The following is a 57,671-nucleotide window of genomic DNA, read 5'->3' as shown; positions in this document are numbered from 1 at the left end:
GTCTGTATTGTTGGAAACAATGCGAAGAGAAGGATATGAAGTGCAAGTTGGCCAACCTCGTGTTATAATTAAGGAAATCGATGGTGTAAAATGTGAACCAATCGAAGATTTAACAATTGACCTTCCTGAATCGTTCTCAGGTACCGCTATTGATGCCGTGACTAAACGAAAAGGGGAAATGTTGAGTATGGAACCAAAAGGGGAAAGAATGATCTGTAAATTCATCATTCCTTCACGTGGTTTAATCGGTTTGAGAACTTATTTATTAACACAAACTGCAGGAGAAGCGATTGTAACGCATAGGTTTATCGAATACCAACCGTATAAAGGTGAAATACCAGGACGTCAAAACGGTTCTTTAATTTCTATGGAAAAAGGAACGAGTATCCCTTATTCGTTATCAAACCTACAAGACCGTGGTAAGTTCTTTGTACATCCAAATGTCGATATTTATGAAGGACAAGTAATTGGGGAAAATTCTCGAGCGGGTGATTTAGTAATAAACGTTACAAAAACTAAGAAATTATCTAACATGAGGTCTTCTGGTGCCGATGATAAGGTTAAAATAGCTCCTCCAATTACTTTTTCATTGGAAGAGGCTTTAGAGTATATCCAAGAAGACGAATATGTAGAGCTTACACCTGAATCAATTCGAATTCGTAAAATTCTACTCACAGAAAACGAACGAAAAAGAGCGGGTAAATAATAATTTGTTCAAAACCTTGTTAATAACAATAAACAAGTGCGCCTAAAAAAGGCTTGGATAATTCTATTTTTGTTTAAAGCGAAAACTTTATTCTATGTTTGATGAAGAGGATAATGATGAAGGTGATGGAATGTTTGATGCCCAGTTCAACTCTGAACTGCAACGTTTTGAACGCATGCTCCAAGATCATGACGAATTTTATTTCGATGCAGAAATCTTGGAGCAAATAGTCGAACATTTTATTGTCAACAACCAATTAAAAAAAGGATTGAAAGCTGCCAATTTTGGTAACAAACAACATCCTACAAATACACTTTTTGATTTAAGGAAAGCACAAATTTTCTCAAGTACTGGTCAATTAAAAGAAAGTCTCTTAATTCTCCAAAACCTTGAGAAAAAAGAGCCCTATAACCCTGAAATATTTGTAACTAAAGCAAGTGTTTTTGGGCAATTAAGGGATCATCCAAAAGCAATTAAGTACTTTGAAAAGGCAATTGAAGTCGCTCAAGAATATAACCACTTGGAAGAACTTGAAGAGATTCGCTTCGACCTTGCAATGGAATATGAGAGCATTCATAATTTTCAAAAAGCAATTCAAGTGTTGGAAGAAATTTTATCCGAAAACACAGAAAATGAAGCTGCTATTTATGAGGTAGCCTATTGCTATGAGCGAATTGGGAATTTTGATAAATGCATTGAATACTACACGAAATACATCGATAACAACCCCTACTCATTCACAGCTTGGTATAATTTAGGGAATATTTACTTTCTTAAAAACAACATCGAAAAAGCAATTTGGGCTTATGATTATTCCATCATTATTAACGGTGATTTTGCCTCGGCTCATTTCAACCTTGGCAATATTTACATGCAGAATGAGGAGTACGAAAAAGCTTTAATCTCCTACCAAAAATGTGCCGAATTGGATGATAGTGACGCTTTAACGCTAAGCTATTTAGGCGAGGCATACGAGCGTCTAGAACGTTACGAAGAAGCATTAAGTACCTACTTGACTGCCCGTGAGTTAAATCCTGAGTTAGCCGAACCATGGCTGGGAACAGGTATCATATTAGAAGTTCAAGGTGAAGCTAGTCAGGCGATTAATTTTTTAAAACAAGCGGTACACCTGCAACCGGAAAATGCTAACTATCGACTTGTTTTAGCAGAAGCGCTTTATAAATCAGAACGATTGACTGAAGCTGAAACTGAGCTTGACCGTGCGTTACAGTTAGATCCAACGTATAGCGATGCAGTGCTATTACTTGCTAAAATAAAAATTGAATACAGTCTAGATGATGCGCTTGACTTTTTATTGAGTATTGAAAATTTCCATGAACACAGTAAGGACGTCCGAATGTTACTAATCGCCATATTTTGGCAATTAGGGCAAAAAACTGACGCATTACTTTTATTTAAGAAAGAGTATTTAATCGATAAAGGTTCAGCAAAAACACTATTTTTGTATTTACCGGAAGCTAAAAACATTCCAGATTTTTTAAAGATAATAGATATAGAAAATGAATAATAACTTTAAGTTATCACACATACCAGAAAGACCTGCAAAACCGAGAGAATCAGGTGTAACAATGATGATGGATAAGGGCCTTAGCCTTAGAGAAGTTGAAGATTTTATTGACGCAAATGGTGAGTTTACTGATATCGCAAAGTTCGGTTTCGGAACAGCATACGTCACAAAAAATTTAGAGGAGAAAATTAAACTGTATAAAAGCGCAGGAATTCGACCATACTTTGGAGGCACGTTATTTGAAATTTTTATAGCTCGAAACAAATTCAATGACTATCAAAAACTTCTTGATAAATACGATTTAGATTTATGTGAAGTATCTGACGGTTCAATTATCCTTCCACACGACCAAAAGTTAGAATACATCAATAAACTCTCTAAAGAACGAACGGTAATGTCTGAGGTTGGATCAAAAGATGCTGGCATTATCATCAGTCCAGCAAAATGGATCAAAATGATGAGCTCTGAGTTGGAGGCCGGTTCTTGGAAAGTTATTGCTGAAGGCCGTGAGAGCGGAACTGTTGGTGTTTTTCGTCCAAATGGAACGGCACACACATACTTAATTAATAAAATAATTGCCAAAATTGATCCTAATCGTATTTTATGGGAGGCACCTCAAAAAACGCAACAAGTTTGGTTTATTCGACTTTTTGGTCCAAATGTTAATTTGGGAAATATTGCTCCAAATGAAATCATTCCATTAGAATGCCTGAGACTAGGTTTAAGAGGTGATACCTTCTTCGAGTTCTTACCAGATGATATCGAAAAAACAATGAAACAAAAAGCAGAAAAATAATGAGTGATAAGAGCTCAAAATCAAAATTTGGTATCGCTCTACGTGGTGTCGCAATGGGTGCTGCAGATGTTATCCCTGGTGTTTCCGGAGGTACAATCGCATTCATAACAGGGATATACGAAGAACTACTAGAGACAATAAGTGGTATTAATTTTGGCCTAATTAAAACATGGAGAACCGAAGGGTTCAAAGCAATGTGGAAAAAAGGTAACTTTAATTTTTTGCTCGCTTTGTTTAGCGGTATTATTTTAAGTATCGCTCTTTTATCTGTATTAATCGAACATTTATTAAAAGACTACCCAATTCCTTTATGGTCTTTTTTCTTCGGATTAATCGTTGCTTCAATTTGGCTTGTCGGTAAGACCGTAAAAAGTTGGAATTATAAAAATATTATTGGTTTAATTGTAGGTTCTGTGATTGCTTATTACATTACTATTATGGCGCCAGTTGCCGATAGCCAGAATCTTTTTTATATCTTTATTTGTGGAGCAATTGCGGTATGCGCCATGATTTTACCAGGAATATCTGGTAGTTTTATTCTTTTATTACTAGGGGCATATACCGCTGTTCTTGGTGCAATTAGTGGATTGATTAAAGCACTTAAAGCTGGAGACATCACCACTATTCTGGAAAATGGTACCTTAATTGCAATTTTCGCTGCAGGTTGCCTGATTGGTTTAATCAGCTTTTCAAAACTTCTAAATTGGCTGTTCAAAAAGTCACATGACCTTACAATAGCAATTTTAACAGGTTTTCTTGTTGGTTCTTTGAATAAGATTTGGCCCTGGAAAGAAACCTTAACCTCTTTTACCAAACACGCAGGTGAACCGAACGAAGAGATAGTTCCCGTTTTACAAAAAAACATTAGTCCAATCCATTTCACTGAACTAACAGGAAATGAAAATTATCTCTTAATTGGTGTTCTCTTAGCCATTTGCGGCTTGTCATTCATCATTATTTTAGAAAGGTTTGGTAACAAAAACAAAGTGGTGTAAACATCATTTTATTTGTACAATTCATCAAAATTGAGAGGCAACCGTGATTATCATATGCCCGTCTTAAAGAAAAAATAATATTTTTTTAACTTTAAGATTTTCACATCCAAATTATCTGTATTTTCAGATTCGTTTTACTAAATCGATTTAAATGAAGGTTTTGCTCACTTATTTTGTTTTTCCTCTCTTACTATTACTCAGTTCTACAACCAGAGCGCAGGTCTGTATTCCTACTTGGTTCAATCCATGTTATAGCGGTGGAGGTGCATCCACAAACGATTTAATTGATAATTTCTGGACAGTTGGGGCCAATGTTGACATTCTAAATATGGACTCAAATTGCTCGCCTCCGGGGAACTATGATGTGACTGGCATGGTTGCCGAAGTTTGTCCCGGAATGGAAGTTGAAATGAATATGCAATGTGAGGTAGAGGGTTCTTTTGCTCAAGGTTTTGCAGTTTGGATTGACTGGAATGATAACGACACTTTCGAACCTATTGAGAAAGTTTATGCTTCCCCAACGGCTAGTTTTGCTGTCTACACAGGCACATTCATGGTGCCAGGGGGGATTAGTCCGGGTAATTATACTATGCGCGTAAGATGTCAATATTTAACTGCTGGAGCTTTAATAGACCCTTGTGCCGCAGCCTCTTTTGGTGAAGCTGAAGATTACATCATTGAAGTTGGTGCTTGTGACCCAACTATTTGTCTTGGTGATACAACAGAACTCGATTTAGGTACCTTACCTCCTGATCCTCTCACATTTTCGTGGTCGCCAGATTATAACATCAGCGATGCATTCGGTGGTCCAATTGTAGAAGTGTGGCCTGAAGATACTACTGATTATATTTGTACGATTACTTCACCTGATAGTACTTGGGAAGTTCCTTTCACTGTCTACGTTATTCACCCCGCAAATCCTTTTGCTGGCCTTGATGATACCTTATGCCATTCGCCTGACTTTGGCTACCCTATTGATGCTTCGATTGAAGTTGATGAAGAAAATGTCGATATTATTTGGAATATGTACGACTTTGATGGTGGAGGTTCTCCTTCGGTGGATTATGATCCTGATGACGATGTTCTATCGCCTGAAATTTCGGTTGAAGACCCAGGAACATACCAATTTATTATCACCGTTGATGATAGCTACGGTTACTGTCCGACGCAAACTGATACAATTTCATTAACTTATTTAGCTCCTAGTCATTTATTAGAAGCAACTAACCCGAGTTGCTTTGGAGATACCGATGGCACAATTACTGTAATTAATGATGGAATTATTCCTGTTACTCAATTTAGCATTGATGGTGGTGGAACTTGGCAAGTAGAAAATGTGTTTAACGATCTACCTGCTGGCATCTATACCATTACCTCAATGGATGATTATGGTTGCCAATTCGAAAGTGAGATTGAATTAATTGACCCCGAACCAATTACCATCGAAGTTTCCGATGATACCCTTATTTGTAGAAATGGCGCGGCAACTATTATTGCTTCTGCAGAAGGCGGAGGCGGAACTTATACTTATACTTGGGATATTGATGGTGCAGATGACTCCGATACACAAATTATTTCTCCTACTGAAACTCCTGTGGTTGTTAATGTCTTTGCAACCGATGAGTTTGGTTGTATCTCCGAAAGTACAAGCATGGAAGTCACATTAAGAGATCCTATCGCTTTAACCATTACTGAAAATGATTCCATTTGCCCAGGCTTTACTTCAGGAGCTTCTGTGACTGCTACTGGGGGAGACGGAGATTATAGCTACAGTTGGAATGGTAACGGTTTTCCTATTCTTGATTTTGATAATACAATTGTAACAACCCCTACAGAAAACACAACCTATTGCGTTACCGTTAGCGATGGCTGTGAAACAACACCAGTAGAAATTTGTACTGAAACAATTATTAATCCAGTTCCTAATCCAAGTTTTGACTCTGATGTAACCAAAGGATGTAACCCTGCAACCGCTGTTTTTAAAGCCTATAACAATGGTTTCCCAATTGGAACTGATGATATAGCTGTTTGGACGATAGGTGATGCAGTGTTCAATGATTATCCGGTTGTTTCTAAAGAATTTTATGGGGTCGGTTTTTATGATGTAAAGCTACACCTCACCAATGAATACGGTTGTGAAAATGAAATCACCATTGTAGATTACTTCGAAAGCGTTGCTATTCCTCAACCCGATTTTACAATAAATCCAAACCCAACAACTATCTTTAATACAAAGGTGTTACTTAATCCTAGAAACAATTCGGATGGAGATTCATACGACTGGTACATGCCTAGCGGTAGCCCTGAAACATCAACGTTAGAAGAACCCGTTGTGATTTACCCTGAAGGTGTACCGGGAGAATATGACATTACCTTCACTTTAACAAACGACTTTGGGTGTTCTGCTGACATAACCCACACCTTAAAAATTGTTTCTGATGTTATCATATATGCTCCAAACGCTTTTACCCCTGACGGTGACCAATTCAATGATCAATGGCAAGTATTTATTGATGGTATCGATTTTTATGATTTCCATTGCGTAATTTATAATAGATGGGGTGAAATTGTCTGGGAATCTTATAATGCTGCTGGTACTTGGGATGGAACATATGGCGGTAACACTGCTCAAGATGGCACTTATGTTTGGGTAGTTCAAGCCAAAGAAAGTACTACAGATAAAAAAGTCGAATTTAATGGAACGGTAACAATATTAAGATAATCACATAAAAACATCTTTCAAGCACCCTTAGTCTATTTTGATTAAGGGTGCTTTTTTATATGCCTCTTTATATTAACTCAAAATCCATATTTGCGAATTTTGCAAATCCAATTTCTAGCTAGCGGTTTTCAATTATTATAACCTCCGTGATCAACCTAGATTTGTTTCATGATAACAACGAAAATAATCATGAAAACACAATCAATACTACTCATTATTACTTGTTTATTCTTTTGTCAATTTAAAGCTAAAAGTCAAACAATTGCAGTGGCCGAATTCGGCACTTCTGGCGTTCACGCAACCCCCACTATTGCCGCTAAACTGGCTCGACTTGAACTCATCAAACTCGATCAATATATTGTCATGGATCAAGCAGACATGTCTGAAATTATAACAGAAGATGATTTAATTAACTGCTATGGAAAAAACTGCCTTATAGAATTGGGTAAGCAATTAAATGTCCCCTACATTTTATCAGGATCAATCGATGGTTTTGGGAATAAAATTGTGGTTTCCATAAAACTAATCGATGTTGAAAACAATACGATCAAACGAACAAAATCAATGGAATTTGATGATCAAGAAGTTGAGTTACAACGTATGATTGGCATTGTCTTACAAAAAATGCATGACCAAACAACAAACCTTGAAATAGAAAAACAACTTGCTTTTAAAAATGATATAATCGTGAATAACAATATTGGCCGAATGAACAATTCTGGTCCTAGAATTGGATTTGCATACTTTCATGATAGCGAACTACAAGATTTCATGACTCGAGCAGAAAATCTAGGAGGTCTAGATATTCTTCCTTTCACAACCAACCTCGGGTATCAATTCGAAAGACAGTATATAGGAACCGAAAATTTTTCAGCACTGGGGGAAATTATTATAAATATTGCAGGTATGGAACAAGGTCAATTTATCCCTACTCTGAACATTCTCAATGGCTTTAGAATAGGGAAACAAGGATGGGAAATAGCTTTTGGTCCTTCATTTGGATTCCGATCAGAATCAAGAGGCTTTTTTGCCGAAAGTAATAAGAATCTTTTTGGAAGAGAGGAAGGAAGGTATTGGTCGCAAGGGGATTTTTACAATGCGGGGTACTCCTCAGAAATTCTTGATGAAGAAGGGTATGAATTCAGTACAAATCTAGATAAAAGAGGAACCCTTAAAATAAATACCAATTGGCTAATGGCTGTTGGAAGAACTTTCAAAGTAGGCACGCTAAATATTCCTTTCAATATCTACTATTCCTATAATAAATATGGTGGTGCAATAGGAACGAGCATCGGTTTTAATGTTACTAACAATCGTTTCAAAATCAATCGATAAATCTATAATTAAACAAGAAGCAAAGCGGACAATGAAACTGAAAAAACTAGGAAGTTCGATTAAAGGACCTGTTGTTAGATCCTTGGTTCAAATAGGAATATTAATAGGGATTTCAACTCTTTAAATCTAAAATTATGAAAAGAATAAAACCGTTTATAATAACACTCATTTTAAACTTAATGCACACGTTAAGCTTTAATCAAACCATTGGCGTTGGTCCAATCAAAACGTTTAACCTTCATGCAAGTAATCACATAGCATCGACAATCGCACAACTCGAGCTTATTAAAATCAATCAGTATCAGGTACTGGATCGATTTGACATGCAAGAGGTCAGTGACTTAAAAGCTTTTAACCAATGCTTTGGCAAAACATGTTTAATCGAATTCGGTAAAGAGCTTAATGTAGACTATATCTTATCTGGAAATATCGATGGGCTTGGACAAAAAATTGTCATAACACTGAAACTCATAAATATCAGGAACCAAAAAATTGTAAAAACGCACACTTGCGAATTTGATAATCAAGAAAAGGAATTGCAGCGAATGATTGGAATAGTAATACAAGAAATGCATGAAATTCAACCAAATCAAGACATAAAAAAACAATTGATGTTCAGAAATGAACTAATCGTATCGAATAATGTGGGGCGAGTGAACAACTCAGGTCCAAGAATGGGATTTGCTTACACTGTTGGTGACTTAAATCAATTTATGACCCGTGAAAAAAAATTTGGAGGACTGGAAATGTCTCCATTTGTATCCAATTTAGGATGGCAATTTGAAGGTCAATATGTTGGAACAGAAAACTTTTCAGCCTTATTTGAAGGACTTATAAATTTTACCGGTTTAGAGCAAGGTCGCTTTATTCCTAGCGTAAGTTTGTTGAACGGTTTTCGATTTGGTAAAAAAGGTTGGGAAATTGCTTTTGGTCCCTCTTTTGGCTTTTCTAAAACATCCGTAGGTTTTTTCAGTACGAAGGACAAAAACTTATTCGGTGAAGATGAAGAAAGGTATTGGACAGAGTACGAATTTAACCAGACTGAATATGCTGAAAATCCAATTTATTCCTACGGATATGAATATGATAGATACCTTGACAATAGAGGGCGACTGGATATAACTACGCGGTGGATTGTTGGTTTAGGTAGAACGTTTAAATCAGGTGCCTTAAATATCCCTGTAAATGTTTTTTACTCCTCCCAAAAAGATGGGGGAATGATTGGAGTAAGTCTTGGCTTTAATGTTACGCGAAAAAAATCATAATTAACCTAAAAAATGAAAACTATGCTATTATCAACAGTGCTATTATCAACAATTTTATCCTGCAACAAATTGGATGCTCCACAACAGTTTATCGCCGGTAACTGGGGACTAATAATGACCGAATTATTTGAGGGTACTAATTTAAAAGGTGAGTTAAGAGCTGAAACAGATATTACCACATATTACCAATTCAGCCCTTGGGATGAGCTTAATTCAAACGGTTCCGTAAAAATCAACGATGAAGGTGAATCGGAAGTTTTATCCTACGAATTTAATTCAGAAGCTTTAGAATTGAAAATTGGAGAATTGGCAACATACAAAATTGAAGAATTATCAGAGCAAACACTTGTATTGAGCAGAAAATATAACGATTACCTTTCCCGTTACCGTTTTATAAAAGTAGATTAATATTCTACATTAACCCAGGGGGTGGTTATTAAAATCACTCCCCTTTTTCTTTTTTGTAATAAAAAATCAACAATAAAATCGGAAGAAATATAAGATCTGCCAATAATGCAAACATTAGTGTACAACTGATAAGTAGTCCCACGTAAAAGGTTCCTAAAAAATCTGAAAACATTAAAAGTAGAAAACCTGAGCAAAGAATTAAAGTGGTTAAAATTATTGCTCGACCACTGGATAAATAAGTCCTTTTTAATGCGTATAAGAAAGATTTCCCTTTTCTGAGTTCTAATTTCAATTTACTCATGAAATGAATCGTATCATCAACAGCAATACCAAATGCTATCGTAAATATAATTGCAGTTGAGACTTTTAATTGAATTCCAAAAAAGCCTAAAATAGCAGCTAACATTAATAGTGGTAAGATATTTGGAATAATAGCGATTAGCACCATTTTAATTGAACGATACAAAAATCCCATCAAAACAGAAACAATTAAAACCGCTAAAAGTAGTCCTTTAGTCAGGTTTATTGATAGCGTACTCATGTTTCTATCAAGCAGATGACCAGTTCCGGTAAACTGGTATTCGATCAAGTTTTGATCTATTTCAGTCTCAAAAAATTCTTCAAACCTTTTATCTTTTTCTCGAACAGCATACAAGCCTTCGTCTCCCGTTGAACTTGAAAAGCGCGCAAATGTCGCTGTCGAATCCACAAATAAATTCAATAAACCATTCTTATCAAATTTTTTAAACTGACGAATGAACTTTTTAGCGTCCCTTTCTTCCGGAAAAGTATAATAATCAGCCTGTCCCCCATGTTCTGTTCTATTGGCCATTTTTAATATTTGAATGATGGAAGCCGTACGCTTTAAACCATAATCAAACGTTAAAAATGAGTCAATCCTCTCTAATTGTTTTAACACATCATAATCGTAAATTGATTTTTTTGAGTCAACAACCTGAACAGATAATTCAAATGGACGAAGTCCCATAAACTCTTGATCGAAATACTTATAATCTTGTCTTAATGAACTAGATTCTTTTAAGTCCTCAAGAAGAAAATAATTTCCCTCTACCTTAAATAATCCAACTAAACTAATCCCTATTAAGACGAAGAATCCGATTAAAACTCTTTTAAAGTTATGGAAAACCCATCCTAACGATCGATGCAAAATAGGGTACCATGTATTCCGTGTAAAACTAACTTCAGCAATTTTAGGCGGTTTTGTTAAAATCAATAATGCTGGCAGCAAGGTATAAGCCAAGACAAAGGCCAATACCACGCCAATTGCTGTAAATATTCCAAACTCATGAACAGGTCTCATACCCACTGTCAACAATGTAAGAAATCCTACAGCAGTTGTAAATGAAGTAAGAAGTGTTGCAAAACCAATTTCCTTATAAGCAATTTTTATCGCATCCAACTGTGATTTCCCCAAACGCAACTCGTCAAAATATTTTGTGATTAAATGAACAACATCTGACATTGCTACAACGAATATAATAGAAGGAAGAGTGGTCAAAACTAAGTTAATCGGCTGACCAACTAGAGTCATAAAACCAACAATCCATAACATGGAAGTTGCTACAACGGACAGCGGAATTAATACTCCCCAAGTAGAACGATACATAAAAATAAGAAAAATGATAATCAGTATAAATGAAAGCCCTATGAAAAAGAGCGTTTCAAACTGCATGGCTTCGATATAAAACCCAATACCTACCGCCCTACCCGCACAGGTGTAATCATCAAAACTATACTGATTAAGACTTTTATATAAATTCTCTTTTAGAATATCACATTTAGCTTTAGATAAGTATTGCTGATGTTTAACAACAAGTAATAATGCCTTAGCATCATCCCGAATCATAAACCCTGCTAATTCTGGACGCTCAAAAATTCGGATACTATCTGCAGCATAATTCGCTGGTTGATCAATTGAGATGTAGGGGCGCTTAAATACCTGCGGTGAAAACGATGTTTTAACAAAGTCAGTCATGTTTGTCAAACATTGAACGGAAGTAATTAAACTATCCTCTTCCAGGTCTTCTACTAAAGCCTGAACTTTGGTCAAAAATTCGCGTTGGAAAACAGTTTCATTCTGCTGTTCAACTGAAATAAAAACGAAATCATTATCTGTTTCAAACCTATTTCTATGTTCCTTTAAAAACTTTGTAGCTGGATCATTATCAGCGAAAAAAGCTTCGAAATCATAATCAAATTCGACATTTTTAATATTAAAAAGAAATAGTATTGAAATACAGCTGACAACAAACAGTACAACTTTTGAGGTATTTTTAAATCTTCCCAACCTAATTGGTGTTAAATTCGTTTACAAATTGTAGATTTGACAAACTCAAATCACATTTGACAAATTTAAAACGAATTTTATGAAACTACCTTTACTTTTAGCTGGAATTTGTGCAACTTCTTTGTTATCTGCGCAAAGTCTAGAATTAGATGACACCTTGTCTACTGGTGACATGATGACTTATTATGTTTTAGACAGTAATGCCAATGCATTCCCAGACGTCACAGGATCAGATGTAACATGGGATTATAGCACAATTGGTGGATACGGATTACCAGGAAACACCAATGAAATCATCAATCGAGAAGATAGTGATTTTGCAGCCGATTTCCCTGGTGCGGTTTACGCAGAAAATTTCGAAAATAGTTTATTGTCATTCTATTCAAATGATGCCGATGCTGGTGAAGTGTATATTCACGGATTTGTATTTGAAGAAGTTTCGAGTGATTATGTTGTTCAATACAACGATGATCCTCTGACATCTTTAAAGTTTCCAATGAGTGTTGGAGATTCTTATACTGATGCTATTGAAGGGGAAGTTACTGTAGATTTTTTAGGTTCGCCTGTTGATATCACTGGTGAAGCTGAAGTAACTGCTGACGGATTAGGAACTTTAAAAGTTGGGGACAATACTTATACGAATGTGCTCCGTGTCCACACCTATGAACAATCTGAAGGATTTATTTTTGGAGCAACAAATACAATTACTCGTGAAAGCTATATGTATTACGACCCTTCAGGAGATGGTTTTCCATTATTCGTACATGCAACAATTTTAATCGAATTAAGCATTGGAGGTGACATAGGTTATACCACTGTTTATTCGCAGGACAACATCACTGAACTTGTTGGTATCGAAAAAAATGAAGAGATTTCTACATTAGCTGTTTATCCAAACCCTGCTTTAGGAAATTCTGTGAAAATCACGTGTGATGAACTAACAGAATCAATCGTACTTTTCAGTTCTTTAGGTGAAGAACTTGTGCGCATTGATGAACCAAAAAATTCAGTTGAAGTTGATATTTCTAACTTTGCAAACGGTGTTTATTTTATCCAAGCAACAAAAGGAAATGCTGTTAGAACTGAAAAACTTATTGTGAAATAATCAATAAGTAAACAAATTTTTAGAACGTCCGACACTTTGGTGATCGGACGTTTTTTTTTGTAGCAACATCTCTCACTGTGAATTCATTTAAATTCTTAATTTTGTTGTGTGAAATCTGAAGTTGAAAAAGCGGTTAACGTAATAAAAAATGGTGGGGTAATTCTTTACCCGACAGATACGATATGGGGACTGGGTTGTGATCCAACAAACGAAGATGCTATCCAAAAATTATTGGATTTAAAAAAAAGAGCGCCTGGGAAAAGTTTCATTTTACTGGTTCATAACGAAGCTCTTTTGCAACGCTATGTGAAAGAAATCCCTCCTATCTGTTATGACTTAATTGATCATAGCACTCGACCGTTAACAATTATTTACCCTCAAGGTCAATACGTCTCTAATCAAGTTATTGCTCCTGATGGAAGTATTGCTATTCGTATTACGCAAGACCCTTTTTGTAAAGAATTGACTCGTGTATTAAAACACGGTATTGTTTCAACCTCTGCAAATGTTTCGCAACAACCTTATTCAAACGATATTAGGAATTTACCCGCAGCAATTCGAGAAAATGTGGATTATATTGTAAATTTGCCCCTCAAAAATGAAAATGCTCCTCCTTCGCAAATCATAAAAGTTGGTTTAGATGGAGAAATCAATATAATTCGGAAATAAATTGAATTTAAAAGAACATATTGCTCATCAGATTTTTAAAACTATTTCTGATGTTAGTTCGCGTGAAGGCGTTTCCTCCTTTGTTATAGGAGGATATGTTAGGGATTTAATTCTTAAGCGACCTTCGAAAGACATTGATATTGTAGTTCTTGGTAGCGGCTTGAAAATGGCCGAACTTGTAGCCAAAGCGCTAGATATTAAAAAAGTAGCATATTATAAAAACTTTGGAACAGCGGCCTTTGTATTTGATGACTTAGAAATTGAGTTTGTTGGTGCTCGCAAAGAATCTTATGATCGCAATTCACGAAATCCAATTGTTGAAGATGGAACATTGTCAGATGACCAAAATAGAAGAGATTTCACAATTAATGCGCTGGCAATTAGCCTCAATAAAAGTTCTTTTGGAGCTGTAATTGATCCTTTTAATGGTTTGACTGCTATTGAAAACAAAATCATACGTACGCCTTTAGATCCCGATACAACTTATTCGGACGATCCTTTAAGAATGCTAAGAGCAATTCGCTTTTCCAGCCAACTAGGATTTAGAATAGAAGATGAGTCGTTAGAAGCTATTAAGAGGAATGCCAAACGACTTGAAATTATTTCGCAAGAAAGAATAACGGACGAACTCAATAAAATAATTCTATCGGACCAACCATCAAAAGGGTTTAAACTACTGTTTAACACGGGCTTGCTGCATGAGTTTTTCCCAGAAATGGTTGATTTACACGGTGTGGAATACATTGACAATAAAGGGCATAAAGATAATTTTTATCACACTTTAGAAGTTCTTGATAATATTTCGGAAAACACCGAGGATTTATGGTTGAGATGGGCTGCAATAATGCATGATATTGCAAAACCTAGGACCAAAAAATTTCACAAAACTGCTGGCTGGACATTTCATGGTCATGAAGAGGTTGGAGCACGAATGACAAGTGGTATCTTTAAAAAACTTAAACTTCCTTTGGATCATAAAATGAAATATGTCCAAAAATTGGTTCGTTTACACCTTAGACCTATTGCCTTAGTTAGCGGAAACGTTACCGATACGGCAATCAGAAGACTATTATTTGAAGCGGGAGATGATATTGATGATTTAATGACATTATGTAATGCCGATATCACCTCAAAAAATCAAATGAAGGTCCAAAAATACCGCCGCAACTTTGAAAATGTACGACGAAAACTGAAGACAGTTGAAGAAAAAGACAGTATTCGAAATTTTCAACCACCAATTACAGGCAAAGAAATAATGGACATTTTTAAAATTAGTCCATGTAAACAAGTCGGCGATCTTAAAAATGAAATTAAAGAAGCTATTCTAGAAGGTAAAATCAGAAATGATTACAACGAAGCCTATGAATATATGATTAAAATCGCTGAAAAAATTGGACTTGAAATTCCTTCAAAATCATAACCTATTCGGTATTAAGCTAAAGACGTTTGAGTAGGTGGTGTCAACGTTTTACTGTGGAAAACTAGCGTGCGTACTTCTGTTTACGTCCTGTTATTTCAATTACCTTAGCTAATTAAAGAAAAGTGAATCCCCTTATATGATTGGACGACTGATCAAACGAAAATTAGATAGTGACCGTTTAGCAAATGTTTTTGTGAATGCATTAATGGAAGCGATTGATAATGGCTTTGATGACGTTTGCGCTATGATCAATGATGACTCCGCATTCATTCTAAATCCAGAGGTTGACGAACGTTCATCGGATAAGTTTTTATTGGTAGTGATTGTTGGTAACTTAAGGTATTTAGACGATTATTTTGAAGTGGAAGAAGCCAGAGAAATTCACCGTCAAATTATTCGAAAGTTTGCTGGAATATTCAATTTAACCGAAGTAGAATTTGAAGAAATAGTCCAAGAATATGACAAATTCATCTCTCGTGTGAATCATCCTTCTAAAAACACACTTTACGGAATGTCTAAGGCCATTTTTCACAAGTTCAACTTGAATGACTTTCAAGAAACCTATTTCCGTTCCATGCATAATCCAAACCCTTTATTCTTAAAGCGTATGGATGAAATTATGATGAACTTCTTGTGGGATTGGGATGCCTTTTTCAAAAAGCATAGACTACAATTTAATTAAGCTAAACTACAAGTTTTGATCTACTAAATAGATCATCGCTGCCATAGCAGCTGCCCCCAATTCTAACTCCCGTTTATTCACAGACTCAAAAACATCCGCTTCGGAATGGTGATAATCAAAATAACGTTGCGAATTAACATTCAGTCCTAGCTGTATCATCGCTGGATAATACTTTAAAAGGGGTCCAATATCTACTCCGCCATACCCCGGATTAAACTTTAACAAGTCATACGCTTTCAAGTCTCCAACTATCCCTCTAATAAAAGCTAACTGATCAGCAGAACCAACCACATCAAACCCCATTGGCAAAAAACCTCCACGATCCGTCTCTATCGCACAAATATGCTCTTCTTTATTCTCAGCGGCAATTTCTGCATAACTTTTTCCACCAAAGTTTCCATTCTCTTCATTCATAAACAACACACAACGTAAGGTGTGATTTGGTTGATAGCCCAGTTCCTTTAAAATTCGTAAAGCCTCAATTGCATGTACAATTCCTGCCCCATCATCATGCGCTCCTTCTCCAACATCCCACGAATCTAAATGGCCGCCAAAAGTAATAATTCTATCATCCTCTCCACCCATCATTTCTGCAATTACGTTATGCGAAATTTGATCAGGATAAAATCGACAGTCCATTTCCATCTTTAAATGAACACTTCCCGTTTCTAACCATTTCTCTAATCGATTAGCATCATTTGTACTAATTGCAGCCCCTGGAATTGGAGCAACACCTTTTTCATAATGCATAGACCCTGTATGGGGATGGTCATCATGTGAAGATGCCATGGAGCGGATAACAACTCCTTTTGCATTCAGTATTGCAGCAGCATTCGTTCCGCCCCAACGCTGATCGACACAGGCGCCGTATGCTTTAAAAGTACTTATCATTTTTTGATCAAAAGGTCGATTGAAAAAAACTATCTTCCCTGCTACCTCATCTTCTGACATCTTTTCTAACTCTTGAATTGACTCTACTTTAACGACTTCACCTTCTATTAACCCACTAGTTCCTACAGATCCCCCTAAGGCAAGAATATTTAGCTTTACAACCTTTCCTTCCTCATTGATTATCCAGGCGGCTTCAGTAGTACCTCGCTCCCAGTGCGGAACTTTTATTTCTTGTAAATAAACATGATCAAAATCATACGATTCCAACAATTCTCGCCCCCAATTAATTGCCATTTTCGCTTCTGCTGATCCCGTAATTCTTGCACCAATATCTTTACAAAGTGACCTTAAGTTTTCATAAGCATGCCCATCTTCTAGGGCCATATCATAAATCTTACGAATAAAGATAGAGTCCGTTTGAGTCAACGAGATATTTGAAAAAAAAATAAAAAGGGTTAAAACGATTAAGCGCATAAAAATAGATTTGGTATAAAGTTAACTAAATCGAATTTTCAAACAAATGAGATTTGATGAACGGTTAAGAATTAAAAATATTTTCAATGGAAATTATTCTAATACTATCTATGCGAATAATTGTTCCATTCCTATTCCATAGACTAATTTGTAAAGCATCATCCTTTTTAACATAGTCCGGAACTTTGAAAGCAAAAAAACCAATATTTTCACTCGACTCAAAAATCATCTCCTCCAAATCATGTCCTAGCCACATGTTCTCTTTTGTATTTGGATTAAGTATAAATTCACCTTTTCTTTTACCTGAAAAAGTAACAGTTAAACCCGCATGAACATCTAAATGAGCGGTTACTTTAACCATTAAATAACCATCTTCGTAATTTGGTATATCAGTTAATTTAAAATGATAAGTCGGCCCATATAAATTCTCTTCATTTAAAAGATATGCATCATGATTATAGGTAGTTGTCCAAAAGTATGGAGATGATTCCCATCCAGTTTCATTTTTGCCCATTGAGGTAATCAATTTTTCTTCAGCTATTTCATTATATGCTCCCCGTTTTAAAAGAAAGACAGCACCATTTTCGAAATTCCAGTAATCAACAATTTCCGGATAAAAGGAACGTACTGTTTCATAAATCTGAACAGTAGTTACGCGACTAGAATAACCAATTATACAGTATTCCTCTGGAGCTTTGGACAAATCTCTTCGAATTTCAACATCACTCGAAAAACCTAGCTCCCATCGATCAAACACAATCGGTTTACCTCCCCATTCCTCTTTATAAAAATTAATATAATCCGGATTGTTCAAATTGTAAATCCTATGAATATTCTCTTCTCCATATTCTTCATTCCATTCCGCAATTTTTATCCCTACTTCTTTAAAAAGCGCATAATGTTGATTACCAAATAAATTTCTTTCAACTATTGTTGATGTCGTACCGACTAGTAAGATGGCCACGATAACAATTTTTGTTTTTGGAAGACCAGAAAGACCTATCCCTATCAACAAAAGAAGGTATGGAAAGGCGAACAACATCACTGGGAATTTTAAAACAGGCGTTGATAGATAAGATAAAACAAAACCCACGACAAAAGTTCCAAAGAACCAAAGAGTACTTAAGATAATAGGAGACTTTTTAAATCTAGTTTCATCCCCCTTTATGAAAAGGCCAAAGCTTAAAGCTACCAATAAAAGGATTATAAGAACCCAAGAAGAATTGAAGGCAAAAAATAAAAATTCAAAAAGCCATGTACCACTAGGAGGGGCTAGCCATTGAAGTCCTCCCACATGTAAATGATAATCTGTTATTGCATAATGCGGTAAAAAGAAAAGGATACCAACCAATCCGGCAGCAACTAGCGGTTTCCAGTTATTATGATTAATAAAAAAAAGGCCAGTTATTCCAACAAATCCAACGAATAGAAACGAAAAATAATGCGTATACATTCCTAAAGCAAAAAGTATCCCTAACAACATGGAATTCTTCCATTTACTTTTTTGAATAAAGAGCACCTTATAAATATAATACCCGACTAACAATGCGATCAATAATCCAGGACTATAAGGTCGAGCATATTCAGAATTCATAATAGGAAAATAGAGCACAGCCAATAAAGCAGCAGCGTACAAACCTACTTTTCGGTTGAACCACTCATTACCTATTTTAAAAATCATAAAAATTGAGCAGACACCAAAAATCACAAACGGAAAACGCATTGGACCTTCATCAGTACCGGCTACAAAAGACCAAAACTTCATAAAAACTTGCACTCCAGCTGGGTGCATGTCACCTGTTTTAACACCGTACTCCATTAAGTCAGAAAAATTTTCAAACCTTAAGCGCGTTACAGCACTCAACTCATCATTGGAATAACTGTGTATAATTGAGCCCGTGAAACGGAGTACAAATCCTAATAACAGGATTAAGAAGATATCAATATTCTTTTTAAAATAACTCACTATTCGAGCAATCGTTGACGCGAAGCTTCGTACATCATAATTCCTGCTGAAACAGCTACATTTAAGGAATCAATCGTTCCTGTCATTGGAATTTTCGCTTTAATGTCCGCTTCTGCTAAAATTTTCATACTTACTCCATCCTCTTCTGATCCCATAACAATTGCCAGTGGTACAGTGAAATCAGCCTCATAGAGTGGTTTATCCGTTTTTTCTGTACTGGCAGCAATTTGCACCCCACTTTCTTTGAGGTAGTGGATCACCGAATTCAAATCTTGCACCTTACAAACAGGTATTTTATTTAAGGCACCTGCAGAAGTCTTCACAGCATCTCCCGTAACTGATACACTGTCTTTATTAGGAATAATAATCGCATGAACTCCAACACATTCTGCCGTTCTTGCGATTGCCCCAAAGTTTCGCACATCAGTTAATCGATCTAAAATAAGGAAAAGCGGCACCTCTCCGTTATCGTACAACTTATTTAAAATAGGTTCTATTTCTTGATATCGAATAGGTGAAACTTGCGCAATAACACCTTGATGATTCTTACGCGTTAACCGATTCAACTTATGGATAGGAACAAATTGAAGATTATATTTTTTATCCGCTAACGCATCTTTTAACTCATAAAACAACTCCTTTTGCATTCCACGTTGAATGAAAATTTTGTTGATTGGTCTATCTGCCTTTACCGCCTCAATTACTGCACGAACACCGTATATGATGTCTTCTGCGTCTTCAAATTTTTTTTTGTTCTGATACATAATTCAAAAATAGTAAATCCAATTCATGATTTGGCGTTTGCTCGCTTTCTTCTACCCGTCAAAAATAAATATATAATTCCTATAAATCCGGCTAAACCTAAAACTACGAATAAATCGTAAAATCTATTCGGGTCATTTGCATAAACCAAACGTGTCATTAGAGCTCCCATCATTATCCCTAATTCTAGTGCGACAAACATTGTGGCCATACCACGACCTTTAAATACAGGGTTTGCAAGGTCAGCAGTCCATGCAAACAAAGCTGGCGAACATATTCCAGCAGCAATTCCATAAACAATTCCACTCATTAAAAACTGAACGACAGAAGTTGATGTTCCGGTTAGTATTGCTCCTACAATAAGCAATGATAGTCCAATATACAAATTCCTTCTAGCCCCATACATATCGTAAAACTTACCCGCTAAAAAACGTGTTATTATAACAAAAACAAGATTGACAAGAAAAAAAAGCCCTTTGTTCGTCATGCCTAAATAAGAGCTAAAATCAGGAATACTGACCAAATAAATACCTGAAGCCATTGCGGTTATGAACATGATAATAGTTGGATGAATTACTTCTGGAGCAAAAACCTCGTTCCATCTAGGAATAATTCTTTGAACGAAAGGAAGTCTCGTTCCTTTTGCTTTTGCGATGAGGTGGGGCTTATTATTCTCTTCGACAGACACTAAAATGAACAGAGAAATAATTCCCAATACGCCAGAAATCATAAACAAACCATTAATCCCTAAACTCATTGTGATTGGACTTCCCAATGCCTGACCAGCACTCATCCCGATTTGCATGGTTATTCCAAAAATTCCCATGGCCTCTCCTCTTCTTCCTTGCGGGATAATATCAGCGATTAGTGCAGTCGCACCTGTTGGCTGAAACCCTGTACTAAAACCATGAAGGAATCGTAAAATTAAAAAACCAATTACCGATAAAAAAAGGGGATATACAAAGCTGATGATGATACTCACAACTATCCCAAAATACATTACAAATTTACGACTTACATTGTCTGCAATTTTTCCGCTAAATGGTCTTGCAAACGCAGCTGCTAAGGTCCAAAGTCCAAGCACCATCCATTTGTAATCCGCTCCACCCAAATCCGTAATATACGCATTCATTTCTGGCAGGAGTAAAAAGAAACTCATTACAAAAACAAAGGTACTCAAAGCCAATAGCCAAAAAGATTTTGGATATGTTTTAACCTGTTCGAAATAACCTTTCTTTAATAACATGGCGCAAAAGTACTGCTAATTCTCTCATAAGTCTTAAAATCTTAATTTAAATAAATAAAAAACCCGATTGAAACTAATCAATCGGGAATCGCTTATGAAACAAAAGTTGAAATTCAACTTCTATTCTCTTTTTGAGTTCGCACCTTCTTTACGTGCTTTAATTTTTGCTTTTTTTTCTTCCCGTAAGGATGCCAACTTTTCCTTCTGCTCAGGCGTTAAAACAGCATCCATTTCCGCCTTATGTTGGTCACGACTCACCTTAATCGCTTCTCGATGTTTGTCCATTTCCGCAAAATGACTGGCGTTTATTTCCTTAATCTTTGCTGCCTGCTCTTCAGTCAGGCCAAGCTCTTTAGTCATCCGCTCTGTCTTCTTCTCCGCTCTTTCGGTTGGTGTAAGTTTCTTGTGCTCTTTCTTTCCTGGAGGACCTTCTTGTCCAAAACCTATGGTCCCTAATCCTAATACCGTAACAAATACGATTAAAAATTTTCCTTTTTTCATGTTCTTGTTTTTTGTGTTCTTCTTCTTAGACTATCCTTGTCTAAAAACGTTTAATCGTTTATGAAAAAATTAGTTGAGAATACAATATTTGCATGCAAAAAAACATATCCAATAAGGATTAAAAACCAACCCTTAATCGATTTAAATTAGTATATTTGACTTAATCAAGTGAACATTTTAAACGATGAAAAATTTACTCATACTACTATCCGTAATATTAACTTTGAATAGTGTTAACGGACAAATGGTTTTAAGCGGAGATGCTACGGGGAGCTGCGATTGTTATACCTTAACAAATACAACAAATAGCTCTGGAAGTATTTGGAGTCCCTCCACAATAGACTTAAGTAATTCGTTTGATTTTACATTCGAAATAAACCTCGGAAGTAACGACGGTGGCGGAGCTGATGGAATTGTTTTTGCATTGAGGCAAGAAGGGACATCTACGGGAGCAGGTGAAGGATCATTACTCGGTTTTAATGGCATCAATCCCTCTATAGGAGTTGAAGTTGATACTTGGAATAGTGCACCGGAAGTTGTTGTTGGTGATATTCCTGATGACCACGTTGGTATGAGTATGAATGGTTCTGTCAACCATGACCTTGTTGGGGCAATAGCAATTGACAATATTGAAGATGGAAATTTTCATTTATTTAATGCGGTTTGGAATCCTGTTACTTTTGAATTTACAGTAAGTATTGATGGAACAACACTATTTACGCATACTGGCGATATAGTTACAGATGTATTTGGCGGTGACCCTGAAGTTTATTTTGGATGGACAGGTGCTACAGGCGGAGCTTTTAACGTGCAACAAGTTTGTTTAATTCGCGATGCTGATTTTACTTGGGAACCAGAAGAACCCTGTCCTGGGCAAGAAATTACATTTACTAGTACCTCAACAACTGGTTTAATATACAATGAAATTGGCTTAACTTCTTGGTCTTGGGAATTTGAAGGAGGAGATACATCAGATGAAGAAAATCCATTATTCACCTTTGATTCTGAAGGAACAAAAGATGTGACCTTAACGATTTCGGATATTTCGGGGTGCGAAACAGAAATAGAATTAGACATTAACATTCAAAACCTTGAACCTGAAATTGATATTTTTACTAATGTTTCGTGTCCGGGTGATGAAGACGGAAGTGCGACTGTTTCAATTAGTCCAGAAGACGATTATGATTTTTTATGGGACGACCCATTAACTCAAACTTCAGAAACCGCAACTGATTTAGCCCCTGGAACTTATACTGTAATTGTTACGAATGATGAAGGGTGCAGTGGTGAAGCAAGCGTTGTTATCGGTGAACCGAGTCCAGTTATTTTTAATGATATAATAATTGAAAGTTCTTCTTGTGATGTTGCCGATGGAACTGTTTCCTTGACTGGATCAGGAGGTACCCCACCTTATTCTTTCAGCTTTAATGACGGCCCTTTTGGTCCCTCAGGCATTTTTGAAGATGTTGCAGGAGGCACGTATAATATTGCAATTGAAGATGACAACGGTTGTTCACATGAGGAAACCATTACTGTCGCATCCTCAGGTTTGGCATTAGATTTTATATTTAACCAACCTACATGCCACGGATTCTCTGATGGGTCCTTGACGATTATAACCGAAGGAGCGGGAGATGGTTTGACATTTGAAATAACTGATAGTGTCGGTGAAGTTTTAAACGAAGACAATAGTAACACGGCTAATTCTCTTACGACTGGATGGTATTATTTTTATGTCGAGGATGAATCGGGTTGTTTCGAAAGTGATTCCGTATTTATTGATGAACCAGGGGAATTGTTTGTAGACCTTTTAATCAACCATCCACTTTGCTTTGGTGATGAAACTGGTAATGTTAAAGTTGTTGATGTTTATAATTTTACAGGTGATTTTAATGAGATTTCATATATCTGGACACCAAACCCTGCAGGGGTCGGCGGTGTTTTAGCCGACTCATCCTACAATATGGGAGCTGGCGAGTACACCCTAACCATTAACGACGAAAATGGTTGCTCTAAAGGTTTTGACTTTACCATTACAGAACCAGATTCAATGTACTTTTCAGAGTTTGGATATTTTCCCGCTTATTGTCGCTTACATGAATACCAAAGTGGAAATGGAGTAGTATTTGGTGCAGCAACCGGTGGAACTCCAGACTATTCGTATTTGTGGACTCATGTTGAAACAGAAGCAACGAGTACAAACTCTACCTGGGGTGGAAGAAATCCAGGGAACTATGTACTCTTGGTTACTGATGCAAATGGCTGTACGCTTAATCAGTCCGTATTAGTGGATTCTCTCAATCCAATTGCAGAATTTTCTGTTTTATCAGATCAACTGAATGACGACCTTAAAGGAACTGCCCCTGTAATTGTAAACTTTGAAAATCTTTCAGAAAACTATGCCAACCCACATAACCCTTTAGCGGACACTACTTTTTTTTGGAACTTTAACTCTCCAAACGACAACTGGCAAATAAGTCATAATTATTTTGAAGTTTTTGACACAACCTACGAATCTAGAGGGTATTCTTACGACGCGGAAGTCTGTCTTGTCGCGATGAACAAAAATGGTTGCGTAGACACAACTTGCAAAGTCATTCATATATTCGAACCAATTGGCTTTACACCAATCAATATTTTCACTCCAAATAACGATGGTATAAACGATCTTTTCACTTTTGAATATGGCGCTGCTTCCATCTCTCAATTCAACTGTGTAATTGTCAATCGATGGGGAATTGTTGTACATGAAATAACACAAATTTCAGAGGGCTGGGACGGGACCGATCGAAATGGTAGTCCGTGTAATAGTGGGACATACTTTTACAGCTATACCGCTGAAACCAATGACGGAACGGAACTAAAAGGCCAAGGCAATCTTAATTTGATGCGATAAACATATCGAATTACCGTTAAAAAATCAACACACTCACGAAGTGTTGTTTAGTGTTTTGAACATTTTTTTACATATATTAGCGACTAAACACTTATTTACTAATTACTTACATAAAAATTAGTGGCGCAAAATTTAGTTTTTGGCAAAAGCTCAAGTTCGTAAATCGAGCGGTAGACTTAAACGATAATTAAATTACAGCAAATTAGCCCAACCTCTAATTAATGTCAAACAAAACTCTACAGATCGCTTTGTATTTTGTACTCGTTTTGTGTACAACTAGAATTTCTGCACAAACGATATTACCTACCAATACGGCAGATGTTGGCTTTGACACTGCTCCACTTGGATGGACAATTGTTTATGGTTCAACTGATGTGTCTAATAAAGATTATTGGGGAGGTACAATTCCATGGTTCATTCCCATGACTGACGCCCCTAATGGTGACACAGTATGGGTCTCTGGTATTTATAATGAAACCGTTGGAACAACAATTTCAGACCTCACTATTGGAGTTACTTATTCACTTGATTTTTATATTGCGGAATCTGACCAGACGGCAACATTATCTGAATTTGATGGCATATTAAAGATTGAAATAGGAGACGAATCTTTCTTATTTCCTTTTGTAGGCGAATTGGATTTTAGTTGGTATTTACATAATTTGGAATTTGTAGCTACTGCTCCCGAAATGCTCATGACAATAGAATACGCAGAATACTCCAGTCATACATGGAACATTTCATTTGGCAGTGATTTAACCATACCATGCGACACCTTAATAACAACTTATACAGCTGATAGCGTTTGTTATGGCGAAGAAATTACGCTCAGTGCCATATCCGTCAATGGAGGCTCGGTTACTTGGGATGGCGGAATTGAAAATGATGTTCCATTCATCCCCCCGTTGGGATCTAACCTATATATGGCAAATAGTGATCATGAAGATGATTGCGGCTTTGGAATTGAAATTATAGTGGATACCGTTCCTGAAGTTGATTTAGCAATCGATGATGAAGAAATTTGTCTGGGTGAATCTGCTACACTATCCGTTGATGGAATGGCAGAAGTATTTGATTGGAGTTACCCTGGAGTAGAACCGGACATTCCTTTTACTCCTGAGGCAGGGTCTTATTATATAACCCTCACTTCTTCCAATGGGGTTTGCTCTACTGAAGATAGTGTCTTGATTAATGTTTACGAAAATCCTGATGTATTAGCGAGTGCGGACGATTCAACTATTTGCTTTGGTGAGGCTTTTATATTTTATGGAATTGGTGCTGACGAATACGAATGGGACGCCCCAATCGAAGACGGAATTGCTTATTATCCTGAAGAGACAGGAGTAGCAGCATTCTTTGTAACAGGAACCAACATCGCAACCGGTTGCTCAACTGAAGATTATCTTTACGTTGAAGTCCTCCCTCCCCCCGAAATTATCGCAAGCACTGATGCGGAAGTGATTTGCGAAGGTGAAGAAGTAATTTTAACCGGTTCTGGAGGCGTCACGATGGAATGGGAAGAAGAAATTGAAGATGGATTAGCTTTTACCCCCCCATTAGGAACAACAACTTATATCGTGGTTGGCTATGATTTAGAAGGTTGTTCTAATTCAGATACAATCGACATAACCGTCCATCCAACTCCTGAAATTACGGGTGCCGCAAGCGAAAGTGAAATCTGTTTAGGAGAACCATTAACTTTAACAGGATCTGGTGGTGTTTCTTATGATTGGAGTGGTGATGTTATCGATGGGGAGGAATTTATACCCGAATCTACAGGTCTTATTATTTATGAGGTTGTAGGTGTTGACATTAACGGTTGCGAAAATAGTGCAACAGTTGAAATTACTATTCACGAAGTACCAACCATAACCATTACAGCTGACACTGATGAAATTTGTGAAGGAGAGCACATAACTTTAACTGCTGAAGGTGCAGATGAATTTGAATGGACCGATGGTATAATAAACGGTGAAGATTATACCCCCGATGGATTCGGTGAATTTGAGTACTCAGTTACCGGAACAAATTTGGAAACAGGATGTACCAATACCGCTGATATATTAATAACGGTTTTTGAAAATCCCTCAGTAACAGCTCATGCAACATTAGACGAAATATGTTTGGGTGAATCAATAATATTATCGGGTGAAGGGGCAAGTTCTTATCTTTGGGAGGATGGAATTATTGATGGTGAAAGCTTCACTCCTGCTTCCCTTGGTACACATCTTTTTACAGTAACAGGTATGTCTGATGAAGGTTGTGTGAATACAGCGACCATTGCCGTCGATGTCTTAGACTGTGAGCCTGTCTTAGCAGGTTTTAAAATGCCCAATGAAGTCTGTGTAAACGACTGTATAACTATAATGGACACCAGCTTAGGGAATGTGATTGATTGGTCGTGGGAATTCAGCCCTGGCATTGAACCCGGAACTGCATCAGCTCAAAACCCAACAATCTGCCTAAATGAACCTGGCACCTACTCCATTACTTTAAATGTTGTTGCGTTTAATGGAGCGGTGTCCACCTATAACCAAGAACTTTTAGTACATGAAAATCCAACAATATATGTAAGTTCGGACACTATTATTGACTTAGGAGGAACAGCAAACCTTTTTGGAACCACACTAAGTGAAGGTGATTTTTTATGGTCTCCGGAAAACCTTGTCGAATGTTCGGATTGCCAAATAACAACTTCATCACCTGAAGAAACTCAAACTTATAACTTGATGTTTATTGATGAAAATGGCTGTAAGGTAGAAGACGAAATTCTTGTAATGGTAAATTATCGATTAAGCGTTGGTGTACCAAGTGCATTTTCTCCTAATGGTGACGGAAACAACGATGTTTTATTTGTGAAAGGCCTAGCATTAAAATCCATTTATTTTGCCATTTATAATCGTTACGGTCAACAAATTTTTGAATCCACCAATCAAAATATAGGTTGGGACGGTACATTCAAAAATCAAGAACAAAACCCTGGAGTATTTACTTGGGTATTAAACTATGAAACACTTGACGGTAAATCTGGAAAAGTTAAGGGTAACACAACATTAATACGATGATTTCACTTTGATTTTATGACCATACCAAAACCCCTGAATTTGTCAATCAATATTTCTTGATTATTTTTGCAGCACAGAATTAGTTACTTAAATTATTTATAGCATGCAACTGTACAATAAACTAAGTGCTGAAGAAAGAGCTGCATTAATTGATGCTGCAGGCGAAGACCGTCTTACTATTTCTTTTTATCAGTACCATCAAATCGGCAATCCCGAATTATTCAGAAATCACTTATTTATAAATTGGGACCCCATGGGTGTTCTCGGGAGAATATATGTAGCAAAAGAAGGGATTAATGCTCAACTCTCCGTTCCTGCCAAAAAATTTCACCTACTAAAAAACCACCTCGACAGTATAAGTTTTCTTAAAGACGTAAGATTAAATATCGCTGTTGAACAAGACAATAAATCTTTCCTAAAATTAAAGATCAAAGTACGTCACAAAATTGTAGCAGATGGTTTGGATGATGATAGCTTTGATGTTACTGACAAAGGTGTACACCTCAAAGCAAAAGAATTTAATGAAATCATAGAAAATAAAGACACCATCTTAATTGACATGCGAAATCACTATGAAAGTGAAATTGGTCATTTTAAGAATGCGCAAACACCTGATGTTGATACCTTCAGAGATTCCCTACCAATTATTACGGAGAGTATTAAAGGACATGAAGAAGATAAGAACATTGTCATGTATTGTACGGGAGGAATTCGATGTGAAAAAGCAAGCGCGTATTTCAAACACAAGGGTTTTAAACGTGTATTTCAACTAGAAGGGGGGATAATTAACTATGCACGACAAGTAGAAAGCGAAAATCTTGACAATAAGTTTCTGGGAAAAAATTTCGTATTTGACCATCGAAAAAGTGAAAAGATTAGTGATGAAATCATATCAAACTGTCATCAATGTGGTGAACCTTGCGATACTCATGTAAACTGTGCCAATGAAGCATGTCACCTTTTATTCATCCAATGCGATTCATGTAAAGAAAAGATGGATAATTGTTGTTCTATTGATTGTCAAGAAATAAATGCCTTGCCCTATGAAGAACAAAAAGCACTTCGCCGAGGCAAGTCTGTTTCGAATAAAATATTCAAAAAAGGGAGATCAGAAGTTTTAAAGTACAAAAAATAGCGAACAAAAACTTGACGAATTGTGTTTATGTTCTTTTAAAACACCCCTTTAAAATTGGGTTTAAAACCTTATATTTGTGAGACTGGATTTTGATGAATGATCAAAGTCGAAATTGAAAAAAACAAAATTGGACCAGATGGATAAATTTGAAGCAGCATTTAATGAGATTATTGAAAAAGATCTCAAAGTAGAGCCAAGAGATTGGATGCCAGAAAAATATCGAAAAACGCTTATTCGTCAAATTTCACAACATGCGCATTCTGAAATAATCGGTATGCAGCCAGAAGGAAATTGGCTATTAAGAGCCCCGTCTCTTCGTGCTAAACAAGTATTACTTGCTAAAATTCAAGACGAAGCAGGTCACGGTCTATATTTATATAGTGTTGCGGAGACATTAGGTATTTCTCGTCAAGAGATGATTCAACAATTACATAACCAAGAAGCTAAATATTCGAGCATCTTTAACTACCCTACTTTAACATGGGCAGACATGGGGGCTGTTGGATGGCTAGTTGACGGAGCGGCAATCGTGAATCAAGTTTCGCTTCAGCGAACGTCTTATGGCCCTTACTCACGAGGTATGGTTCGAATTTGTAAAGAAGAGAGTTTCCACCAGCGTCAAGGATACGAAATCATGGTTCAAATGGCCTTTGGAACACCTGAACAAAAAGCAATGGCTCAAGATGCACTGAACCGCTTTTGGGAACCTGCTTTAATGATGTTTGGACCTCATGACGGAGATTCAGTTCATAAAAACCAATCTATGGCATGGAAAATCAAACGAGAATCAAACGATCATTTGAGACAACGTTTTATTGACAGGACTGTGCCTCAAGCTGAATATTTAGGCCTAACAATTCCTGACCCTAACTTAAAATTCAATGAAGAAACAGGTCATTATGATCACAGTCCTTTTAATTGGGATGAGTTTTGGAATGTTGTAAATGGTAATGGGCCTTGTAATCAAGAGAGATTAGATCACCATCGCAAAGCACATAATGACAATGCATGGGTGAGAGAAGCTGCTGCAGCTTATGCAGCAAAAACAGAAACGAGTGTAGCATAAAAAGAAATAAAATAAATGGAATCAGGAGATAAAGTTTGGGAGGTATTTGTACAAAAAAAGCCAGGATTGGCTTTTAAACATGTAGGAAACTGCCACGGATACGATAAAAAAATGGCAATTCAAAACGCCAGAGACCTCTATACTAGACGTGGTGAAGGTCGCGCATTATGGGTTGTTCCAGCAGAAGCAATCGTTGCTGTTCCTTTGGATGATTCAGATGCTTTTTTCGATCCAGCAGATGATAAAGTCTATCGGCATGCCACATTTTACACCATCCCCGATGGCGTTAAACACTTATAAAAAAACCTTCCATGAATTTTGAATTAAACGAAAATCAATCAAAGTTTCTAATTCGCATTGCAGATACATCTGTGATTCTAGGACAACGCTTGGCTGAACTTTGCAGTCGTGGACCATTCTTAGAAGAGGATATCGCTTTATCAAATATCTCACTTGATTTATTTGGTCGCGCCGAAGAATTATATAAAATAATCTGTTCGTTGGAAGGAAATAAATTTTCTCCAGACGATCTTGTTTATAGACGAAACGAACGTCAATATTTTAACCTTAAAATTGTTGAGCAGCCCAATGAAGATTTCGCTTGGACAATCGCAAGGCAATTTTTTCACGATTGTTATGCAAAAGCTGTTTTTGAAACTTTAAAAAACAGCGACAACTCTGAACTGGCTGGGTTATCCATGAAAGTACTTAAAGAGATAAAATACAGTCATATGCATGCGAAAGATTGGATGGAACGACTTGGTTTAGGTACCGAAGAAAGCAATCAAAGACTACAATTCGCTGTAGATCATTTATTAAAATATGTCGAAGAAATTTTTGACTTTGACGAACTCGATAAAATGTTCTTACCTAATTATAAGGAAATTGAGTCAAATTGGCAAAGTGAAATCAACCAAACACTTACAGCTTGTAACTTAAACCGAAAAGAAATTCCTCCGCTTTCGATGAGAGATTATAGAGATGGTTTTCACAGTGAACATATGGGGCATTTATTAAGCATTATGCAATATTTGCCACGTGCTTATCCAGATGCTAAGTGGTAATTGACCCAACTCAAAATATTGATATTTGGGAATTTTTAAAAGAAGTTCCTGATCCCGAAATACCTGCAATCAATTTGGTGGAACTTGGGGTAATCCGAGAGGTTGAAAAGAATGATGATGAACTATTTATTACCATTACACCAACTTACACTGGTTGCCCTGCAAAAAAGTTGTTTGAGGATTTAATTCTTGAAAAACTTGCAGAAAAGGGATACAAAAAAGTCAAAATCATATCAAAACTCAATCCGGCCTGGACCACTGATTGGCTGTCGGATGAAACCCGCAACAAATTATTGAACGAGGGCATATCACCTCCAACAATCGGTGATCGCATTATTGTATGTCCAAATTGTAAATCAAAAAACACAAAATTACTTTCTCAATTTGGATCAACCCCTTGTCAATCATTGTACACCTGTAATGAATGTTCTGAGCCGTTTAATTACTTTAAATGTCACTGATATTATGAGGTTTGCATTGCTTCTATCCGCATTTATTTTTCAATTAACTTCAATTGCCCAAATGGAGTTTCGGAATAAAAGTATTAAAGACCCCATTCTTAAAGTTGTTTATGCCGGAGTAGATAATCATATCAATTTATCAATCCCCCTAAAAAAAGAACAAAGTCTTCAATCTTCGAGTTCAAAAATTACAACAATAGACAATCAAAACTTTCTCCTTTTACCTAATTATCATACCACCTTTGACACCATAAGGATAATGAGTGGTGATGAAGTAATTATGGAAGAGTATTTTCGGATTTTAAAGATGCCTTTAGCATCAATTCAACTTGGAGAAATCGATCTTGAAACTAAATATGTTAGCATAACTCAAATTCTTAATAATCAAACTTTATTGGCTATTGAGAATGGACTTTACCTAGAAACATTTGAAATCAACAATTTCAAACTAAGTATTTACTCCATTGATAATGAACTGATAAAAGAGTTTGAAACAACAAATGGAACTTCGTTAACATCGGATCAAATGGATTATATAAAGCAATTAGAGCCTGGCCAAATAATTGAATTCTCATCCGTTAAGTTTACTGATAGCAAAGGAATCATGCGTCGACATATGGGACCAAAATTCATTATCAAATAGCCCAGAAAAACGACTATATTTGTTGAAAAATCTAAAGCGACAAATAATATGTTTCAAGAAAACATAAGCCTGAAAAAGCTAAACACTTTTGGTATTGATGTTAATGCAAAAAAATTTGCTGAATTCGACACCTTATCTTCGTTAAAATTATTGTTAGATCAATGCAATGCGAATGATGAACTTCTCGTTTTAGGTGGTGGAAGCAACATTTTATTAACAAGGGATTATCAAGGTGTAGTTCTAAAAAACAATTTGAAAGGGATAGAAATTATCAGCGAAGATGAAAACTATGCTTTTGTCAAAGGAGCCGCAGGTGAAGTCTGGCATCAATTCGTACTATTTGCAATTGAAAACAATTTAGGGGGAATAGAAAATTTATCATTAATTCCAGGTAGTGTTGGAGCTGCGCCAATGCAAAACATCGGTGCTTATGGGGTAGAAATTAAAGATGTGTTTCACGAATTGGAAGCTTTAGAAATAGCCACACAAACCGTCAAGAAGTTTGATACAAAATCATGCGAATTTGGCTATCGAGAAAGTGTTTTTAAACGAGACTTAAAAGGAAAATACATCATCATTAGCATGACTTTAAAGTTGAATAAGAAGCACAAATTAAACACTTCTTATGGCGCGATAGAAAAAGAATTATCATCTAAGGGTATTTCATCACCTAATATTAAGGACGTAAGTGATGCTGTCATTGCTATTCGACAATCAAAACTACCTGATCCAGAGAAAATTGGAAACTCTGGAAGCTTTTTCAAAAATCCGGTAATTTCTACAATTCAATTTGAATCATTAAAAGAGAAATATCCAACCATAGCGCACTATCCTGTAAATGAACATGAAGTCAAAATTGCCGCTGGATGGCTAATTGACCAAGCTGGGTGGAAAGGCAAAACATTTGACAACTACGGTGTGCATAAAAACCAAGCTTTGGTATTGGTTAATTATGGTGGCGCTAAAGGAAAAGATATTTTTCAGCTTTCTCAACAAATACTAGACTCTGTTTACGAGACTTATGGCATACAGTTAGAACGTGAGGTTAATATAATTTAGTGTAACTTCATTCTAAACATTCGTTACTTCAATAAAACTGCTCATGTCTACAATACTAAAACTAATTTTTATTTTCTCACTTGGTTCTTCAGGCTTGGCTCAAACAGGACCATTGGCACACCAAAGTAGTGGTGGAAGATTAAGTGAATATAAACCTGGGGCACTTGGTAATTTTGGTTTACCTGACTACCCGCCTAAATTGGTGAAAATTGAAAAAGTGAATGACAGCACAACAGTCTTATATTATGAAAAACCGTTTGGTCAAAATTATACTCAGACCTTAATAAAAGATGAATTCTATTTAAACGCTGATCGAAATATAGACAGTTTAAAATCAATAATTTTTGTTGATGATTCTATTCAACTTATAGGCTTTAATACCAAAGCATTTAAGCAAGTCTCACGACAGCGTAAATAAGATGAGACAATTTCAACTTAAACAATACGCTAGGGTTGTACTCGTGTTATTTTGCCTTTTATTCATTCTCACATTTCCATTTCCATTTTATTATTTACCAAGCCCAGGTATAATCTTACAACCCTTTTTAGAAGATCTTACTTGTTGGATGACTAATAGCATTGACGGAACTTTCTATAGTGACTCTCCGTTAATGTGGAGTTTTTCAGCAATTCTAATACTAGTCAGTCTACTGATTGGCGCTGGTTTATCGTTCATTACAAAAGAAAAATTAAGTTTATTTTGGGATATTTCCTACCACATCTTATTGTACTACCTAATTCTTTTCTATTACGGATTAAGTAAAATTTTCATTTACCAGTTCTATTGGCCCGAACCTAATACGCTTTTTACCCCTGTGGGACAACTCGGTAAAGATTTTCTCTTTTGGACAAGTATGGGAACCAGTCCAGTATACAGTGTTTTTTCAGGATGTTTAGAAATCATTCCTGCCCTACTCCTGGTATTTCCAAGAACAAGAATGTTTGGTGCATCGGTATCAATCTTTGTCTTAATTAACGTTCTCATGATTAATCTAGGATTTGGAATTACAGTTGTCCAGTTCACCTTGTTTTTACTACTCATAAATTTCCTTATTCTAACTCCATACCTACCATTAATTCAACGCTATATATGGAGTAAACCAACCACCATTTCGGTACAAAACATCGAATTTTCTATCTTAAAAAAACATCCAAACTATCGAAAAATTTTCCGGGTACTTATTTTGCTAGCAATTGTCATTGAAAGTCTTTCAATCTACGTTGACTACGGCGTTTGGAACGGTAATAATTTACCTAAGTCAAATGAATACGGTGCCTATTCATTTAAGGAGGGTGATGCACCATACAAACGGTTATTTTTTCACAAGAACACTTATCTAATTCTTCAGGCCAAAAATGACGAATTTTTTAATTATCCTTATGTGAAAAGTGGAGAAAAATATACAATATACAAGAATGATCAGGCAATCGGAGAATTCACATTTGTGTCAAATAAACCGTATAAATATACTTTAAAGGGGTATTTTTATGATCACCCAGTACTCTGGCAATTGGAAAAAATAAAATTAGAACTGCTCCCTATTTATAAGAAATAGAAAGACAATCGCGGTATTAAAATCCTTATTATTTTCAATCCTCCAAAAACTTGCTAACTTTGATTTAAAATGGATGATTATGACACAAATTAGCTTTGAAAACATCGAAAAAGCCATACAAAAAATTGACGGTTTAAATGAGGAGGCGCTTGACCGAAAAATTGAAACTTTCACGTTAAAACAGCAAGCATTGGTGAATTACATCCTACAAGCGGGATTGGAATATGAGAACGAAGAATTAAATATGTATTCAATTTATTACTTTGCTATTATCCATGAAGCTTTTGATATACAAGGCATCACCCTAAACGAAGTCACTGAAGATGCGATTGAAGCTTTTCAAGAACCTTTTTTGTTAGCGTTGGATGCAATTTATAAAGATGAAGATTACAGTCCGATGCAAGATTTAGTGCAGCAACATCACTTGAATCAATTCATGATGAACGAAATTGATGCGGTAGACGAAGATGGAGATTCACTAACGGACGAAACTAAAACTCAATTATTCATTGTTGCTTCTGGAATGATTGGATTAATGAATGGCGCAGTTCAAAAATAGACAATGTTAGACCCAAAAGAGATTGTGTCCAAAATGATGAAAGATGACCAGATGAGTCAATGGCTGGGAATCAAAATCAAATCATTCACAAAAGGAAATGTTATTTGCTCCATGGTTGTACGACCAGAAATGGTAAACGGATTTAATATTGCGCATGGCGGTATTACTTATTCTTTAGCGGATAGTGCCTTAGCATTTTCCGTTAACGCTTTTGGATTACATGCCGTTTCAATTGAAACATCAATTTCTCACCACAAACCTGTTCGCATAAACGATAAATTACATACCTCAACAGAGGTATTTTCTTTAACCAATAAAATTGGTGTTTTACAAACTAAAATCACAAATCAAGACAACATTTTAGTGGCAACCTTTAAAGGAACAATTTATCGTAACGGAACAGAATGGGAGTAATTCTTTTCTATTTTCCGTAAAAAAAGAAACTTGTGGAGAATATGTATAATCTTTTATGTGCTTTTAAAAAAATCAATAAAAATTTGTTATATTGCGGATTAATGATTTATTGCAATATTTCGTAACCCGGTCTAAGGAGTAAAACCTACCCAAAATTTACTTCGTAACAAACAAATATTTATAATGAAAAATTGAATGAAATTATTATTTCTGCTTTTATGCGGAGTTACTAATAACTTTGCCCAGCAAATAGGCAATATCGATTTTATTTACTACCCAGATGTAACTTCTGGTTACATAGTGTGGGATTCAGCGCAATCAGCTGATAATTATGACGTTAAAATTTTTGAACTTGACACAATTATTTCTGGAGTACCAAGTTATGACTTGTAAACAAGTGAAAATGTAAGTACTAATTACTCAAATTTAACCCAAAATTATTTGAATACACCCGACTTATATTTTTTAATACAAGCTCGAAATAGTTCAGGAGGACTAGAAGCCGAATCAGATTATGAAAGCATATGTGGAGGTTGTGAAATAGACAATTACTCTGAAACTTGAAGTTGGGGGTGTAACGGTTTAGATTGCGCATGGCAACTAGTATTATACGTTAATGATACAGACTCTGAAGGTTTTTTGCGTGTAAAACCTTATTATAATTATTTCGATGAAGATGAAGGTGAAACAGTACCATACTATGAAGCAATGACGCCAACACCTTTTGATGCTGGTCCCTGATGGATCAAGCAAACAAGTAGTCGCAATAAGACCATAACTGAATAAACCTAAACCTTTGGGCTAAAAATAGCCCAAAGGTTTTCACAACAAATTTAATTTATGAATAAATCATCTTTCTTAGTTCTTCTTATAACTTTAATTAGTCATTTAGCTTTTTCTCAAACAATAGATATTGAATGGCAAAAGTCAGTTGGTGGCGAGTCAATCGATTCACCGAGAAGTTTATTATTATTAAATAATGGTACTCTTTTAACAATTGGACATTCTTATTCAACCGATACAGGCAATAAAACTTCTGAATCTTTCGGAGAAGGAGACTTATGGGTTGTAAACACGAATGAAGAGGGAGAAATAATTTGGCAAAAGGCTTATGGCGGTATAAATGATGATGGTACAGGCGCATCAGCCATTGAGTACAACGACCGTATTTACATTCTAACTTCATCTTATTCTGGTATCTCTGGAAACAAAACCACCTCAAATTTTGGTGAATCAGATTTTTGGCTTTTATGTATTGATCAAGAAGGTAATTTACTGTGGGATAAAACTTATGGTGGGGCAGAAAATGATCGAAGCGCTAACATACTATTAAATAGCGACAATAATTTCATTCTTTCGGGAAATAGTAGTTCAAATACAAGTGGTAACAAAACCGATGATGTAGGTGGGTTAACTGACTATTGGGTTTTAGAAGTAAGTTCTGAAAACGGTGATATAATCAACCAAAAAAGTGTTGGCAGCAACGGGTTTGAATTGTTAACAGATGTAGTAATTGATGAAACTAATAACATTTATTTAATTGGAAATTCACTCGGAGATACCGGGAAAGATAAAACTATGGATAACTATGGTCTCGGAGATATATGGATTGTTAAATTAAATGCTGATTTTAATATTGTACAGGATAAAGCTTTTGGTGGTACTAGTCCTGAATATCATGAAGGTGATGTGAAATTTTACAAAGATTTTCTATACGTACTTGTTGACTCTGAGTCTTCTGAAAGTGGAAATAAAACAACCGAAAATTATGGCTCTAGAGATAGTTGGCTACTTAAACTGAATAAAGATCTTACTATTGTTTGGGAGAAAAATTTTGGAGGATATAGTTACGAATCTTCAAGTAGCGTAGTTTTCCACCCAACCACCGATCAAATTATTTTATCCATCAAATCAAAATCAATCGCCTCAGGAAATAAAACAATCGACAATTATGACTTATCTGATGATGTATGGCTTTTAGTTTTAGATAAAAACGGTGAAATCGTACATCAAAAAGTTATCGGAGGCAATGCTGATGATATTGGGTACATTGTGCTTGATAATTTTAACAACATTTACTTAAGCGCGTTTTCTAATTCAGGATTTTCTGCCGATAAAACTGAGCCAAATTATGGGTTTTCAGATTATTGGATTGTTAAATTAAATGCAGGTGATTTTTTATCTTCAGAAAACTACATACAAAATTCTTCTTTTCTTGACATCTACCCAAACCCATTTAACGATGAATTGACTTTAAGTTTTTCCACAGAAATAACTGATCCTGTTTTCATTTCAATTAACGACGTAAATGGAAGAGTAGTAATTAGCCAGGAACTTAAACCTACTATTTATCCGGGTCAAATTAACACCGAAAAACTCAGTCCTGGCGTCTATTTTTACTCCATAACAAGTGGTAAAAAACAGCAGTCCGGTAAAATTATTAAGCGTTAACATTTCATGAACCTTTCTAATACATAGACGCTCTATAGGTTTCTCCTTTGCTTAACAATACTTGCTCCTCAAACAAAAAAGGTGCATCGTTACAGTGCACCTTTTTTGTTTTAAAAAAATAAATCGGATTTAAACTTTTTTTGTAATGACCCATGCTCCTGACTTAATCAAGGGTTCAGCCTGCTTGTATTTTACCGTTTTTGTTTCTCCGGTTTGCATATTTCTAATCTCCACTTTATCGTTTCGGCCAATTTTTGGTTCGGATTTAACCACAGGTTGTCGTTTAGGAGCTGCTTGATTTCCCCCAGAATTTCTCATCGCCTCATCATATCCTTCACTTCCTTTAAATTCTTCTTCTCGTTTTTGTTCTTGTGCATTACTAAAGGCGCCTGATTGAGAAAATTGACTTTCGCTAGTTGCAGCTTGCTGAGGAGCTTGTCTTGGTAAATCAGATTTAGCCAAGAACGTCACTACTTCTTTACTCATTTTGGTCATCATTCCACGGAACAAATCGTATGATTTTTGTTTATAAATCACCAAAGGATCTTTCTGCTCGATAGATGCATGCTGCACGTTAGTTCTTAACATATCCATTTGGCGAAGATGCTCTTTCCACTCATTATCTATATAACCGAGCGTAATCATTTTTTCAATTTGCTTTTTGAAGATTTTACCTTCAGTTGCTTGTCCTTCTTTCAGGTTTAAAACAACTCTTAATTGTTTTACACCGTCGGTAACCGGCAACATCATGTTTTCGTAACGATCACCTTCTTCAGTCAAAACACGATCAATAACAGGCTTAGCCATATTACATAGTCGATCCGATTTTTGCTCATATGCGGTCATCGCATTATCAAAAATAGTATCAATTAACTGACCAGGATTCGTTCCTTCAAAATCCTCTCTGCTAACAGGCGATTGAATTTTTAAGTATTGAATTAAATCTAACTCAAAAGCGTCAAAATTCTTACTTGGAAAATGGTTATTTACAATCTCCTCAGCAACATCATAGAACATGTTTGAAACATCCAATTCTAAACGTTCTCCATAAAGTGCATTTCTTCTTTTTCTATAAATAGCATTACGTTGAACGTTCATCACATCATCATACTCCAATAATCTTTTACGAACACCAAATGCATTTTCTTCAACTTTCTTTTGTGCCCGTTCTATCGATTTTGTTATCATTGAATGCTGAATAACCTCTCCTTCCTTATACCCCATTCTATCCATCACCTTTGCGATTCTTTCAGAACCAAATTTACGCATCAAATCATCTTCCAATGACACAAAGAATTGTGAAGATCCTGGATCACCTTGACGACCAGCACGACCTCTTAATTGTCGGTCAACACGGCGCGAGTCATGTCTTTCCGTACCTATGATTGCTAAACCTCCTGCAGCTAAAACTTCTGGAGAAAGTTTGATATCCGTACCACGACCTGCCATATTCGTTGCAATGGTTACTTTACCCGCTTGACCTGCTTCTGCAACAATCTCTGACTCTCTCTTGTGGTGCTTTGCGTTTAGGACATTATGTTGAATCTTTCTCATGGTCAACATTCTGCTTAACAATTCAGAAATTTCAACTGTTGTCGTTCCTACAAGTACTGGACGTCCTAAATTTACAAGTCGTTGAATTTCATCGATAACCGCGTTGAACTTTTCCCGCTGGGTCCGATATACTAAATCTTGTTCATCAATTCGTTGAATTGGTTTATTGGTAGGAATAACAACAACATCCAATTCATAAATGTCCCATAACTCTTGTGCTTCTGTCTCCGCTGTACCGGTCATACCAGACATTTTATGGTACATTCGAAAGAAGTTTTGCAAAGTAATTGTTGCGTAAGTTTGGGTAGCCGCTTCTATTTTAACATTTTCTTTTGCCTCAATTGCTCGGTGTAAGCCATCTGAATAACGTCGACCTTCCATGATACGACCCGTTTGTTCATCAACAATTTTAACTTTCCCATCCATAATCACATACTCCACTTCCTTTTCGAATAATGAATAGGCTTTCAATAATTGATTAATGGAGTGAATTCGACTCGATTTTTCAGAAAAATCAGCGATCAACTCTTCTTTTTTCTTTAATAATTCCTCCGCTTCAAGGTTTTGACTTTCTAGCTCGTTCATTGAGGTACCAATATCTGGCATTATGAAATAATCTCGGTTTTCACCATCTGAGATTAAGTCGATACCTTTCTCCGTAAGCTCAATCGTATTGTGTTTCTCATTGATCACAAAATAGAGCTCTTTATCTGCCTTAGGCATTTCTCTTTCTCTATCCTGTAAATGATAATTTTCAATTTTTTGAAGTTGCGCACGAATTCCGTCTTCACTTAAATATTTGATTAATGCTTTATTTTTTGGGAAACCTCTGTATGCTCTTAATAAAGACAATCCCCCTTCAAAAAGAGTATCCTTATCTGCCTCACCGGTTTCCAAACCTTTTAACTTATTTTTAGCATCAATTAAAAAATCATTCACCAATTTCTTTTGAGCATTAACGAGCTTTTCAATTTTTGGCTTTAACGCTGTAAATTCTTGTTTATCCCCACCAGACATCGGCCCTGAAATAATCAATGGAGTTCGCGCATCATCAATTAAAACTGAATCCACCTCATCAATAATAGCATAATGATGTTTTTGTTGAACGATTTCATCAGGATTAGAAGACATATTATCTCTTAAGTAATCAAACCCGAATTCATTATTTGTTCCAAAAGTGATATCCGCACGATAGGCCGCTTTTCGTTCAGGAGAATTTGGTTTATGACGATCAATACAATCTACCTTTAATCCATGGAACTGATATAAAGGTCCCATCCATTCCGAGTCACGTTTAGCTAGATAGTCATTTACTGTAATTAAGTGAACCCCTTTTCCCGCAAGTGCATTTAGATAAACGGGTAATGTTGCTACCAATGTTTTCCCTTCTCCTGTCTGCATCTCAGCAACATTTCCTTTATGCAAAACCGCTCCACCATACAACTGAACATCGTAATGGACCATATTCCAAGTTACGGTAGTACCAAACGCATCCCATGTTGTTGCCCATTTTGCTTGATTTCCGTCTATCTGTATATGATCTTTTGACGCTGCCAATTCTTCATCAAATGCAGTTGCCGTTACAACAACCTCGTCATTTTCAGCAAAACGCTTAGCCGTTTCTTTAATAACGGCAAACGCCTCTGGAAGAATTTCTTCAAGAACTTCTTCTATCTCATTATCTATTTGTAACTTCAATTTATCTATACGACCATAGATGGCTTCTTTTTCTTGAAAATCCATCCCAGGATTATCATCCACCTTTTTATTTAATGTCGAAATCTCATCCTCTGACGACTGAATTTTTGCTTTGATTTTCGCTTTAAAATCTGCGGTTTTACCACGCAATTCGTCGTTCGTTAATCCACTAATGGTTCCTTCCAAGGCTTTTACTCGATCGACATAGGGTTGATATATTTTATCATCTTTCTTAGCCTTACTTCCAGCTAATTTCTTTAAAATTCCAAACATTTTATCCGTCTAAATTTATGAACCGCAAAAATAGCGAGTTAACTTAATTATTTCCAATTTTCATGTAAAAATTGGGTTACTAAATACATGACTCAACATAAGTCAGAAATCATACCATCAAAAAAAATCAGCCAATCTGTCCGATTTACCAACAAACAAACGCTATTTAGCTGACTTTCTTAATTTATCGACTCTAAATAAAGTCGAAATGACAGTATTTAAAACTATTTATCAGAAAAAAGGCTCGCAAAAGCGAGCCTCTCATTAAATTCTAATTAATATTCATCTTCGTTGAAGAAAAAATCATCCTTGGTCGGGTAATCCGGCCAAATCTCTTCTATGCTTTCGTATGATTCTCCTTCATCTTCAATCTCTTGTAGATTCTCTACCACTTCTAATGGAGCTCCTGTTCTCATAGCAAAATCGATTAATTCGTCTTTTGCTGCTGGCCAAGGTGCGTCCTCCAAATATGAAGCTAATTCCAACGTCCAATACATAAGTGTTAAATTTTCATTTTGCCGCAAAAGTAATTTTTTTAAACTTAGATGCAAGTTTTTTAGCACTTTTTTTCTTCACAATCTATTTTTTTGGCTTCCAAGGAATCTCTTCAGCCCCGAGTTTTACCGTCAAAAACCTCCCATAAACAAATAAATAATCACTCAACCTATTTAAATAAGGCATGATCAATGAATTTATTTCTGACTCTTCATTTAAAGCAGTGACTAGCCTTTCTGCACGACGACAAACACATCTGGCAATATGACAAAAAGATACCGTCTCATGTCCGCCAGGTAATACAAAGAAACGCATCGGTTCTATCGACTCATCCATGCGATCTATTTCTTCTTCTAAAAATTTAATATCCTCTTCAAATAAGGCAGGAAGTTCCATCTTGCCTTTCTCTGGATCTGTTGCCAACCATGAGCCAATTGTAAATAAGCGATCTTGAATGTAAATAATGTCTTCCTTGCTTTTTTCGTCGATTGCTTTATCCCTTAATAGACCTAAATAAGAATTTAATTCATCTACTGTACCGTATGATTCAATTCGAATACTCGATTTCGGTACCCTTGTCCCTCCAATCAATCCAGTTTTTCCTTGATCTCCTTTTTTTGTATATACTTTCATCTAATTCTAAAATTTTATAGTGAAATCTTGTTTGCGTTGAGTGGGCCTTTTGCATACAATTCCAAATTGAAAAAAGTCCATTGACACATGAACATTAGGCTGCGCAATAATCTTTTTCCATGCTGACTTCATTCCATCACTCCAATTTATGTCATCAAAAACTATAAATGAGTCTTCATGAGTATGCTCGAGGGCAAATTTAAAATACTCAAGCGTTGCTCCTTCCAAATGATTACCGTCAATATAAACAAAATCAAACACCTGGTTTACACCTTTTAATGCCTTATCAAAACGACCAACCCTAAGTTCAACATTGGAACAATTTAATCCATCAAAATTCTCTTTTGCAATTTGCGCAATATTAGGGCACCCTTCAATAGTTAGAACCGAATTGACTGTTCTTGCTTTAGAAAAATAAGCCGTTCCAATTCCTAAAGAGGTCCCTAACTCCAAAACCGTACGACATTCATAATATTCAAGTAATCGATTTAAAAACATCCCTTTTTTTCTCGGCATCGATGCCGTTCGGGTAATTGAAGCGATTGACCTCAAATCATTTGCCTGAACTCTACTACCAGCGCCATAATCAGTAACCCTAATTTTTGCTTTCCGTTGCAGTAGCGATGATCTTAATGATTCAATTTCCGGTTGTCTAACATAATTCTTTCTTCGAACCACCTTTTGATAAAATTCATAAAGAAAAGGAGAATGCAAGCCATGGGCGTTTACAGCTTTTCTTCGATATTTAACGTAAGACCTTATCACGAGGTCAAAAATACGATTTGTAGAGGAAATGACGGTGTTTTTTTGAATCCCTTTTCACCAATTATAAGAGTAGAAAAATAAACTTATATATTTGGAATATATTTAATAACCGATAGCACAAGATGACCATCGAAGAAAAAATTGCCATTCAGAAAGAGAAAATTGAAAAAGGCAACCCAAAAATTGAATTAGTAGCATCATGCCGTATAAATAATGGTATAGAAAAAATAACGCCAAAAATAGAAAGCGATGCTTTAACGTATTTCGAAAACACAAAAGAATCGATTGATATTACCTTTTTTGTTCCTGCAAGCGGTTCTGGTTCGAGAATGTTTGGAAGTGCCTATGCATTTCTCAACAATGAAAATCCGTCCGAATCAACCATAGAATTTATTGAGCATTTAATAAATAGTGTTGAAGAGTTTGCTTTTTACAACAAACTACCTATTACGGTTAAACAAGAATTAAAAAGTGGATCAATTGAGATTGAAAAATTTTTAAAATTGATACTGCATGAAGAAGGCTTTAATTTTGGAAATCGTCCAAAGGGGTTAATTCCGTTTCATCGATATGGTAATTTTATCATCAACCCTTTTCAAGAACACGTTTTACAAGGTACGAAGGTTGCCGGTGAACAGTCTAAATTTCACTTCACAATAAATTCAAAATTTGAAGAAGAAATACGACACAGTATCAAGATCTTGAGAGAGATGACAGGCATTGATTTTTCATTTGAGTTTTCAGTACAAGACGAGGATACGAATTCGGTTGCTTTCACTGCATCGAACGAAGTTTTTAAAGATGAAAATGGAAATCCAATAACAAGGCCAGCAGGCCACGGGGTGCTATTGGACAACCTAAACAGAATAAAATCGGATCTTATTTTAATAAGAAACATTGATAATATCCAGCATCAAAATAAATCAGAATTCTCCACCAAAACGCGTAAAATTTTGTCTGGAATTTTGCTCGATTTCCAAAATATGTGTTTTGAAGTTTTAAATGCTATTGAAGAAGGAAAACCTTTTAAGCAGCAGTTAAAACAATTGAATGACCAATTCCAACTCAACATAAAAGAATCCGATTGGAGTAATGAAGAAAAAGTAAAATCAATTCTTAATCGGCCGTACCGAATTTGCGGAATGGTAAAAAATGAAGGGCAACCTGGTGGTGGACCATTCTGGGTAAAAAACGAGCAAGGGGATATCCAGCGGCAAATTGTGGAAAAGTCTCAAATTTCAACCCGACCTTCACAATTAAATATGTTGATAAAATCAACCCATTTTAATCCAGTTGAAATAATCTGTGCACCAAAGAACTACAAAGGTGAATATTTTGATTTGATGGATTTTAAAGAGGATTTGCAATACTTTATTGTCCAAAAAACTCAAAAAGGTGAAAACGTTCAATTTATCGAGCAACCGGGTTTATGGAATGGAGGGATGGCAAATTGGAATACAATCTTTTACGAAATTGACAGTCAATGTTTCAGCCCAGTAAAAACGATTTTAGACCTATTAAAGCCCATGCACAGGAGCAAGTAGTCATTAGACGAACATATCATAAATCAAAAAACCTGTAAGAAAATTTTTCTCACAGGTTTTGATTTTTTTACCCATTAGGTAGTTTATGGGATTAGTTTTTTATCCGTTCATTGAAATCAAGAACTCCTCATTGGAAAGAGTACCTTGAATTCGTTCCTTAATAAACTCCATTGCTTCGACCGGATTCATATCCGCCAAATACTTTCTTAAAATCCAAATTCTTTGCAGGGCTTCTTTGCTCATTAGTAAATCTTCTCGTCTGGTACCCGAACCTGTAATATCTATTGCCGGGTAAATTCGACGGTTTGCAATTTTACGATCCAATTGCAACTCCATATTACCCGTACCTTTAAACTCCTCAAAAATCACTTCATCCATCTTCGATCCTGTTTCTGTAAGGGCAGTAGCAAGAATTGTTAAAGACCCGCCATTTTCTATTTTTCTCGCAGCACCAAAGAAACGTTTTGGTTTATGTAATGCATTGGCATCAACACCACCAGAAAGTACTTTTCCTGAAGCTGGCTGAACAGTATTGTATGCTCGAGCTAAACGCGTAATGGAATCCAAGAGAATGACAACATCATGTCCACATTCAACCATTCTTTTGGCTTTGTCTAAAACAATATTTGCTAATTTAACATGTTTGTCAGCTGGCTCATCGAAAGTTGACGCAACCACTTCTGCATTAACCGACCTTGCCATATCTGTTACCTCTTCTGGACGTTCATCAATGAGGAGTACAATTAAATAAACTTCAGGATGGTTAGCTGCAATTGCATTTGCTACATCTTTTAATAAAACCGTTTTACCCGTTTTAGGTTGAGCAACAATCATACCTCTCTGTCCTTTTCCAATTGGCGCAAATAAATCCATGATTCGCGTCGACAAAGTCTCGTTTTTATGCCCTGTAATTTGGAATTTATCTTTCGGAAAAAGCGGTGTTAAATATTCGAAAGGAACACGATCACGAACATAATTAGGTTCTCTACCATTTACACTTTCTACATTAATTAATGGAAAATACTTTTCCCCTGCCTTTGGTGGACGAATAGCTCCCTTTACGGTATCTCCTTTTTTAAGTCCATAACGTTTAACTTGACTCTGGGATACATATACATCATCCGGAGAAGGCAAATAATTATAATCCGACGAGCGTAAAAAACCATACCCGTCCTGCATCATATCTAAAACTCCTTCACTAATAATTAGCCCATCAAAATTGTATCCGTAGTAATCTTCTACTGATTTTTTACGATTATTTTGTCGATTGTTGTTCTGACGATTATTGTTTTTATCTCTAGTAGATTGCTCTTTTGGAACTTGAGGATTCTTTTTCTCTTCTGTTGTTGATGAATTTTGATCACCTGAATTTTCTTGCTGACTTGGTTTGGGTTTTCTTCTCCTCTTTTTTTGTTCCGGCGCAGGCACTGACTCTTCAGTTACCGCAGTTTTAATTTCTTCTGAAAATAAATCCCCGCTTCCTGCTTTCTCAGTTTCAGCACTCGCTTCAACCTTTTTTCGTGGGCGTCTTGTTCTTTTCGGTTTTTCCGCTTGCACTGGCTCTACACTATTCTCTGAAGATGTTGGACCTGCAGTAATCTTGTCAATTATCTCTTTCTTTTTAAGCGTCTCAACGCCTGCAATACCTAATTGCTTAGCAATCTCTCTTAATTCCGCTACTCTTTTAGCGTTCAGATCTGAAATGTCAGTCATAAATATGTTCTTGTGTCGATTTATTCTTTGAAAAGAAATTCGGTGATTCAAAATTGAGTAATCTCGAAATGATTTCTCTAGATTTACTGCAATTATACAAATATTATCTTAAACCAAACAAATTGGTCAAATTTTATTTTTCATTTTTTTCTCACGACAAACTGTTCAAGACCTCTTTCTAATAATCCCACATTAATCACACAAAAAACTATCTTTGTTAAAAAACTTAGACTGTGACATTAATAAAATCAATATCAGGAATTAGGGGAACCATAGGTGGACCAACAGGTGAAGGACTAACGCCAGTAGACGCATGTAAATTTGCCGCTGCTTACGGTACATGGATAAAAAACGCGAGTGAAAACAATAAACCTAAAATTGTAATCGGTCGAGACGCAAGGCTTTCTGGTAAGATGATTTCAGAACTTGTTATAAACACGCTTATAGGACTTGGCATTGATGTTATTGATTTAGGCTTGTCAACAACCCCGACCGTTGAAATTGCGGTTCCTATGGAGAAAGCTGACGGTGGAATTATTATAACTGCCAGTCATAACCCGAAACAATGGAATGCCTTAAAGCTCTTGAATAGCTCGGGTGAATTCATCTCTGACAAAGAGGGGAAATTAATTTTGGCAACTGCCGAAAAACAAGATTTTAACTTTGCGGAAGTCGACGACCTTGGAACAGTCATAAAAGATGAATCTTACCTGGAAAAACATATTCAAGCTGTTCTAGATTTGCCTTTGGTGAATGCCGCATTAATAAAACAAGCTAATTTTTCAATAGCTATTGATGCCGTCAATTCTACAGGAGGGATATTTATTCCCCGTTTATTAGAAGCTCTTGGTGTTAATACAATTCATAAATTATATTGCGAGCCAAATGGTCATTTTCCGCACAACCCAGAACCTTTGCCAGAAAATCTGACTGAAATTGCTAAAACAATTAAAGAAAAGAATGCCGATTTAGGCATTGTTGTTGATCCTGATGTAGATCGATTAGCATTCGTTTGTGAAGATGGAACGATGTTTGGAGAAGAATATACACTGGTTGCGGTAGCTGATTACGTGTTATCAAAAACCCCTGGAAACACTGTATCAAATTTATCATCCACTATCTCTTTGCGCGAGGTAACTGAAAAGTATAACAACTGTTCGTACCAAGCTGCTGCTGTAGGAGAAGTGAATGTGGTTAAAAAGATGAAGGAAACCAATGCTGTTATTGGAGGCGAAGGAAACGGGGGCATTATTTACCCTAGTTCTCATTACGGAAGGGATGCCTTGGTTGGAATAGGATTATTTTTAACGCATTTAGCGGAAAAAAATATCAGCAGTTCAGCACTTAGAGCTTCTTATCCTAACTACCATATTTCCAAAAACAAAATAGAATTATCTCCTGAAATGGATGTGGATCAAATTCTCACACAGATACAAAATGACTATAAGTCGTTTGAGATTGATACTACCGATGGCGTTAAAATCTACTTTGGCTCTGAATGGGCACATTTACGAAAAAGTAATACAGAACCTATAATCCGCATTTATTCTGAAAGCTCAAGTGAAGAAAAAGCGAATAAAATAGCTTTTGATATTATGGACAAAATTAAAGCCTTGGCTTAATTTCTATAAATAGTATACGCTCATAACACTAAATTTATCGGTGAATTACAGCCTTTCTTCGACCAATGGAGGTCGTGTAAAAAAACATGCAAATAATCTTTCTTTGAACGGGTTAATCTAAATGAATTTGACTAAATTAAAGCTCAATTTAATCGTGTCAAACCATACGTTTACACCAATTCAATATTATGAAGAAGATTACCTTATTACTATTTGCTTTTGGATTTGGGGGAATGAGTTTTGCCCAAATCGAAGAGTTAACACCTGAAGAAAAATTTTATAGGGATTCGATTACTCACCTCAACGAATCAAATGCCGCAATTGAGCTTTCACAGACTGCTTATAACGAAGGAATAGAATTGTTCAAACAAGAAAAATTTCAAGGAGCAATTTCTAAGTTTTCGGTGGCCATAGAAAATGATCCCAAATTTACACCTGCATATTATAATAAAGCTGTTGCAGAAAATAGCGTTGAAAAATACAAAGAAGCAATTCAAACCATTGATGCTTTATTAAACATCAAATCTGAATATGGTAAGGCCTACTTCCAACGTGCAAGGGCCTATCAAGGTTTAAACGACTATCTGAATGCTGAGAAGGACTACCAGAAAGTGATTGAATTAGAGCCAAAATATGTTAAAGCTTATTATAATTTTGGAACATTGAAATTTCTACAAAAAGACTACTTCGAAGCAATTGCGCAATTCACAAAAGTCACCATGCTTGACCCGGAAAATGCCTATGCCTTCAATGACCGAGGCTCTTGTTATAGAATGGTTGAGAAATATGAATTAGCCATCAAAGATTATGAAGAAGCAGCGCGGAAAAATCCAAACCTCGCATTTGTTTTGAATAATATTGGTACGACCAAAACACGTGTTAAAAAATATCCTGAAGCTTTAGCGGCTTTTAACCGTGCATTAAGTATAGACGCTAATTTCTTTTTAGCATACAATAATCGTGGTGTCACACAAATGAACATGGAACGTTACGATGATGCAGTCAATGATTTTTCAAAAGCCATCCAAATAAACCCTAAATACGCGCCCGCATATAGTAATAGAGCTGGAGCTTACTTTAAAAAAGGGGATTATGAAAACGCTAAAAAAGACGCCGAAAAAGCGATTCAACTAGACCCTAAACTCGCTGATGCATATGTAAACCGTGGTATGGCTAAAGAAATGTTGAGAGATTTAAATGGGGCTTGTGCAGATTGGTCTAAAGCCCGTGAATTAGGTTCTGAATTGGCCAAGCAATATCACTCTGGAAACTGTTCGAATTAGTATTAACAAAAGAAAATTTAAGAAAATGAAAAGTATATTAATCTTATTCTTATTCAGCCTAAGTTTAAACTCATTCGCACAAGACGTTGAATTTAAATCTGGAAATTTTAAAGAAGACAAAGATGGCTTTAAAGTCGCCAAAGAAGAACTTGAACTAGGGACCGAACAATGGGAATTGGGAAATTTGGAAGTCTTCGCTGTACGGTCTCCGCAGAATTATTACTTAAAAGCGCTTGAACATTTCGAAAAAGCCTATTTATTTAATGAAAAGAGTGCCGAATTAAACTTTAAAATTGGAGTATGTCACATGCATTCAACCGACAAATACAAAGCCATTCCTTTCATTAATGACGCATACAAGAGAAATCCAGAAGTTGACCCCTTCATTAATTATTATATGGGGCGCGTAAAACAATTGGAAGGTGAATTTGAAAAAGCAAGTAAATTCTATGAAACCTTTGAAACTGAATATAAAAAGGCAGATGATTTTATTAAGTTCGTTCGCCAACGCAATAGCGAGTGTAAATCAGCACTAGCATTGCAAGATAGTCCAATTAGAGCATGGATTGACCATGTGCCTGAATTAAGTTCTGAATACGATGATTATGCTCCGTCAATAACGATGGACGGTGAAGAAATTATTTTTACATCAAATCGACCAAACGCTCATACGCCCAATGAAGTTGGAGTTTATGATGATGATTTATATTCAGCAACAATGGTAGATGGTAAATGGCAATCGCCCAAAGCCTTAAAAGGAAGTATAAACACTCCATCAAACGAAGTTTCCAATAACCTTTCTTACGACGGTACGAAATTATTAATGAGCAAAATAAATGATGCTGGGAATTCAGATATTTATGAGTCGTTCTTAAAAGGTGATACTTGGTCTGACCCAATCGGATTTTCACGAGATATTAATCATAAATCAAACGAACGTTTTGCGGCGTACAGCCACAATGGTCGATCAATATATTTTGCTAAAGATAAACCTGGTGGAAATAATGGATATGATATAATGGTTTCAGGCGTAAAAGTAGAACGTGAAAGATCTTGGGGACTACCTGTGCAAGAACAAGATATCAGCTCCAAATTTAATGATGGACCTATTTACCTTCATCCAGATGGTAAAACAGTCTACTTTGCATCAGAGGGCTTCAACTCTATGGGAGGATATGATATCTTTTATGCGACTAAAATCAGAGGGGGCGGATGGTCTAAACCTGTAAATATGGGAGCACCAATTAATACACCATATGACGACTTCTTTTTTGCCGCTACAGCGAATGGAAAGTTTGCCTATATAGCGTCAAATAGAGCTGGCGGTAAAGGTGGTCACGACATCTATAAAATTACTTTTTGGGGGGATGAAAAAATGCCTTCGTTACAAACAGAAGATTACCTCTTGGCATCAGTGGCACAGCCCATTCAAGATCCTGAACTAGTTGGCGAAGTGAAAGTAACATCTACTGCAGAATTAACCGTTTTTAAGGGTAAGACATTAGATGCATTAACCAAAAAAGCTGTTGAGGCAATCATCGAGATTACTGATAATGCGTCTGGAAAAATCGTAGAATCATTTACAACCAATAGTGCAACCGGTAAATTCTTACTTTCCTTAGAATCTGGAGCAAACTATGGTATTGCCGTCAAGGCAGATGGCTATTTATTCCATTCCGAAAACTTTGATATTCCTGCCGGTAGCGCCTACAACTTAGTAAATAAAACCATTGAATTGAAAAACATTAAAATTGGCAGTAAAATAGCCCTTCGTAATGTATTCTTCGATACTGGTAAATCTGATATTCGTCAAGAATCAAACGCAGAATTAGATCGATTAGCGAAGTTGTTAAAAGATGTACCCGGTTTAAAGATAGAGTTATCAGGTCATACTGATAATACAGGTTCTGCCCAAAACAATATCAAATTGTCGCAAGATCGAGCAGATGCTGTTGTAAATTATCTTGTATCAAAGGGCATATCTAAATCTAGATTAACAGCAAAAGGGTATGGCTCTGATCGCCCCATTGATTCAAACGACACTGCTCAAGGAAGACAAAATAACCGAAGAACGGAATTTGAAATCACTGGAAACTAATTCTTCTGAAATAATTATCTTAGACCTCCTGTCAAATGCAGGAGGTTTTTTATTTTATTATGCGGCTCATCTTCTTATTTTGCTTTATTTCTAGTATCAGTTTTTCACAATTTGAAAATACATTCAAAAAACTAGATACGACAGACACGGCAGTTGGCCATGACAAGAAATATGTCTCAGGTTTGGGGAGTAAGAATTACACAACCAAATGGATCTATCCTAACACGCGTGGTCAAGTTGAAAAATATGAAAGACTTGAATTTGCCATTTCAATGCCTCGCAGTATTGATGAGAAAGTAATGCATTTCTTAGCAACGGATGACAGTACAGAAGGAATAAACCCTTTTTTATCGTGGCAACTGAAAGTAACCGCTCGTTTTAAGCACGTAGCATCAAATAAGGAGTTTTTTATTGATGGATTCTTTTATCAAAACTTTAAACGGGACACTAGCCACAGCGACTTCAGAAAGTGGGAATGGATCCCCTTAGAAACACCCGACTATTTTCGCGTAAGATTCGCTCCACCCATTGCGGGACAATGGGTGTGTGAAATCAATATTCATACTCAAAATCAAACCTTTGAAAATTATGCAACCTTTCCGTTCACTGTCAACCGCTCGAATAATAAAGGATACGTTAAGGTTGGTAAGAATAAGCGATATTTGGTGGAAGGAGATGAAACTTTTTTTCCTGCCGGTCAAAATTTAATCTCACCCCGATGCGAGTTTTGCTACGCTAATTCAAACGGAGCCTTACCTAGTGAATTAGGTCGGCCTGGCGCCCAATCTTTTGAAGGATGGATGGAAAAACCTACTGCTATGAAGGGTTTTCTTATGTTTCAAGAAGATATGATGAACTTATCCAAAAGCGGCGGGAACTACTTTCGTGAAATACTCTTCCCTCAAAACCAAGATATTGAATGGGAAAAACTTGGGAACTATTATGGTAGAATGAACAGAGCATGGGAACTTGATGAGCAGCTCTTTCTTGCTCGCGAACTAAACTTAAAAATACAACTCAACCTCCAAATTCAATATGCCCTTCAAATCGATAACAGCCGAACCTTTTGGAATTGGTCAATCGACGCTAACGACAAAAGACATATTCGTCCAGACCTCCCTTGCGCTAATCCCTATAATGTCGGAATATCGACCACTAAAAACGACGATCCAAATACCTTCTTCTCCGATCCAACTGCTAAAAAATTTTACAAAGAAAAACTACGTTATATTTTTTCAAGATGGGGCTATTCCACTAACCTTGCTGTTATAGGAATGGTCAGTGAAATGGAAGGTTGTTGCACTGACGCCGACCTGTGTGTAGAATGGATGGATGAAATGGGAAGATATTTAAAAGAAGATTTAAAAATCAACCAAATTCTTATTCCTAGTTTTCTGGGAATATTTCATGATCCAAAGAATTATGAACACCCCATCTTAGCCAATCCAATTTATGACATGTCTGCCTATAATTGGTATGCTGCCTCGGCTAAAAAATTTCAAGGAAACATTAAACATATTGATGGATTAATTACCACATTCGGTCAACCTTTTTTCTATGGCGAAATTGGAAATGCCAATCTTTATCCTTGCGACACCATGCGTATTGAATGGGGACGAGATTGCTGGATGACAGCATTTTCTGGAAATGCAGGTATTGGAATGAACTGGGATGATTCATTCGATGACGACTTGCGACAATACCTCGGCAATATTCATGAATTTGTAAATGGGATTAATTTCGACGGAGATACAGCTGCATGGTTACCAACCCGTGTAATTTCGGACAATCGAAAAGCAGAAACTATGCTTCTCATTTCTCCCGACAAAAGTGCTGCCATTGGTATTTTATCCAACCGCTATTACAACTGGTATTTATTTGGTGACACTTTGGGAACTTTATGGAATAGACCCGACTTGTGCCAGAATAGGATCCCTTTTGATCCAGGCTTTCACCCTAATAAACCAATTGAGGAGAAAGGCGTTTGGGAAAGAGAATTTAAAGATAGTCCACATGATTATATTGATCGCGTTTCCAACACTAAAATGAATCAAGCTGTAATTTACCACCCATTTGAGTCTTTTTCTCATAATAAAAACAAGCATTATCGCATTAGACTATACGAAATGCAAAGAGCATATTATCGTGTCGATTTTTACAATGCATTCACGTTAGCTCCAATCAGTACAGAATACAATTGGGGACCCAATTTAAAAGTTGAATATCCAGTCATGGACAAAGAGGCTGGCTTAATTGCCTATAAGGTGAGAAAAGTCAGTTTAGGTCAATTTCCCCAAATCAACGAAGAAGACCGCATTCCCATTAATTTTTCGGATGCTATTTACGATGAAGATTATCGGTACATTAAAATTATAAATAATCGGTATAAACTAATCATTAATAAAGAGGAGTACCGCCTTTCGATTGAACATCTAAATCCTAAAGAAGAAGACAATTATAGCCTTGTAATATCTGATGAAAATCATTCAGAAGTTTATGCTACTAATTATACAAAAGCGTCAAAGGACATTCGCTTAAAAAAGCTCAGCAAAGGCAGATATACTATTGAAATTAAGGTTAATGGAGTTATCTATACTGAGGTGGTTGAGCTTTAAATTTTCACACTAATTACCAGCACATCATCTGTTTGACTTTGGCTCCCCTGCCAACTCATAAACTTTCCTTCTAATTCCTTTTGCTGTTTATCTAACGGTAAATCGTACAAATCAAGCAATGTCTCTCTAAACCTCTTATAGGAATATTTTTTAATTTTCGGTCCACCGAACTGATCTGGAAAGCCATCTGAAAACAAGATTAGCTGGTCACCTTCAAATACATCTAAATTATAGTTTTCAAAGTGAAAATCATCTTTTTCAGTTGCATTACCAATGGATCGCTTAATCGCTTTTACTTCTATAAGACTCGCTGTATCCGAACTTTCCCAAACCGTCATATTTTCAAGCATTTTAGTTTGATCAACCAAATGTTTTTTTCGAATCAAATACAAGGAGTTTCGCGCACCAGAAAACATTATTTTTTTCCGATCCGAACTTAATGCGCACATTGCGATATCCATACCATCTCGAACAATAAAACCTTCTCGTTGACTTCTTAATGTTCGTTCTACACCTGAATTTAAATAATCCAATGCTTCACCAGGAGAATTTACTGTAGCAACTTTTAAACTTTGCATCAGCAAATTATGACCAACAATACTCATAAATGCCCCCGGAACTCCATGTCCTGTACAATCAACAGCCGCAAATACGGTAAACTCCTCTGAAGATTCATAAGATGTTCTCACCGATTCAACAAAATAAAAATCACCACTAACTACATCTTTTGGACGATAAAAAATATATGAATTTGGAAGAATTTCTGCTATTTGCTCCTCTGAGGGTAAAATGGCGTTTTGAATTCGCTCAGCATACTTTATACTGCTAAATATTTCTTTCGTACTTTTTCTAAGTTCTTCTTTTTGAACTTCCAACTGCTTTGTCCGTTCTTTGACCTGCTTTTCTAAACCAACATTCAATATGTCAATCGCTTCATTACGTTCCCTTAAATTTTTAAGGGCAATTTCTTGAGCCGACCTTTTCTCTCGTTGTAATTTACCATACTTGTTAGACATTGATATACTCAAAATGACAAACTCAAAAGCTGAACTTAATTTTAACGCACCAAGTGAGATTATTTTATCACCAACAATACTCATATTTCCAAGAATAAACACTACTCCACCTATTATTAGAATGATGAATGCAATTGAAAAGAAAATATCCACCCTAAAACCTTTAAACCTGAGGTAAATAATGGAAAACGCCCCCAATAACACGGCAAAAAGACTTGCTCCATTAATGATCGGAAATGCAAGTTGATAGGGAGTTCCTGGTATTAAGGACATGATTATAATAGCGCCCATAACAATACGCGAATAGAGAAAGATTTTATACAGCTTTTTATTTCTCGTTTTCAACTGTAAAAAATGATCGACGTAAGTCAGTAGAAAAATCACCGTAAATCCTGCAAATACTAGCAAGACATGATTGGTTAAATATCCCCCATTCGGAAAGAAATGGTGGTGAGTAAATCCATCTAAAGAAAACTGCAACACTCCTTGCGAAAAAGCATAAAGAATGTAGAACAAAAATGATTGATCTCGGAGAAAAACAAAAAAGAAGAAATAAATAATTACGACCAAAGAAATCAATCCAAAATAAAAACCATTCTTGAATTGTTCTTTAAAATCTTGCGCAAAAAACCCCATGTGATCATGGAATATAATTGGAGTGAACAACAATTCGCCATCACTTTCGAATTTTAAATAAATGGTGACCGATTCACTGGAGTCTAACGCAATTGGAAAGAGGTTTTTTCGATGTTCAATTTCTTTCGCGTAATAAGAATAATCGTCCCCTGATTGATAGTGATGTAAAACCTTATCATTTTTCAAAACAAAACACTCCACATTATTCGTCACAGGGCGTCCAGTTTCCAAAATAAAATCATCAAAACTCGTCTTGTTCCTTAAGTCAAACTTGATCCAATAACGCGCTGTTGTGAAGTTAAAATCTGGTATAGCACTTTCTGTCGGAATAAATTGAACCGATTTTGCTTCATGCAGTGTATTAATTTGCTTTTGATCATCTTTAAAATAACCACAAAATTCACCTTGAGAACGACTTAACCCCTCGTCTGTTAACTCTATGACAAAGTTATCGTTCCCCCACCCAGTCAGTCCTATAAAAACTGTGACAAATAAAATTAAGATATAACGCATTGACTTTTTAATACGAAAAAACCCATCACGGGTTATATTTTTTTGCAAATGTACAAAAAAGAAAAGGGACCTCGAAAGGTCCCTCCATCCACAAATCATCGCACCAAATCATAAATAAGAATTGGTCGGTTAAACTTGATGCGACTACTCTTTAATTTTTAATCAAAATATACAGTACAACCATCCACACAATCGGCATCTGGTCCAACACCGTTTCCAGTAATTGTATTGTAAGTATTTACTCCAGCAGCATCAGACTGAACAGCACCTCCTGAATAAATAGTTGAAGATCCGTTAATATAAACGCCATAGCTATTTGAGTTATTTACGGTACAGTTATCAAGTTCTAACCGTCCGCTTGAAACGTTAATTCCAGCATAATACCAACCCCAATAAGACCCTCCATCTGAAACAGTTACATAATCAAATCTGTTATTTGGATTATTAGATCCAATATTAATACCCTTCCAATATGCAGCAGATTCGAACCTACCCTCAAATATAATTGGCTCACCTGCCGTTCCTTCAGCCGTTAAAGACCCGGATTCTCTTACTTGAAATTCCCCTTCGGACTCCACCATGATGTGTACACCAGGGTTAATTGTAAGTGCCGCATCTACATCGACATTACCATCGATCAATATTGGAGATGATTTAACAGCCCAAGTTGCTGCACTAGTCATCACCGCACCTCTAACATGTATTTGATCGGTTCCGTTGGAAACAGTATAATTTGAAGCATTATCCAAATACTTAACTTGTGTCGCCGAAACACTTAAACCAGATTCAGCACAATTACTAAATGTATTGTTCGAAAATTCCGTAAATGTAGCGCTGGCATGAGCGTATAACCCCGGGCCTTCACTATTCGAAATAGTTGAATTCTTTAACGATAACTTAGCCAAATTATCAACGAAAACATTTGCATATTCCCATCCCCAATAAGATCCTGCATCAGAAACTGTTACATAATCAAATTTATTATTCGGATTATTGGAAGTTACCGCAATTCCTTCCCAGAAACCAGGTGAAGCAACATCCCCTTTAAATACAATTGGCGAAGTT

45 protein-coding genes (2 of these 45 running past the window's edge) are annotated in these 57,671 nt (G+C 36.1%); 32 read left to right on the top strand and 13 right to left on the bottom strand.

The features are described 5' to 3' along the window. The 8 genes from typA to A8143_RS08705 all read left to right on the top strand — a co-directional run. Positions 1-706: the end of a translational GTPase TypA gene (typA, locus tag A8143_RS08740; RefSeq protein WP_066758496.1), read on the top strand. The gene continues 1,082 nt to the left of window position 1, outside the view; only the last 706 of its 1,788 coding nucleotides appear in the window; its start codon lies off the left edge, out of view; its stop codon occupies positions 704-706. A 94-nt stretch (positions 707-800) separates the two neighbouring features. Continuing rightward, a complete protein-coding gene (locus A8143_RS08735) occupies positions 801-2,234 on the top strand; it encodes a tetratricopeptide repeat protein (RefSeq protein WP_066758495.1) in 1,434 nt (477 codons plus the stop codon). Continuing rightward, entirely contained in the window at positions 2,227-3,030 is an 804-nt protein-coding gene (locus tag A8143_RS08730) for a phosphosulfolactate synthase (protein ID WP_066758494.1), read from the top strand. The genes A8143_RS08735 and A8143_RS08730 overlap by 8 nt, the downstream gene beginning before the upstream one ends. Continuing rightward, positions 3,030-4,025, top strand: a complete 996-nt coding sequence (locus A8143_RS08725; RefSeq protein ID WP_066758492.1) for a DUF368 domain-containing protein — start codon at positions 3,030-3,032, stop codon at positions 4,023-4,025. The genes A8143_RS08730 and A8143_RS08725 overlap by 1 nt, the downstream gene beginning before the upstream one ends. A 151-nt stretch (positions 4,026-4,176) precedes the next feature. Next, the gene (locus A8143_RS08720; protein ID WP_066758491.1) at positions 4,177-6,747 is read left to right on the top strand and encodes a GEVED domain-containing protein; all 2,571 of its coding nucleotides are present in this window, start codon (positions 4,177-4,179) and stop codon (positions 6,745-6,747) included. 189 nt (positions 6,748-6,936) lie between these two features. Then, positions 6,937-8,082 carry a hypothetical protein gene (locus A8143_RS08715; protein ID WP_070137850.1) on the top strand — a complete coding sequence of 382 codons (1,146 nt, stop codon included), beginning with the start codon at positions 6,937-6,939 and terminating at the stop codon, positions 8,080-8,082. A gap of 134 nt (positions 8,083-8,216) precedes the next feature. Beyond that, positions 8,217-9,347, top strand: coding sequence for a hypothetical protein (locus A8143_RS08710; protein WP_139134314.1), 1,131 nt, complete (start codon positions 8,217-8,219; stop codon positions 9,345-9,347). A gap of 21 nt (positions 9,348-9,368) precedes the next feature. Beyond that, complete coding sequence (locus tag A8143_RS08705) at positions 9,369-9,755, top strand: hypothetical protein (protein WP_217494798.1); 387 nt, start codon at positions 9,369-9,371, stop codon at positions 9,753-9,755. Between the two features lie 34 nt (positions 9,756-9,789). On the opposite strand, the gene A8143_RS08700 is transcribed toward A8143_RS08705, so the two are convergent. After that, positions 9,790-12,063, bottom strand: a complete 2,274-nt coding sequence (locus tag A8143_RS08700; RefSeq protein ID WP_066758485.1) for an efflux RND transporter permease subunit — start codon at positions 12,061-12,063, stop codon at positions 9,790-9,792. A gap of 79 nt (positions 12,064-12,142) precedes the next feature. Between A8143_RS08700 and A8143_RS08695 the strand changes: the two genes are divergently transcribed. The 4 genes from A8143_RS08695 (at position 12,143) to A8143_RS08680 (ending at position 15,939) form a co-directional block, all read left to right on the top strand. Then, positions 12,143-13,168: a T9SS type A sorting domain-containing protein gene (locus tag A8143_RS08695; protein WP_066758483.1), complete on the top strand. Its 1,026-nt coding sequence runs from the start codon at positions 12,143-12,145 to the stop codon at positions 13,166-13,168. Between the two features lie 108 nt (positions 13,169-13,276). After that, positions 13,277-13,837, top strand: coding sequence for an L-threonylcarbamoyladenylate synthase (locus A8143_RS08690; protein WP_066758481.1), 561 nt, complete (start codon positions 13,277-13,279; stop codon positions 13,835-13,837). Position 13,838: 1 nt separating this feature from the next. Next, the gene (locus tag A8143_RS08685) at positions 13,839-15,257 is read left to right on the top strand and encodes a CCA tRNA nucleotidyltransferase (RefSeq protein WP_066758479.1); all 1,419 of its coding nucleotides are present in this window, start codon (positions 13,839-13,841) and stop codon (positions 15,255-15,257) included. 136 nt (positions 15,258-15,393) lie between these two features. Further along, positions 15,394-15,939, top strand: a complete 546-nt coding sequence (locus A8143_RS08680) for a hypothetical protein (protein ID WP_066758477.1) — start codon at positions 15,394-15,396, stop codon at positions 15,937-15,939. Positions 15,940-15,945: 6 nt separating this feature from the next. Here the strand turns inward: A8143_RS08680 and A8143_RS08675 are convergent, their stop codons facing one another. The 5 genes from A8143_RS08675 to A8143_RS08655 form a co-directional block, all read right to left on the bottom strand. After that, entirely contained in the window at positions 15,946-17,304 is a 1,359-nt protein-coding gene (locus A8143_RS08675; protein WP_066758476.1) for a M20/M25/M40 family metallo-hydrolase, read from the bottom strand. A gap of 64 nt (positions 17,305-17,368) precedes the next feature. Further along, positions 17,369-19,270, bottom strand: a complete 1,902-nt coding sequence (locus tag A8143_RS08670; protein WP_139134313.1) for a glycosyltransferase family 39 protein — start codon at positions 19,268-19,270, stop codon at positions 17,369-17,371. Then, a complete protein-coding gene (gene rlmB / locus A8143_RS08665) occupies positions 19,270-20,034 on the bottom strand; it encodes a 23S rRNA (guanosine(2251)-2'-O)-methyltransferase RlmB (RefSeq protein WP_066758470.1) in 765 nt (254 codons plus the stop codon). The genes A8143_RS08670 and rlmB overlap by 1 nt, the downstream gene beginning before the upstream one ends. Before the next feature lie 23 nt (positions 20,035-20,057). After that, a complete protein-coding gene (locus A8143_RS08660; protein ID WP_066758468.1) occupies positions 20,058-21,278 on the bottom strand; it encodes an MFS transporter in 1,221 nt (406 codons plus the stop codon). A gap of 120 nt (positions 21,279-21,398) precedes the next feature. After that, entirely contained in the window at positions 21,399-21,779 is a 381-nt protein-coding gene (locus A8143_RS08655) for a Spy/CpxP family protein refolding chaperone (protein WP_066758466.1), read from the bottom strand. A 184-nt stretch (positions 21,780-21,963) separates the two neighbouring features. Between A8143_RS08655 and A8143_RS08650 the strand changes: the two genes are divergently transcribed. From A8143_RS08650 to A8143_RS08580, 15 genes are all read left to right on the top strand, one after another. Next, on the top strand, positions 21,964-24,675 hold the full coding sequence (locus tag A8143_RS08650) for a lectin-like domain-containing protein (RefSeq protein ID WP_083261296.1): 2,712 nt from the start codon (positions 21,964-21,966) through the stop codon (positions 24,673-24,675). 221 nt (positions 24,676-24,896) lie between these two features. Further along, complete coding sequence (locus A8143_RS08645) at positions 24,897-27,740, top strand: T9SS type B sorting domain-containing protein (RefSeq protein ID WP_083261295.1); 2,844 nt, start codon at positions 24,897-24,899, stop codon at positions 27,738-27,740. Positions 27,741-27,843: 103 nt separating this feature from the next. After that, the gene (trhO, locus tag A8143_RS08640; RefSeq protein ID WP_066758460.1) at positions 27,844-28,875 is read left to right on the top strand and encodes an oxygen-dependent tRNA uridine(34) hydroxylase TrhO; all 1,032 of its coding nucleotides are present in this window, start codon (positions 27,844-27,846) and stop codon (positions 28,873-28,875) included. A 136-nt stretch (positions 28,876-29,011) separates the two neighbouring features. Further along, the gene (gene paaA / locus A8143_RS08635; protein ID WP_066758588.1) at positions 29,012-29,941 is read left to right on the top strand and encodes a 1,2-phenylacetyl-CoA epoxidase subunit PaaA; all 930 of its coding nucleotides are present in this window, start codon (positions 29,012-29,014) and stop codon (positions 29,939-29,941) included. A 15-nt stretch (positions 29,942-29,956) separates the two neighbouring features. Continuing rightward, positions 29,957-30,241: a 1,2-phenylacetyl-CoA epoxidase subunit PaaB gene (paaB, locus tag A8143_RS08630; RefSeq protein WP_066758457.1), complete on the top strand. Its 285-nt coding sequence runs from the start codon at positions 29,957-29,959 to the stop codon at positions 30,239-30,241. Positions 30,242-30,252: 11 nt separating this feature from the next. Further along, the gene (gene paaC / locus A8143_RS08625) at positions 30,253-31,005 is read left to right on the top strand and encodes a 1,2-phenylacetyl-CoA epoxidase subunit PaaC (protein ID WP_066758456.1); all 753 of its coding nucleotides are present in this window, start codon (positions 30,253-30,255) and stop codon (positions 31,003-31,005) included. After that, a complete protein-coding gene (gene paaD / locus A8143_RS08620; protein WP_066758455.1) occupies positions 30,999-31,466 on the top strand; it encodes a 1,2-phenylacetyl-CoA epoxidase subunit PaaD in 468 nt (155 codons plus the stop codon). The genes paaC and paaD overlap by 7 nt, the downstream gene beginning before the upstream one ends. 4 nt (positions 31,467-31,470) lie before the next feature. Then, positions 31,471-32,109 carry a GldM family protein gene (locus A8143_RS08615; RefSeq protein ID WP_175437520.1) on the top strand — a complete coding sequence of 213 codons (639 nt, stop codon included), beginning with the start codon at positions 31,471-31,473 and terminating at the stop codon, positions 32,107-32,109. Positions 32,110-32,157: 48 nt separating this feature from the next. Next, positions 32,158-33,168 carry a UDP-N-acetylmuramate dehydrogenase gene (gene murB, locus A8143_RS08610; RefSeq protein WP_066758453.1) on the top strand — a complete coding sequence of 337 codons (1,011 nt, stop codon included), beginning with the start codon at positions 32,158-32,160 and terminating at the stop codon, positions 33,166-33,168. Positions 33,169-33,211: 43 nt separating this feature from the next. Then, positions 33,212-33,586, top strand: coding sequence for a hypothetical protein (locus A8143_RS08605; protein ID WP_066758449.1), 375 nt, complete (start codon positions 33,212-33,214; stop codon positions 33,584-33,586). A 148-nt stretch (positions 33,587-33,734) separates the two neighbouring features. After that, the gene (locus tag A8143_RS08600) at positions 33,735-34,724 is read left to right on the top strand and encodes a hypothetical protein (RefSeq protein ID WP_066758448.1); all 990 of its coding nucleotides are present in this window, start codon (positions 33,735-33,737) and stop codon (positions 34,722-34,724) included. A gap of 79 nt (positions 34,725-34,803) precedes the next feature. Beyond that, positions 34,804-35,283 carry a hypothetical protein gene (locus A8143_RS08595; protein ID WP_066758447.1) on the top strand — a complete coding sequence of 160 codons (480 nt, stop codon included), beginning with the start codon at positions 34,804-34,806 and terminating at the stop codon, positions 35,281-35,283. A 3-nt stretch (positions 35,284-35,286) separates the two neighbouring features. Next, positions 35,287-35,697 (top strand): PaaI family thioesterase, encoded by a 411-nt coding sequence (locus A8143_RS08590; RefSeq protein WP_066758446.1) that lies wholly within the window; start codon positions 35,287-35,289, stop codon positions 35,695-35,697. Between the two features lie 195 nt (positions 35,698-35,892). Continuing rightward, the gene (locus A8143_RS08585) at positions 35,893-36,090 is read left to right on the top strand and encodes a hypothetical protein (protein WP_066758444.1); all 198 of its coding nucleotides are present in this window, start codon (positions 35,893-35,895) and stop codon (positions 36,088-36,090) included. Positions 36,091-36,537: 447 nt separating this feature from the next. Further along, positions 36,538-38,148, top strand: a complete 1,611-nt coding sequence (locus A8143_RS08580; RefSeq protein ID WP_066758442.1) for a T9SS type A sorting domain-containing protein — start codon at positions 36,538-36,540, stop codon at positions 38,146-38,148. A 129-nt stretch (positions 38,149-38,277) separates the two neighbouring features. Here the strand turns inward: A8143_RS08580 and secA are convergent, their stop codons facing one another. The 4 genes from secA to A8143_RS08560 all read right to left on the bottom strand — a co-directional run bounded on the left by secA (position 38,278) and on the right by A8143_RS08560 (position 43,566). Continuing rightward, on the bottom strand, positions 38,278-41,673 hold the full coding sequence (gene secA, locus A8143_RS08575; RefSeq protein WP_066758440.1) for a preprotein translocase subunit SecA: 3,396 nt from the start codon (positions 41,671-41,673) through the stop codon (positions 38,278-38,280). 275 nt (positions 41,674-41,948) lie between these two features. Further along, positions 41,949-42,170, bottom strand: a complete 222-nt coding sequence (locus tag A8143_RS08570; protein WP_027421020.1) for a DUF2795 domain-containing protein — start codon at positions 42,168-42,170, stop codon at positions 41,949-41,951. A gap of 82 nt (positions 42,171-42,252) precedes the next feature. After that, positions 42,253-42,801: a cob(I)yrinic acid a,c-diamide adenosyltransferase gene (locus A8143_RS08565; RefSeq protein WP_066758438.1), complete on the bottom strand. Its 549-nt coding sequence runs from the start codon at positions 42,799-42,801 to the stop codon at positions 42,253-42,255. Positions 42,802-42,807: 6 nt separating this feature from the next. Next, positions 42,808-43,566, bottom strand: coding sequence for an O-methyltransferase (locus A8143_RS08560; RefSeq protein WP_066758435.1), 759 nt, complete (start codon positions 43,564-43,566; stop codon positions 42,808-42,810). Between the two features lie 122 nt (positions 43,567-43,688). Here A8143_RS08560 and A8143_RS08555 point away from each other — a divergent pair, with 122 nt between their 5' ends. Further along, a complete protein-coding gene (locus A8143_RS08555) occupies positions 43,689-45,110 on the top strand; it encodes a DUF4301 family protein (protein ID WP_066758433.1) in 1,422 nt (473 codons plus the stop codon). A 99-nt stretch (positions 45,111-45,209) separates the two neighbouring features. Here A8143_RS08555 and rho read toward each other — a convergent pair whose 3' ends face one another. Then, positions 45,210-46,823: a transcription termination factor Rho gene (gene rho / locus A8143_RS08550; protein WP_066758431.1), complete on the bottom strand. Its 1,614-nt coding sequence runs from the start codon at positions 46,821-46,823 to the stop codon at positions 45,210-45,212. 233 nt (positions 46,824-47,056) lie between these two features. On the opposite strand from rho, the gene glmM reads away from it, so the two are divergent. From glmM to A8143_RS08530, 4 genes are all read left to right on the top strand, one after another. Then, complete coding sequence (gene glmM, locus A8143_RS08545) at positions 47,057-48,445, top strand: phosphoglucosamine mutase (protein ID WP_066758429.1); 1,389 nt, start codon at positions 47,057-47,059, stop codon at positions 48,443-48,445. Positions 48,446-48,633: 188 nt separating this feature from the next. Then, entirely contained in the window at positions 48,634-49,728 is a 1,095-nt protein-coding gene (locus A8143_RS08540; protein ID WP_066758427.1) for a tetratricopeptide repeat protein, read from the top strand. 25 nt (positions 49,729-49,753) lie between these two features. Continuing rightward, positions 49,754-51,826, top strand: a complete 2,073-nt coding sequence (locus tag A8143_RS08535; RefSeq protein ID WP_066758425.1) for an OmpA family protein — start codon at positions 49,754-49,756, stop codon at positions 51,824-51,826. Positions 51,827-51,885: 59 nt separating this feature from the next. Beyond that, complete coding sequence (locus tag A8143_RS08530; RefSeq protein ID WP_066758423.1) at positions 51,886-54,441, top strand: hypothetical protein; 2,556 nt, start codon at positions 51,886-51,888, stop codon at positions 54,439-54,441. Here A8143_RS08530 and A8143_RS08525 read toward each other — a convergent pair. Then, positions 54,438-56,606, bottom strand: a complete 2,169-nt coding sequence (locus tag A8143_RS08525; RefSeq protein WP_175437519.1) for a 7TM diverse intracellular signaling domain-containing protein — start codon at positions 56,604-56,606, stop codon at positions 54,438-54,440. The genes A8143_RS08530 and A8143_RS08525 overlap by 4 nt on opposite strands. Positions 56,607-56,764: 158 nt before the next feature. Continuing rightward, positions 56,765-57,671 carry the 3' portion of a right-handed parallel beta-helix repeat-containing protein gene (locus A8143_RS08520; protein ID WP_139134311.1) on the bottom strand. Its footprint extends 359 nt past the window's final position, so only the last 907 of its 1,266 coding nucleotides appear in the window; the start codon falls outside the window, past its right edge; it ends in the stop codon at positions 56,765-56,767.

The sequence above is a fragment of the Crocinitomix algicola genome, from assembly GCF_001661595.2.
GTDB lineage: Bacteria > Bacteroidota > Bacteroidia > Flavobacteriales_D > Crocinitomicaceae > Crocinitomix > Crocinitomix algicola.
Note: the sequence above shows the minus strand (reverse complement) of the source record. Positions and strands in the feature narration are given on the sequence as shown.

Bases quoted from the DNA above. Each gene is read 5' to 3' on its own strand.
- A8143_RS08735 (WP_066758495.1), top strand. From the start codon at position 801: ATGTTTGATGAAGAGGATAATGATGAAGGTGATGGAATGTTTGATGCC.
- A8143_RS08730 (WP_066758494.1), top strand. From the start codon at position 2,227: ATGAATAATAACTTTAAGTTATCACACATACCAGAAAGACCTGCAAAA.
- A8143_RS08725 (WP_066758492.1), top strand. From the start codon at position 3,030: ATGAGTGATAAGAGCTCAAAATCAAAATTTGGTATCGCTCTACGTGGT.
- A8143_RS08720 (WP_066758491.1), top strand. From the start codon at position 4,177: ATGAAGGTTTTGCTCACTTATTTTGTTTTTCCTCTCTTACTATTACTC.
- A8143_RS08715 (WP_070137850.1), top strand. From the start codon at position 6,937: ATGAAAACACAATCAATACTACTCATTATTACTTGTTTATTCTTTTGT.
- A8143_RS08710 (WP_139134314.1), top strand. From the start codon at position 8,217: ATGAAAAGAATAAAACCGTTTATAATAACACTCATTTTAAACTTAATG.
- A8143_RS08705 (WP_217494798.1), top strand. From the start codon at position 9,369: ATGCTATTATCAACAGTGCTATTATCAACAATTTTATCCTGCAACAAA.
- A8143_RS08695 (WP_066758483.1), top strand. From the start codon at position 12,143: ATGAAACTACCTTTACTTTTAGCTGGAATTTGTGCAACTTCTTTGTTA.
- A8143_RS08680 (WP_066758477.1), top strand. From the start codon at position 15,394: ATGATTGGACGACTGATCAAACGAAAATTAGATAGTGACCGTTTAGCA.
- A8143_RS08675 (WP_066758476.1), bottom strand. From the start codon at position 17,304: ATGCGCTTAATCGTTTTAACCCTTTTTATTTTTTTTTCAAATATCTCG.
- rlmB (WP_066758470.1), bottom strand. From the start codon at position 20,034: ATGTATCAGAACAAAAAAAAATTTGAAGACGCAGAAGACATCATATAC.
- A8143_RS08660 (WP_066758468.1), bottom strand. From the start codon at position 21,278: ATGTTATTAAAGAAAGGTTATTTCGAACAGGTTAAAACATATCCAAAA.
- A8143_RS08655 (WP_066758466.1), bottom strand. From the start codon at position 21,779: ATGAAAAAAGGAAAATTTTTAATCGTATTTGTTACGGTATTAGGATTA.
- A8143_RS08650 (WP_083261296.1), top strand. From the start codon at position 21,964: ATGAAAAATTTACTCATACTACTATCCGTAATATTAACTTTGAATAGT.
- A8143_RS08645 (WP_083261295.1), top strand. From the start codon at position 24,897: ATGTCAAACAAAACTCTACAGATCGCTTTGTATTTTGTACTCGTTTTG.
- trhO (WP_066758460.1), top strand. From the start codon at position 27,844: ATGCAACTGTACAATAAACTAAGTGCTGAAGAAAGAGCTGCATTAATT.
- paaA (WP_066758588.1), top strand. From the start codon at position 29,012: ATGGATAAATTTGAAGCAGCATTTAATGAGATTATTGAAAAAGATCTC.
- paaB (WP_066758457.1), top strand. From the start codon at position 29,957: ATGGAATCAGGAGATAAAGTTTGGGAGGTATTTGTACAAAAAAAGCCA.
- paaC (WP_066758456.1), top strand. From the start codon at position 30,253: ATGAATTTTGAATTAAACGAAAATCAATCAAAGTTTCTAATTCGCATT.
- A8143_RS08615 (WP_175437520.1), top strand. From the start codon at position 31,471: ATGAGGTTTGCATTGCTTCTATCCGCATTTATTTTTCAATTAACTTCA.
- murB (WP_066758453.1), top strand. From the start codon at position 32,158: ATGTTTCAAGAAAACATAAGCCTGAAAAAGCTAAACACTTTTGGTATT.
- A8143_RS08605 (WP_066758449.1), top strand. From the start codon at position 33,212: ATGTCTACAATACTAAAACTAATTTTTATTTTCTCACTTGGTTCTTCA.
- A8143_RS08600 (WP_066758448.1), top strand. From the start codon at position 33,735: ATGACTAATAGCATTGACGGAACTTTCTATAGTGACTCTCCGTTAATG.
- A8143_RS08595 (WP_066758447.1), top strand. From the start codon at position 34,804: ATGACACAAATTAGCTTTGAAAACATCGAAAAAGCCATACAAAAAATT.
- A8143_RS08590 (WP_066758446.1), top strand. From the start codon at position 35,287: ATGTTAGACCCAAAAGAGATTGTGTCCAAAATGATGAAAGATGACCAG.
- A8143_RS08585 (WP_066758444.1), top strand. From the start codon at position 35,893: ATGAAATTATTATTTCTGCTTTTATGCGGAGTTACTAATAACTTTGCC.
- A8143_RS08580 (WP_066758442.1), top strand. From the start codon at position 36,538: ATGAATAAATCATCTTTCTTAGTTCTTCTTATAACTTTAATTAGTCAT.
- secA (WP_066758440.1), bottom strand. From the start codon at position 41,673: ATGTTTGGAATTTTAAAGAAATTAGCTGGAAGTAAGGCTAAGAAAGAT.
- A8143_RS08570 (WP_027421020.1), bottom strand. From the start codon at position 42,170: ATGTATTGGACGTTGGAATTAGCTTCATATTTGGAGGACGCACCTTGG.
- A8143_RS08565 (WP_066758438.1), bottom strand. From the start codon at position 42,801: ATGAAAGTATATACAAAAAAAGGAGATCAAGGAAAAACTGGATTGATT.
- A8143_RS08555 (WP_066758433.1), top strand. From the start codon at position 43,689: ATGACCATCGAAGAAAAAATTGCCATTCAGAAAGAGAAAATTGAAAAA.
- rho (WP_066758431.1), bottom strand. From the start codon at position 46,823: ATGACTGACATTTCAGATCTGAACGCTAAAAGAGTAGCGGAATTAAGA.
- A8143_RS08540 (WP_066758427.1), top strand. From the start codon at position 48,634: ATGAAGAAGATTACCTTATTACTATTTGCTTTTGGATTTGGGGGAATG.
- A8143_RS08535 (WP_066758425.1), top strand. From the start codon at position 49,754: ATGAAAAGTATATTAATCTTATTCTTATTCAGCCTAAGTTTAAACTCA.
- A8143_RS08530 (WP_066758423.1), top strand. From the start codon at position 51,886: ATGCGGCTCATCTTCTTATTTTGCTTTATTTCTAGTATCAGTTTTTCA.
- A8143_RS08525 (WP_175437519.1), bottom strand. From the start codon at position 56,606: ATGCGTTATATCTTAATTTTATTTGTCACAGTTTTTATAGGACTGACT.